The sequence below is a fragment of the Myxococcus qinghaiensis genome (assembly GCF_024198215.1).
GTDB lineage: Bacteria > Myxococcota > Myxococcia > Myxococcales > Myxococcaceae > Myxococcus > Myxococcus qinghaiensis.
In genome coordinates this window covers 173,014-230,684 of sequence record NZ_JAKCFA010000014.1, presented here as the reverse complement: position 1 = coordinate 230,684, position 57,671 = coordinate 173,014, and the positions used below count along the sequence as shown (strand labels likewise).

Here is a 57,671-nt window from a genome sequence, read left to right as displayed (position 1 = left end):
AAACTCCGGAGCGCCCTCGCATGAGTCGGTGGCCTCACAGGTCTCCGGCCGAGGCGGCGTATCGCTGCTGCCACAGCCCACCGCCCCCAGACACACCACCACCCACGCGCCCCAGCTTCGCCAGCCGCCCATCGTGTCTCCCTCCCACGACACCCGGCGACAGGGTGCGCATGGCTCACAGGGGCGCCAAGCCGCAGGGGTCCTGGCCGCCTCCTTGCTGTCCTGCCGAGCCACTCGCCATCCGGGAACAGGCCTCGAGGCCGCCTCGGATGCTTCAGCCGCGCCACGCACGAGGCTTGAAGCCCGGGGGCCGCGGAATCGAATCGACCGGCGAGCGCGGTGCTCACGCCGACGATGAGGAGCCAGCCGCCGGTTCCCAGCTTCGATACGCCAGTGACCATTGCGACCGTGACGGAGTTGCTCCTTGCTCGCGCTGGAAGTGCGCCGGAGCGGCCCTCCTTTTCCACGGACGCACGGGGCCATGGACTATCGTCCCGAGCGCACGGGCCGCCGATGGACCCGGCAAGGGGGTCGTCGTGGTGCGCAAGGTTCAAATCATCGCCGTCGCGGTCGTGGTGGTCGGATTCGTCGGCGCGGGCCTCGCATCCGTGCTCATCCGTGCGCTCGGCGTCGGCAGGCTTCACGTCCTGACGGTCGCGGGCAGCGCGGTGGAACTCTCCGTGGACGGAAAGCCGACGCCGGAGGTGAGCACGGACGGCGACCACCTCGTCTTCGAGGTCAGTCGCGGCCCTCACAAGGTGAAGCTGACGGACCCCGTGTCCGGCACTGTCATCCTCTACTCCGTCGACGTCCCCTACGGCTTCGATGAGCTCCTCCTGCCGACGCGCGAGGACCAGTGCTTCCTCCGCTTCGACATGAGAGAGGCCGCTTACGGTCGGAGGGGCGCGGATTCCGAGGAAGCGGTGCCGGAGGTGACGGACCGGTATCAGAACACCAACGAGCCCATCAGCATCCCCCACCACACGTACTACACCTTCGGTGAGCTGCCCGAATCGGTCAGGTCCTCCGAGAAGGCCTTCCTGCTGCGCGACATCCCTTGTGACTTCGCGGGCGAAGGCGCCAACGAGGGATTGCAGCGCATGGCGCTGTCTGACCGGGCGGATGTGTTGTTCACAGACCCGGATTCGCTGCTCGCCAAAGACGAGGCGGAATAGCCGCACGGAATCCGGGCCCTTCCTCCGCGCTCCCCCTGGGGGCCCGCCAGCGGCCCTCCGCTGCCTTCCTGCGCCCGCTCGCTTGCCCGCAACGGGTGCTCGACTTCGCTGACGCTCCCCGAGATGATGGCCACTCGCCTTCATCGAGCACCATGGAATCCCCCAGAGCGGAAAGGCCTCGTCGGCGGTGGGCGCGAGTCTTCGCGGGTGTGCTCCTGTTGCTCGTCGTGCTCCCCGCGCTCGTGCTGCTCGCGGCCGTGGCTGTCCTACGCAACCTCGACCACCCCTGGGTGAAGCCGCGCATCCTCCCCCAGGTGGAAGCGGCCACCGGCCTGCAACTGGATTACCAGACCGCCCACGTCGCCATTCTGTCGGGACTGCGACTGGAGGGGCTGGTGGTGCGGACCCCGGCACCGCTTCATGCCGCCGCGCCCGAGCTGCTGCGCGTCGGCACGCTGGAGGCGCAGTGGTCGCCGGATTCACTCCTGAACGGGCCCACGCTGCTGAAGCGGGTGGCCGTGCGGGACGCGGTCTTCACCCTGGTGGCCGACGATGCGGGGCCCACGTCCCTCACGCTCTTGTCGCAGCCGGAGACGACCCCGGAGCCGCTGCCCGCTGAAGTGCCCGTCGGAACCTCCCAGCAGCTCGCCGCCTTCCTGGCTTCGGCGCCTCCCGTCGGGAAGGTCGAAGTCTCGGGCCTGTCGGTGGCCTACGTCCGCGTCCAACGCGGCGAGGTCGTGGACCGCTGGTCCTTGCGTGGGCTCGCGGCCGTGCTCGACTTGAAGGAGCAGGACGGGAGATGGAAGGTCTTCGCGAACCTGGGCCAGGCTGGCGCTCCACTGCCCCTGGAGTTGAGCCGTGAAGGGCCCGCCACTCCCACGGGTGTGGCCGCGCTGGGGCTGGCGCTCTCAGTGGAGGCAGGGGCCGAGGCCGCTCGCGCGCGGGTGGACCTGGACGTCGCTCGGCAGACCTTCGATTCACGGTTCACGGTCAGCACGCTGCTGCACGGCGCGGTAGCCGCGCGGTTCGACGCAGAGAAGCGACACACCGTCCTGGAGCTGGAGCGCACGCGACTGACCGACAGCGCCCAGGTGGAAGTCCTGGCGGTGCTGCCGGATGCGGCGGAGGTGCCCGTGCTCGTGACGCGTGCCCTGGCGGAAGTGGACCTCGGACGGTTGCTGCAAGCGGTTCCCGCCGAGTGGCGCCCGCTCGTCCTCGAACAGGGCAAGGCGCACCTGGACGCCCAGGACGTCACGCTGAGCGCCATTCCGACCCTGGGCGCCCAGGGCAAGCTGGGCCTGGACGTCGATGTCACGAAGGTCCGGTTGGCCCAGGACGCGCTTCAGGTGGCGCTCGGGAGTGGTCGCATCTCCCTGGTCGCGACGCCTGATGCGAAGCAGGGGCTGTCGGCTCAACTGGCCTTCGCGCTCCAGGGGCTCGCGGTCGACGGGCCCACCACGCTGCGAGTTCCGAAGGCCCAGGGTGAACTGAAGGGGCACCAGCTTCGGCCGGAGCCGTCTTCTCCGCTCATGCTCGCGGGGGAGGCGACGCTGTCCGCCATGGTGGAGGCCCTGGACGTCAGCGCCTCGGGTGTCCGTGCGAAGGCCGAACGTCTGGGGCTTCAGCTCCGAGCCCCGTTGGCCAAGGAACCGCCCTTCGCGTTGAGCGCGGACGTGCCCGTGGGGGCGCTCCAGGTCGTCATGGCGGATGGGCGCGAGGTGCTGAAGGGCCCCGTGCACGTGAAGCTGGATGCGTCGGAGGTGTTCCCGCTGCTCGACGCGCCACGGCGCAGCCGGGCCCGGGCCCGCGTGACGCTCGAGGTCGGCGCGGTGCACGCGTCCCTGGATGCCACCAAGGGCACGGAGGACGTGGCGTACACCCTGACCGCCCGGACTCCGGACCTCGTTATCGCGCGGCCCTTCCTCCCCGACGAAGTCGCCGCGCGTCTCGGCTGGAAGAACCTGGGCGTGGACCTGACGTCCAAGGGCACGGCGACGGCGCTCTTCTCTCCCGCGCCCCGCTGGGACCACCGGACGGAGCTGCGGCTGACGCGGCCCGCCTGGGACGATGTGACGGCCAGCACCATCGCCCTCGTGATGAGTTCGCGGGGAGATGTGTGGCGACACAAGGGCGAGCTGGACGTTCGAATCGAAGGGCTGCGCGCGGGTGAGCTGGAGGTGGGCACCCAGCACCAGTTCATGACGGTGGACGTCGACCGCCGGAAGCCCGCGGTTCGGCTGGTCGTCACCAGCAAGGAGGGGCTGAAGGGCGGGGCCGATGTCGCGCTGGCATTCGACCGGAAGACCCGTGCGCTTCGCGGCGACGTGACGGCGGACCTCCCGCCTCTCGGTCCCCTGTCAAAGCTCCTGGCCCGGTTCCATGTGCCCGCGGCGGTGGATGCGTCGAAGTTCGCGCTGAAACTCGACGTGCACGGCACCCTGTTCGGCGTCTTCAAGGACATCACCTCCGAGGGCCAGGTGCGGCTGATGCCCACTCCGCTTCGGGGCGTGGGCTTCGAGGGGACGGCCGTGATGGACGCGCTCGGCATCCGCTGGAGGGAGGATGCCCTGTCCCTCAACCTCCCCGCGGTGCACTGGCGAATCGAGTCGCACATCGATGGACCCCGGCGGAGCGTCCACGGAGACCTGACCGCGGAGAAGCTCACGGTCGGCCTGCGGGACCGTCGGTTCTCCTTCGCCGACCTGTCCCACGACGCCACCTTCACCTTCACGGACAAGTGGGACGCGGACGACATCGAGGTGAAGCAGAACCTGAAGGCGCGCACGCTGGAGCAGAAGCCGGCGCTGCCCTATCCGGTGCAGGACCTGACGTTGTCGTTCACCGCGCGACGCAAGGCCTCGGGCGTCATCCACGTCCCCGACCTGTTCTTGTCCAACGGTGGAACGAGCACCGAGCTGAAGGTGAGAGGCCGGCTGGACCTCAGCGAGGAGCGGCGACGCCTGGCGCTGCGGGGACAACTGGCGCAGGACCTGTCCAAGCTCGCTCAGTCCGGACGCCTGGAGAGCAGTGGCAAGGTCGCGGTCGAGTTCCGGGTGGCGTCTCCCGACCTCGTGGCCTTCCGGACCTTCTCCAGCCTGCTGCTCCAGAACGTGAATGTCCGCCTGCCCGAGCAGGGAATCGCCGTCGAGGCGCTCGATGGCAACGTCCCGCTCACGGAGAACTTCCAGCTCACCGAGGGCCAGGTGCGGCTCCTGGACGACATCGATGTGAATCCGTACCCGATGCTGCGGTTCGCCGACCAGCACCCCTTGCTCTCGCGCAGCGGGTTCGTGTCGGCGGCCCGCATCACCACGCCGCAGGTCTCCATCTCACCGCTGGCGGGCAACCTGGCCATCAACCAGCACGTGGTCTCCATGACTCAACTGGAGATGGGCGTTCGCGGCGGGCGCATCACCGGCCAGTGGCTGCTGGACTGGCAGGGAAAGCAGTCGACGCTGGAGGCGCGCGTGCGAGCCACTGGCGTGAAGTCGTCGCACGGCGAGCCCTTCGACGGCAACGCCGCCATGGTCATCTCCGCCAAGGACCGTAGCATCAACGGCCGCGCGGAAATCCTGCGCATCGGCAACCGGCACCTGCTCGACCTGCTCGACCTGGAGGACCCGCGCCACGTGGACCCCGCCACCAACCGGGTCCGCTATGCCTTGAGCCTGGGCTATCCGGAGCACGTGCGCGTGAGCTTCAACCACGGCTTCGGCAGCCTGAGCATCACCATGGGCGGCCTGGCCAAGCTCATCAGCATCAACGACATCCGGGGCATTCCCATGGGGCCCATCGTGGATCAGCTCATCAAGTCCATCCCCTCCCTGGAGGCCACGCCATGAAACCCCGCGGGTTGCTGCTGGTGGCCGCGCTGGCCGCTCCCGGGTGCATCAGCGCCCCTGAAATCGTCATGGTGGACCGCGCGACGGCGCTCGAGGAGCAGGCCTCGGGCTCGTTCAAGGACGTGGAGCAGCGGCTCGCGCGCGCGGGCATGAGCCCGACGCCAGTGCCGCTCACGCCCAACCAACTGGAGGAGCTGGGCATCCAGCCCACGCCCCTGGTGGAGAACCTGGGCAGGACGCAGGCGGACCGCGTCGACGAGCTGCTGCGGCGCCACTGCGTGGGCGAGGGGAAGGACGGGCTCCTCGTCGACACCCGTCGTCGCTGTCAGGCGGGGCGCCTGACCACCGAGGACGTCGCCCTGGTGGAGCGGGTGAACCGGGCCCGGCTCCAGCTCTGGAAGTGGATGCGGACCGTGCGCCCCGGCGTGCCCGAGGAGTCGCTGCGCCAGAGCTGGCATCAGATGCACGCGGAGGGCGTGGTCTGCGGTGGCTGGGTGGAGGCCGCTGACGGCACCTGGGGAGAGAAGAAGTGCTGACGCCCCAGGGGCGGTGCTTGCTGCTCCTGGCCCTGCTCGTCGCGAGCGGCGCCAGCGCGCAGGATGACGAGAACGACGGCGGCGTGCGCATGCCGACCCGGCTCACCGTGGGCGTGGGCGACCAGTTCCTCGGGCAGCTGGCGCCCGATGAGAACACGTTGATCTTCGCGTCCAACCGCAACATCGCCACCGAGCTCTACACGCAAGACCTGGAGAAGGGCCGCGAGCGCCGCCTCTTCGACGAAGGCGCCGAGGTGACGTGGCCGCGCGTCAGCCCCGACGGGAAACACCTGCTCTACATCTCGTTCCGGAATCAGGCCGGGGGCCAGTTGTGCGTGCGGGAGCTGCCCGGCGCGGAGGAGCGTCGCTGCCTCGACGAGGAGGCCAACGCGCTGCAGGCGGAGTGGATTGACTCGTCACGAATCGCGCTGGTGAGCCGGGCCACCATCCAGGGAGACCTGCGCTTGTCGCGGGTGGAGCTGGGGCGCGAGTGGAGCGTGAAGACGCTGCTCGAGCGCAATCTGACCAGCCCCACGCTTACGCCCGATGGGCGCTGGCTGGTGTACGTCCCCGTCGAGCGCTCCGTGACGCAGGTGGGCCCTGGCTTCGCCGCGCGCGCCGCCACCCACCTGGAGGCGCTGCGGTTGGACCGCCCAGGCGAAACTCCCATCGCGATGGACCTGGACCTGCCGGGGCAGACCGGGCAGCCGGTGTTCTCGCAGGATGGGCGCTTCCTGTATGTGGTGCAGTTCTTCACCGACTCCACCGGGGATGGAGTGATTGATGCCAGCGACACCGGGGTGCTGTTCCGGGTGCCGTTCGAGGGGGAGCGCGACGACGCGCCCGCGCTGGCCGCCGCCGCCAGCCCGACCCAGCTCACCAGCGCGTCCTGGAACTGCCAGTACCCCGCGCCTGCGTCCGCGTCCCTCATCGCGACCTGCTCACGGGCGCAGTCGCTGGATGTGTATCAGCTGCCCCTGGATGGCCAGGTCCCCAGCACGTGGGAGGTGGCTCAGCTCAACGAGGAGCTGAAGATGGTGGGCAGGCGCGCCGACCAGCTCCTGCTCTACCGCCACCGCCTGTTGCTCGAGGCCCGGCCCAAGCTGCGCCGGTTGTTGATGATGCGCCTGAGCCGGCTCCATCTGGACTCCGAGGACTTCAGCGCGGCGGAGTTCTACGCCGACCAGATGCGCCGGGTGGAGGACACGGCGACGACGGGCCTGGAGGCGCCACTGCGAATCCTCATCGACCACCGGCGCGCGATGAAGGAACGCGAGCGCGGACGCATGGTGGAGGAGCTGAGCGAAGCCGAGCGGCAACGCATGGCCGCACTGGAGCCCGCCAACGCGCCCAGTCCGCCGACGGCCGTCCTCCAACGCGTGGTGCGCAGCGAACTGGCGGAGGCCGCTGGGGACTTCACGCTGGCGCGCAAGGAGCTGGAGTCGGCGGAGATTGCAGACACCACGCCCCGCGCGGTCCTGGAGGCCTGGTACGACAAGGCGGACGCGCTGTACCGCAAGCTCGACGACCGGGAGGCCCTGGTCGAAGCCGGCCGCCGGCTCTCCATGCACAAGGTCTTCCCGGCCGATGACCAGCTCGACTTCGCGCGTGCCTCTGTCAGTGCCCTGTACCGGGGCCGCCCCTACGCCGAGGCGGATGCCGCCATGGCCCAGGCCCAGGCGCTGGCCCCCGCTGGCTCCGCCTATGCGTTCGCCCTGGAGCTGGGGCGTCACGTCAACGCGGTGCACGACGAGCGCCCGCCGCGTCCCGTGCGGGATGCGTTGATGGCGTTCTACCGCCAGCAAACGGACCCGCTCCGCCGGCGCGCGGTGGTGCAGGACGCCGTCGAGCGCGCCTCGGGGCTCGGCGCGGATGGCGTGCTGGAGGCCCTGGCGACCGTCTATGTCGACGATGCTCCCGCGGGCACCGAGGAGCGCCGTCGGGCCGAGCGGCTGTTCCGCCGCGCGATGATGGGCCGCGCCTACCGCCGGCTGGGGCAGCAACGCCGGGATGAGGCCCGTGCCGACTTCGACCTCGTGACGAAGCGGACGGGCTTCCTGGAGAGCGCTGTCGAGTCCGTGAGCCTGCGCCTGCGCGCCGACGTCAGCCCCGAGGTGGTGGAGAAAGAGGTCATCACCACCTCCGCGAGCATGGCCAGGCCGCTCGCGCACTTCGTGAAGGCCTACCTCATGGCGCGCCAGCTCCCCAAGCTGGATGACAAGGCCCATGCCCTGACGGTGAAGGCGGCCGTGGCGGAGCTGCGCCTGTCGTGGCCGGAGCTCAAGAACCAGCGCGCGGTGCAGGCCCTGCTGGGCGCCATCCACCACGAGGACTTCCTGCGCAGCCGCGCCCCCGCCGCCGCCGAGCGCGCCAACCGGCACTACATGGTCGCCCTGGACCTGATGCGCAACAACGTCCGCTACAAGGCCATGATTCTCGGCGCGTTGGGGATGCTGCACACCCAGGTGGGCAACTACCACATCGCCCTGGGCTACCTGGACCAGCGGGACAAGCTGCCCTACGTGGACAACTGGGCGGGGCTGGCTGTCTCCCTGGCGCGGGCGCGCGTGCTCCTGCACGTCGGGCGCGACGAGGAGGCGGCGAAGGCGGCGGACCAGGCCCTGGCCATGGTGGACGCGACGCCGAGGCTGGCCCGCTTCACCACGCTGGTGGTGGACCGCGCGGCGCTCTACAACCTCGCCGCCGGTCGGTTCGAGCGTGCGCTGGCGCTCTATGACCGCGAGCTGCCCATCATCGAAGCGAGTCCCCGGGATGAAGAGGGGTTGCGCAACCGGCTGGTGGTGCGGCTGTCCCGGTGCGCGTCGGCGTTGGGGATGGGGCAGCCCCAGCGGACGTTGGAGGACCTGGACCAGGTGGAGCGCGACCTGGCGACTCCGGAGGTGCGGGCCGCGCTGAAGTGGGCACGCTCCACGCCGGAGCATGTGATTCGCACCTATCGCATCATCGCCTCGGGGCTGCGTGCGAACGCGGAGAGCCGGCTCGGGAACCTGGACGCCGCGGCCCGTGCGCTGGAGCTGCGGCGCGAGTTGTTCCTGGAGCAGTTCGCCCAACTGGACCGGGACGAAGACGTCCGCGCGGTGACGCTGGCGGAGATGCGGCTGGCCGAGAACGCGGTGGACCGGCAGGACCCGGCGCTGGCGGCCCGGTGGCTGGGCAAGGCGCTGGAGCACGCGGACACGCTGGTGGCGCGCACCCATGCCCCCGTCGATGCCGGTCAACTGGATGTGCTCTGGTTCGCGGCGCAGCTCCACTCGAATGGGAGCACGCGGATGCCCTTCGATGTACCGGAGCGCCTGGGCAAGGCACGGCGCTCCCTCATCGACCAGCGCGATGCGTCCTGGCGCGCGTATCTGGCGTGGTTCGAAATCTACACGGCGCTCAACGCCCACCCGTCAGCGGACGTCCGCGACGCGCAGGTGGTGCCCGCGCAGCCGTAATCGACCCCCCATGCCAGACTGGAGTGAGCTGGAACAATCGCTGGGCCCAGACGCGCCAGTCCGTGGGCGAACAGCACTCCGTCTCCATCAAGAGCTTGAGCAGTCACCTCCACTGGCTTGATGCGTGTCTGGCGCGCGCTCCCCTCGACGCGCGCATCCAGGACACGCTGGTGCGCTATCGCCGCCCTCGTCGAAACGCTGGTTCCCACTGGTGAGCACGAGGTCCTCGCGTTCGATTCACCGGCTCCGCTCGCCGAAGCCGTGGAGACGCTGTTGGAGCTGGAGGACCTGGGCCTGGAGTTCTTCCCGCTGGATGATCCGTTGAGCCACGATGGCCTCGGGGCGCTGGACGCCGCGCTCGGTTCTCCCCTGGACTCAAGCCCCGCCCTCTTTCATCTCGTGTGGGGCTCGTAGGGACGACAGGTCGGATGGACACTTCCCAGGATTGGTTCGTGCTCCAGTCTGGGCATGTTCCCGGTCGCGTGGTCCTCGGGGCCCGCCGAACGGGGTCGGAAGTCAGGCATTCCGACCCCGCGCGGTCTCGAGCGCGAGCGACGACTACCAGGTCCTGGGGCCCGTCAGTCCGCCATTGGCGGAGGCCTTGGAGAGGTCATCCCAGTCGATGAAGCCGTTGCCATTGACGTCGCGCGGGTCGTTCGGGCCCACGGCGGTGAGCGGGTTCGTCACGAACGGACCGATGGCCGCGAAGTCCGCCCAGTCGATGTCGTTGTCTCCATCCGTGTTGCCCGCGAAGAGTGTCACGATGGGAAGGTCCACCGTTGCCCCCGCGGCCAGCGAAAAGCTGGTGTGCTGGACCGCCAGGTATCCCGCCCTGCTGGCGGTCACCCCGGACACGGAGCCCGCGGGCACCTGCAGCGAGAAGTTGCCCGCGGCATCCGTCACCGCCGTGCCCAACTGCGTGCCTCCATTGCTCACCACCACCGTGACGCCACCATGGTTGCCGCGGTGCTGGCGCAACACCTTGCCCTGCACGAGGCCCGTTCGCGGCCCGCCAGCGATGTTGAGCAGCTTCCCGTTGCACACGCCATAGGGATGCGGAGGAGTCCCCGTTCCACCCCACGCGGCGCCGCTGTTGACGATGGCGAACGGGGCTCCGTTGATCCTGATCTCAACGTTGGCATTGGTGGGCAGGTTGTAGAGCGCATGGGGGCCCGGACTCGTGACGGTGCCCGTGCGGCTCTGCTGCCAGCCGATGAGGTTCATCGTGATGGTCGCCGTGGCGCCCAGGCCGGCCGGTTTGGGTGAGTAGAAGTACACCGGGTCGAACGTCAGCTGGATGCAAGCGGGTTGGGCCAGCTTGACGTCGAAGTTCCACACCGTGAAGTGGGACACCTGGCCGGTGGCGATGCCGTCAACCACCGTGCCCAGGCCCTCTTCCACCCAGACGCCTCGGGTCTGGTCGTACCACCAGAGGGGCACCGAGCCGCTGAACGTGTTGCTCGGGTCCGCGCGCAGGCTGATGCTGGCGGTGCGGTCCCTGGCCAGGTTGTAGAGGTTTCCGTTGGCGTCGCGGAACTCCGCGGAGAACGCACCGATACTCAACAGCGAGACGGGCTGCCCGTTGGCGTCCACGGCACTCATGTCTCCCACCATCTGGTCGTTGCGAAGGTCATACGTGTACATCTGGAGCCGGACCAGCGACCGGGCGGGGATGCCCTGGGCATTGACGAGAGAGTTCGCGGGGATGGAGATGCGGGTGCCCCGGCTGTCGGTGACGGCGAAGTCCTGCATCGGGTTGACCGTGTAGACCTCCGCCTTCTGGAGCTTCACCTCCACGTAGTCCGGGGCGTCGGTGTGGATGAGGGAGGTGGGGACGTACCCGTTCAGCGCCGCGTCCAGCACGTAGCGCGCCGCCGTGGGGACGTAGACCTCGAACACCCCGTCCGCGCCGGTCGTCTGGCGCACGCCATTGACGGTGATGGCGCCCACCAGCGCGGCGCCACTGGTCCGGTCTGAAAGCTTGCCGGCGAAGCGCTGGTACTCCTGGGCAAGCGCGCTCGAGCCTGAACTCAGACACAGCGCGATGACGAACGTGGAAAGGCTCCTCACCAAGACTCTCAGGGTCTGCCGTTGCATACACGCCTCCTCTGTCCGGGGCGGAGGTGCCCTCGGCGGTTCAGCTCAGTGCCAGGCCGGAGTGCCCCGGTTCATGGGGCGCCCCGGCCTGTGATTGCTCTCGACTTGGGCTGACTAGGGGTGGACGAACTCGATGGTCACCCGGCCATGCCCGCTCGGCGTGCAGACGTTGGACTCATTCGAGGGCTTGGTGCCCGTCTCATTCCACGAACCTCCACCGCCGACGCGTCCTCCGCCACCCCCGGAGTACCCGCCGCCTCCACCGCCGCCGTAGCAGCCATTGCCCGCGCCGCCGCCGCCATAGCCTCCATGGGCTGGAGCGCCGCACGTCTTCCCCAGGCCGCCGCTGCCGCCGGACTTGAAGGACGAGCCGCCCAGGCCATAGTTGCCATCCGCTGCGCCGTCTCCGTCCCATCCGCCACCGCCAGCGCCATAGGACGCGACACGGCTGCCTCCCAGGCCATTCACCCCGCCCGGGACGAAGCCGGAGGTATATGCGGCGCTGACGGAGCCGGCCGAGCCCGAGAAAGTCGTTCCGCCGGGGCGTCCGTTGACTGTCGCGCCGGAGCGCAGCCCGCCGCCGCCGCCGGCGACGAGCAGGGGGTTGGTTCCATCCTTGGTCACGAAGGAGCCACCGCCGCCTCCCCCGCTCAAGGGAGTGGCGGTGCCCTTCTGCCCCACGAGAATCTTCACGATTTCATTGCCCTGGAATGAGAACTCACCGGACATCCGGGCTCCACAGCCGCCCGTGACACCCTGGGCCTGGGTGGGCGTGGCGCCGCTCGCGCCGATGGCGGTGATGCGGTAGGTGCCGGTCGCGGGCACCTTCCAGGTCTGGAGGGCGGGCGGACCGGTGGGGCCTTCATACGTATGGCCATCCACCTGGTTGGTGAACTCGATGTCCTTCTCGAAGATGCCGAACGGGGAGAAGCTGCTCGTCACTCCGCACACCTGGATGACGCTCACCGGCGGGTCCGCGTTGTAGTCGATGCCGCAGCTCTCCTCGGAGACACATCCACAGGCGGCCAGGTCTGCCCCGCAGTCGATGGCCGGCTCCATCCCTGGCGGGGGTGGCAATTCCTCCCACTGTCCCGCCGGAGGGGCCTCCGAGTTGAAGTGGTAGAGGCGCAGGAACATGGAAAGTCCATTGGCGCCCTGGAACTTCCGGCGGATGCACACCGTCACCTCGCCTTCGTATCCGGCGGTGGTGTCGATGTCATAGTAGAGCGGACTGCACTCGATGCCCTCCGCGCTGGCTCCATCCGAGCAGAAGCTCTTCAATCCCTGAGGTGGCAGGGGACCGAGCGGTGTTTCGACCACGGAGATGACGCCTTCCGTCTCGACCTCGTCGAACTTCACCGTGACCTTGAGGTCCGGATTCTCGACGGGAGTCGTCGAGACTCCCGCGCCCGCACCCACGGCGGTGGGGGACGCGAACGTGATGGGCTGGTTGACGAACTGGACCACGCTTCCCAGGACTGTCGCGGACGCAATCATGTTGTAGGCGCCCGGCTCGACGGCCATGGTGAGACCGGAGACGCTCGCGGGCGTCGATGAGCCCTGGGCGATGGTCGTGAGACTGTCCCTCGGTGTGCCGTTGGGGTTGTACGCAGTCCCGGAAAGTTCGATGCGGGGATTGCTTACGAGAATCTGGGGTGAGTCCGGCAGGGCTTCCTTCACATCGAAGTAGGCCTTGGACCTGACGAGCGTGACGGACTCCGTCTCCAGCCCGACAGTGGCACCGGCGGGCACGTTGGTCGGGCTCCCTCCGCCCTGGGTGTAGTAGCCGCGATAGGTGGTGACTCCGAGCGGCTCCAGCGGGTGGGTGGTGTCGAAGAGTTGGTAGGTCAGTTGCTGCTTCTTCCAGGTCCCGGGGTTGAGCTGGAAGACGAACTGGCCGTTGGTAGGGGCACTGCTCCAAGCCCCGCCGTAGCTGTTTACGCCAGGCTCCATTCGCTGCAGGTGCATGCTTACGTTTGAGAGCGACGTATTGCTGAAGAAGCCACCTACGTCCAATGCGGAGTGCGCCGTGCCCAACGACTCGGTGAAGTCGAGTCTCGCCTGGGTGCCAGGGGTGATGGTGACTGAGTAGGGCTTCGAGTCGGAGTATTGAGAGGGCGAGGTGAAGTAGGTCCGGAGCATCAGCTCGTAGGTCCCGGAGGGCAACTCGACAGAATAGTCGCCGTTGGTCGGCACGGACCTGGAGCCGTTGATTCCCGTGGAGGAGGGAGAGGTGCCGCGAAAGGAGAGGGAGTGCGTGCCAAGTCGGGTGGCAGGCGCGACACGGACCGCTCCGACCAGCTGTCCTCGGCTCGAGAAATCGAACTGCCAGCTCACGCTGGCCGGCGCCTGGTGCAGCAGGTCAACGGTTCGTGTTTCGAGCGAACGCGACAGCTGGGTGCCATCTGGGAGGGTCAGATAGACAGTCCCGTAGAGTGTCACGCGCGCTGCGGGCACCATGGCCATCCAGCCAGGGATGGAGGTGGGGTGCGGAGTCCCGATGCTGCGGCTGTTGTATGCGGAGTAGGAGCCCTCGCCATCACTGGCAGACGCGTAGATGTCGAACCGCGAGATGGTACCTCCCGTCACGGAGATGCTGTGCTGGATGCGTTTCGTCGAGAGGAACGAGAAATCCACCGTGGTGGGCCCGACCTGGTTGTCCACCAGGACCTGGTTGTTCTTGTAGATCTGAAGCTGGGCGTACGGAGCCGTCTCATTGACCAGGCGGGCATCAATGGACGTGGCGTAGTGGTGGCCACTCTCCACGATGAGGGAGTAGGGCGTCGTGGTGAAGGACTTCTGGGCGGAGAGTCCATCCGGAGAGCTGGCTCTCACGGTGTACTGGGTGAAGGTCTCGTCGTTGAAGGCAACCTGACCCTTGATTTCCCCGGGGTTGAGGATGACCACGTCCGCGACGGACAGCCCTGTCGCCATGAGCGTGGCCAGCGCAAGGCACAACGATAGCTTCCGGCGACGTGCGTGCATCGTTCCGCTCCGTTCCTGGACTGACTTCGGGGCACCGAGCACGGTTGGGAATGACGCGGGACCTGGAGATGGGTGCGTGCTCACTTCCGCAGCGCGGCGGACTTGACCAACTTCATGCAAGGACTGTCAATAGACCCTGGCGCAATGCTTGTACGTCTTTTCCACTAGTCATGTGTGCCCATGAGGATGGCGTGTCGGGCCCCCTGACAAGTCGATGCACAATCCTGGCTTGACGTTCCTCGGCGTGAGTCGGGCTGGATTACAGCCTGTCTCGATATTTCGCCGACGTCACTGGGAGGCGGCGCCACCTGAGTTGCTCAGGGCGCAGTCTGGTGCTTCACGCGTCGCGCCCAGCACGAGTCCGGTGCGCCATGCGAGCGTCCATCGGTCGGAGGTGGACGACCCGGAACGGAGGGAAGGGGTGTCGCGGACGCGGCGTGCACGTCACCCGCCAGGGAAGCGTCCCCTGCCTGGATTTCGGACAGGCGCGCGCGGCGAGTTCGGACCTGGGCCGCGATGGCCCGCGTGAGCCGTATCACCTGGGGAGACAGGTCCACCGAGGCCTCCGCTGCCCTCCGCACTGTCTGTATGGGGGGATGTCTCACCTGAGGCGAGTTCCGCCAGACAAATCGTTCCCTGGAGCAGGCGACCGGCTGTGTTTGAATTGCATCGCGCCGCACTCCCGAGGCAAGCTCTTTCGGGCCTTCATTCCTGTCATCCTTCGGGGACCTCCTTGTTCAATCACCTCCGCCACTGGGCGCCAACCCTGCTGCTCCTGACCGCTGCTTGCTCGTCTTCGGAGCCGGAGCCCTCCGTTCCTCGACCGGGCGATATCCTCCCGGGGTGGCCTCAGAAGACCACGGTGCTTCCGGTGCAGTTCGTGCCCCTGGCGGCTGGAGGAGTCCTGGGGATAGCGCAGCCGTACGTCAACTCAAGGGGTGTCAAGTCCCAGGTCGCACTTGTCGAGTATGAAAACCAGGGTGAACTCGTACAGTCTGTCCTTGGCGCCGGGGGTGTGCAAACGTCCGGCTCCATCGCGATGGACTCACAGCAGCGCGTGATGACCGTCTCCACGGGCTCCGAAGGGAGCTCCTGGATGCGGGTGTGTCGCATCCACGCTGGCGATGGGACCGTTGATTCATCATTCGGCGGTGCGACGTGCAGCGAAGTCACCGGACTGCCGACGGGGTATGCGGAGGCCGTCATCGTGCTGCCTTCAGGCGCGGTGCTGGCGGGAATGAACGCTTCGCCCGCCGTCCTCGTCCAGTTGACCGCCAGCGGCGCTCGAGACTCCCAGTTCGGGACGGATGGCGTTCTCCTGCTCGAGCAGAACACCACGGTGGAATCGCTCGCGGTCCAGTCTGACGGACGCATCCTGGTCTCGTTGAAGGTGTGGACAGGCGGCTTCGCACAGCCAAAGGTCATCCGACTCATGCCCGCTGGAGGGCTCGACCCGAGCTTCGGGAACGGGGGCATGCTCCCCGATGTGGAGGGCTCCCTCCTCGTGCGTGCTGACGACACCTTCCTCGCCCTGAGTGCCGAAGGCATCTCCGCGTATCTTCCCAACGGCACGCTGGACGAGCGGTTCGGAACAAACGGGACGGTGAACCTCAAGGAGGCCACGGGGACCGTCGCTGACATGTTCAGCCCCCGCGCGGTCACCCAGGATGCGTCGGGTCGCATCTATGTCGGGGCGGTGTTCAAGACCGGGGGACGCGATGGTGGACTCGTCTCGCGACTCTCGCCCACGGGGAAGCTCGACCCGGAGTTCAGCGCACGAACAGAGTCCGAAGCTCCCATCACGTGGGTGGGGTCCGCGCTCACAATCGCCGCGGATGGGAAGCTCTGGGTCATGCTCTCGGTAGGAGAGGGCGACTCCATTCAGACGGGGCTCGCGCTGCTCCAGCCCTGAGCCTCATACTTGTCTTTGGCATGGAGGTGCCGGTGGGCGCGCACGTCCCACCGGCACCTTCGAACTTCGACTGACTCGCCTACTGCACGGTCAGCACGCCACTGAAGGCCTCGGCGGAGCTCCTGGGCAGGGTATCGACCAGGTTGAACGGCCTGTTCACCACGTCATAGGTCGGTGCCACGAAGGCAGCCACGATGAGGTGGTAGTACGCCCCCGACTGCAGGATGCCCGCGGGCAGGCGGATGGAGGTGGTGTCCCCGCCCATGTAGAAGGAGGTGGAGAGCAGGGTGCCGCGAGGGGAGGCGCGCAACTGATAGAGGTACACCGCGTAGGCATTCGGCGACCCGGAGGCCGGTGGCTGCCACTGGATGACATGCGAGCCCGGGGTGATGGAGCGCCCGGGTATTCGTGGTCGAGCGTCAGCAGCTCGCCCGAGTAGCCGATCCACCCGTCCGGCGGAGCAAACGGAATGGGTGACCCCCGGAAGTCGTTGAAGGCAGGCGTGGCCGTCGGGTGCACCTCCGCGGCGTTGGCGGCGAAGGCGGAGACGCGCCAGTCGAGAGGGAGTTCATACGTCGGCGCCGGCATGGTGGGTGTGCAGGTCGCGCATCGCGGCTGTGCCAGCCGCTGCACACCCGAGCGGCGCCGCGACTCAGGGAACGCGCGCGTCGAGCCACGTCAGGTGGGCGTCGATGGTCTCCGCCACGACCTGGGCCTGCTCGGAGGAGCTGGGCTCGGTGTACGGATTGCCAATCTCCTTGTGCTTCCACTTCACCCAGGTCTGCTTGTACCAGCCCCAGTCGAGGTGGGTCCCCGTCGACGGCGGTGAGGTGCCGGCGTACCCGGAGAAGGCGCGGATGCCCGTGGCGGGGGCGACCTCCTGGCCTCCCACCACGTGGAAGATGTGGAGCCGGTCGCGGCGAGGGAACTGGGCCGTCAGGTTCGTGGCCCACGCGCCATAGAACGTGCCCCAGGGCCGCACGGGGTTGTTGATCTTGCTGTCGAACGTCCCCAGCTCGCCCTGGCTGTTGCGACACACGCCGTCGAACGACGACACATAGATGGTGATGGCGTCGAGCGCCGGGTTCGCGCGCAGCGCCTGGGCCAGCCGCATCACCAGACATCCTCCCCGCGAGCTGCCCGCCAGGTAGATGGAGCGCGTCTCCGGACGGACCTGCGCCTGAATCCAACCCGTGAATCCGTTGACGACCCGCTGCTTCGAGTCGCTGTCGTCCAGGTGGTCGAAGTTGCTGTCGTTGACCACGGACAGGTACGTCTTTCCCCGGGGGAACCAGCCCAGGGCGTCCAGCTTCATCGCCAGCGAGCGGCCGTCCAGGGTGATGTTGGGGCACGAGACGCCGTCGCAGGACGCATCCCAGTTGGAGGACTGGCCGGTGACGCCGCTGGAGTGGCCGCTGCTCGAAATCTTCTGTCCCGCCGACATGACGACGAGCGCCTCGCGCACGGCGGGCGCATCCACCTCCGCGATGCGGATGTTGTGGAGCGTGTCATCGGAGGCCCCCGCCGCGCGGAAGGGCTCGAAGCCGGCCGCCGCCTGGTAGGCCCCCGAGGCGTTCCTGTAGGTGACGCGCCGAGACACGACGGTTCGACTGCCGCCGCTGGGATAGGCCAGGGCCTGGGGTTGGGCCTCCAGCGTGTCATCGGGCTCAAGCGGGCCGCCACAGCCCGCGAGGGGACCTCCGAGCAGCAAGGCCAGCTTCATCCATGAGAAGACACGACGAGAGGTACCCGGGGTGAGAACCATGTGTTGCTCCGCTTCCTGGAGGTGTATGAAGTCGAGTCTCTCATGGATTTCCAAATGCCGAGTGGACGACGCGTGTCGGAGCGCCCGGGTGCTCGCGCCGCGCATCGCGTCGCCGTGTCGTTGGGCCTGCTGCTCACCTTCGCGTCCGCTCAGGCGCATGCGGATGGCCTGTCCGTCATTCCCTACGGAGACAACTGCTGGGGAACGGGGGCGGACGCGGACCGGGATGGCCTGAACGACGACTGTGAGCACCAGGTCGCGCGCTGGTTCATGCCGCTGTTCTGGTTCGACACCGGGGAGAGTGGCTACGAGCGCCGTCCCTACTACGCGGTGAAGAGCGAGGGCTTCGCGACGCGGACCCTGCGCATCTTCTACCTGGACACCTTCTTCGACGACACCGGCGTCACCACCGGCCATGACGGTGACCCCGAGTTCCAGATCTTCGAGGTCCACTACTCCGCGGGCCGCTGGTACCTGGACTGGGTCTACCTGTCGGCGCACCGCAAGAGCGTGTGTGAGTCGTCGGCCTGGTATTCCTACGAGCAACTCGAATACGACACGCGCGACTCGCGCAATGCCTACCGGGGCTGGCCCGTGTTGTACGTGGCCGAGGACAAGCACGCGACGTACAACAACCTCTCCACCTGTGACAGCGGCTGCCTGGCCCAGGACTACTGCAGCCGCCATGTGGCGCAGTACCTGGACACGTCGTCCACGCCGCTGGTGTCGCGCAACGTGGGGTCGACAGCGGTTCCGCTCATCAACTCCGTGGTGCTGAACGGAAAGACGGAGCGGCTGCTCGACGACGTCGACTTCAAGGGCTGGGATGACCAGTGGTACCGGACCAACTCGAAGGGGTATCGCCGGCACCTCAATGACTTCGGCTTCTGAGGGGCATAGACGCGCTCGCGCATGTCGCTCGAATCGCATCGCCGTCGTCGGGGGACGCTCGTGGCTGTCGTCGCGGGCGCCGCCGGGTCGTTGCTGCTGGGGCTGGCATTCCTGTGCCCCCCGCGTGACGGCGCGGCGACGGAGTCACGACGCCCGATGTCTCCGGTGACCGTGGCTCCGAGCGCGTCGGTGGTGGAGCCTCGGACGGCCATCGTCTCGACGGCTCCCATGGCAGGGGTGCCCATGCCCGCGAGTGCCTCCGGAGAGGCCCTGGCGGCGGCACTGAACGAGGAGCGAGTGGTGCTCGCCTCAGGCGCCGTCATCGAGCGACTCGAGATGGACCGGCCCTGGGCCTGTGCTGGCGGGCAGGTCTCCCTGGCGGGGAAGGTGGGGGGCGCGCCGGAGTCGGGGGCCCTCTCTCGGTGGGTGTGGCCCGGAAGCGGATCCACGGCGGAGCTGCATCCGGGGGCTCGGCTCCAGTGGCGTGCGCCCGCCGAGCCGGGCACGTACTTCGTGCGCTTCCAGGTGTGCAAGGACCTGGGCGGACGACGCGTAGGCGTGCTGGCGGAGCAGGTCCTCCGAATCGAGGTGCGTGATTGCGCGGGGGGCGTGGAACCCGAGGTGGACCGGCTTGAGATATCCGTCACCCAGCGCGCCAACGGCGCCTTCCTCTTCCGTGCCGTCCCGCCGGAGTCCGAGTCGCTGACCGGGTATGCCTGGGACTTCGGTGACGGACGCACCGTCGTCACCTCCGGCCCGGACGTGGAGCATGCCTACGACACCCGGACGTTGGAGTCATTGGACGTCCGGACCTTCACGGTGCGGCTCACCGCCGGGCGACGCGCGGGCGCCGGGCTGAGTGCCACCGCCTTCGTCGGTGTGCGGGGGCAGCCTCCATCCGACGAGCCGCCGCCAGCGACGCTCACGCTGTCGCGCACGCGCGGGGACCCGGAGGAGTGGCGGAGCGAGGTGTCCGTGGGAGTTCCGGGGCCGGGCGTCGTCACCTGGGAGCGCGTGGAGCGATTGACCCTTCACTGGGACGACCAGGTGGAGGTAGTGACGCGCGAGTGGCGCCAGGTCATCACGGTGGAGGAGGAGCTTGGCCAGGGGGGCTTCCGGGGTTTCGTCGTGGTTCGCCCGGCCGAGCTGGCGGCGACGGTGAAGCAGGTCGTGGATGTCCTTCACGGACGCGATGAAAGCGGCGCGGAGGTCTCCCTGTCGTGGGCTGCCTTCAAGCGGGAGGCTCCGCCCGTGAAGCCCTCTGCCGAGGCGCGTCTCCCGCTCAAGTAGGGCGCGCGAGGACTCAGGACGGGTCCTTCGTCACGGCCTCCTTCATGCCGGTGTCTGGAGTTGACTCCCTCGCACCATGCGGCCGCTGACGGATGCCCGACCCAGGTCCAATGGCAACCAGCGTGGTGTCTGGACATCCTGTCGGTGTCGACCTCGAAAGGAAAAGGACGGACTCGACGAACTCGTCGAGTCTTGGAGTGGCGCAGGCTGACGCCCGGGTCGGCCTCGGTCGCGGGTTCGACGCGATGACCGCGTGATGGGAACTCAGGGCTCGAGCAGGTCCTGGTAGATGCGCCTCACCTTCCTGGCATCGGTCGCGCTCATGGACTCCACGCGGCCGATGACGTTCAGGTAGTCCTCATCCCTGGGCCTGATGGTGATGGCCGAGGAGGTGACGCCGAACGCGTTCTTGTCGTAGTGCATGACGGAGCGGTAGTCGTATTCGGTGTCGTAGACGTCGGAGCGCGAGGCGGGGATGCGCTGGAACTGCGGCTTGCGACCCTTCTGGATGTTGTCCCAGATGATGCGCACGAACTTGTTCCGGTCGTAGCGGGACTGCTCGTGCCACAGGCCCACGGCGTGCAGCAGCTCGTGGATGATGATGTCGTGATAGAAGCAGCTCGCCTGGTTGTTGTCCTGGAGTGACAGCTCCTGCGCGCCGCCCTTCCTGCCCGGGCCCGCGGCGTAATAGCAACCGTCGTTCGTCTTGATGATTCTGACGAAGTCCGCTTCATCGGTGCGGGGGACGAAGCGCACCCCGGTCCTGTCCTTGATTTCCTTCATGGCCTGGGCAATCATTTTCTCCTGGGCCGATGTGAAGACATTGGACACCACGTAGGGAATCTTCCCCTCCGGCCAGCGCAGGCTGCCCTGGGGGATGCCATTGAACTGGGAGACTTCCAGGGCCTGCTTCAGCGCGCTCGGGCTCTCGGACGTCCGGCCCACGAGGATGTCCCCTTCGAGCAGCAGCAGGCCGTTGCGCTCCACCACCGGGACGTCCAGCGCTTCCTCCTCTCCGAATGCCTCCACCTGGGCCAGCTCAAGCCGGTCGCTGTCCGTGAGCTGACCTGGCCTGAGTCTGGGGCCAGAGGCGGCCTCCTCGGCTTCAGGGCCACAGGCCAGGACGGCCGTGAGGACCCAGGGAAGAAGGCACAGCGACTTCGCGAATGCAGACTTCATGAAGGGCTCCAGGGAAGGGACGCTGCACCGGGGTCATATCATTCCGCTGCGGCAGCCACGCGCTGGCCCATGGCTCTGTACGCCCGGGGACTGATGGTGTGAGTGATGTTGTCTCGTGAGGCTGAAGAGGGCTGGTTTCACCAGGCTCATTCGATTTCGGAGCACCGTTGCATCTGTGATAGGACTGCTCCGCGATACTTTCGATTCATCGGATGGGAGCCGAGCATGTTCAAGCAGTCCGTGAAGCTGGTCTGTGCCGTCGCGCTGGTCCTGGGGGGATGTGGTGGTGCTCCCGAGCAGCTGGCCGTGGAGGAGACGGAGGTCATCGAGTCGACCGAGCAGGCCCTCATCTGGGCTTGTGACGGGACGCGTGCCTTCAACCGGTACTGGTATGTGAACAACGTCGAGGTCGGCCGTGAGTACTGCGACTGCCCCTCTAGCCTCAACCAGTTCGGCGAACAGCGGGGCCGCTACACCCAGGAACACATCGCCTACTGTGCCCCCTGAGTGTCGCGGATGCGGTGACGAGCCCGGCCATCCGACGAGGTGGCTGGGACCGCGCCGGGAGACACCATTGATGAGGACCGGGAGTCAGGTGGGCAGAGGTCGAGCGCGGTCCTTGCGTTGTGCCTGGCCTTGCTCGCGTGTCACTCCGAGCAGGAGCCCGTCACACCACCCCTCGGAGGAGACTCCTGCTACGAGCAGGTCCGGCGCCTCGCCACCACCCGGGCCTCCAGCACGACTTCGTCACAGACCTCCTGCTGGCGGACCGCGACTATCGGCTGGAGGTATTGGACGTGGTGCTTCCCGGGGACGAGCGCGCCCTGCGGGACGGTTGCGCGGAGAATGCTCGCATCCTTGATGCCGCCATCTTGAGCCCGTGAGGGATGATAGCGTCGAGCCATGAACTGTTTTCAGCATGCACCCGTCGCGGCTGTCGGCCTCTGCAAGAACTGCCAGCGGGGCATCTGTCTCGAATGTCTGACGGACCTGGGTGACGGTCTGGCCTGTCGCAATCGCTGCGAGCAGAAGGTCCAGGCCCTCAACACCCTCCTCAATCGGTCGCCAGGGGTCTATTCGGCGGCGGGGTCGGGGTATCGCATCGTGGGCGCGATGCTGCTCGCCGTGGCGGCCATGTCGCTTCTGGCTGGAGCGACGGATGCCCAGGCGAAGGGGTGGCTGAATGGCTCCGTGCTCGCGGGCCTGGCCTTTGCGTTCTTTGGCGTGCTGTTCTTCCGCCTCGCCCGGCGTTATCGCTGACAACGGCCGTTGGGTGCTTGCTCGTTCAGACCCCGCCGAACGCATCCTCGGCTTCGAACCGTCGATGCAGGTCCGTGCTTTCTTGCAGCAGGGCATCGGCGATGCTTGAGCGCTGCTCCTCGGGAGCTCGGGCGTAGCGTGTGAGCTTCGCGCCGATGTCGACGAGTCCCGCCATGAGGGACGGGAGCGGAGGGCTCCAGGTGTGCCCGGTCAGGATTCCGAACGGACGGCAGTGCGCGCCGAGGTGGTACGTCGTTCCGTCGAGATGCAGGTCGGGCCTGCGCGGGAATCTCGTCCTGAGGAGCGCCGCGACCCAGAGTTGGCTCAGTTGTTCGAGCAGAGGCATCGCGATGGGGGCCCTGGCCACCTCGACGGCGGGCCCGTCCTGCGTTGCGGTCCGGCCTTTCGTATAGCCCATCAGGATGGGCCAGAGCTTCGTCTCCATCCGTGTGGCGACAACCTGGGGCCCGAGCCCCTTGTCCCGAAGGTAGACCGCCTCCTCGGGTGCGAAGGAAGGAAGGCTCACCAGGAGCAGCCGCCAGGAGGCGTCCGGAATCAGGAGGCGCGCGACCTCCGACTCGTAGGACGACAGCGAGCTGCGAGAGAAGAGCCCGGCTTCGGGACGGAGGTGGTCGGTCATGGCGTCGCTCCTGAGGTTCGTGCGGGTGGGGAATGCGCCGTGCCATGACGCGTGCCCTGCTTCGCATATGACATCAGGGCCGCGGCCGCTGGCTCGGGAGCTGTCGTGGCTTGCCTCGTCGCCTGGAGCCGGCGGAGCGCATCAGTCCTCGCAGCGCGGAGGGCGGAACGTCGTTGTATCTGCGAAACGTCCTGGAGAAGTGTGCCTGGTCGGAGAAGCCCGTGCAGAACGCGACGTCCGTGAGCGTCAGGCTCGCATCGCCCAACAGCCCATGCGCGGCGTCGACCCGCGAGCGCTGCAGGGTCTCCGAGAAGGTCGTCCCTTCCTCTTGCAAGGCCCGTTGAAGGGTGCGGCGGGACAAGGCGAGCCGCTGCGCGCTTTCCACGAGCGTCCAGGGGTGCAGCAGGTCGCCGTTCATGAGTCGCTGGAGCCGGTCTCGGACCTGTCCTGTCGCTCCCTTCGCTGACACTCCGCTCACGGGCGCGGGAGTCCGCCGCGTGGGCTTCCACGAGAAGGTGGCCACGTCGGTGACCGCGGGCAGCTTCCTGGGCGCGAGCCTGGAGGCCCCACCGTGGAGGACGACGGCCGCGCCGGAGGCGGACGCGAGCGACACTTTCACTCCCGTGAAGCCCGCCGTCTCCAGAATGGCGATGAGGACGCCCCAGATGAACAAGTCATTGACGACGCGAATCCTCCCGCCGTCGATGGCCACGTGGCGCAGCGTCATCCGGGCACGCGCGACGTCATGCCCGACGAGTCGTGTCCGGTGCCGGGAGTGCATGAAGCGCTCGAGCGTGCTCCACCGCTCCACCGCGTGCCGGGGCGTCTGTGCCGCGCAGAGCGCTCGCAGCACGGGATGTGAGGACAGCGCCCGCAGCGCCCGGCCGAGCTCCAGCACGGCGCGCCACCCATGGGCCTCCATGACGTCCTGGAGGATGGCGACCTTGTCGCGACCCTCGGTGGGAATCCCCGGGTGGTCACGCGCGACGACGGCCTTGAGCACGGCGCTCAGGGCCGGGCTCGTCATGACGCCTTGGTCCTCCACGGTCATCGGGTCCACCTCAGGGCGCGGCGTCCGGAGCCGCGCTGGCTTCCGGCTCGCACCGCCCCGCGTTGCGCCAGTCCGTGAGCGCGGCGAGGAAGAGCGCATTGAAGTCAGCGCCGGAGAAGGGGTTCTGGCTCGTCACCAGGTTGCAGTCTCGCACGGCGCGCGAGCGGCCAGGGAACGCTGTCTCATGGGCATAGCCAGCCTCGTCGAGCTGGTCTCCGATGCCTCGCACCTGCGCGCGCGCGCCCATGACGAACGTCTCGATGTACCACTCCTCGAAGCCCGACACGGAGGTGACGCGCCGCCCCGAGAAGGGGCTCTGCTCCGCGGGCAGCCGCGCCAGGAGCGCGGGGGCGTGGCACACCAGCCCCACGGGGCGGGCGCTGGCCCCGAAGTCGACGAGCAGGCCGTGCAGCTCCGCGTCGTCGAGCAGGTCCACCATGACGCCCTGTCCTCCGGGGATGAGGAGGGCCTGGAACGTCGCCGCGCGCGTGCGGACCTCTGCCAGGGGAAGCGGCGCCTGGAGCTGGGGAAGCCCCGCCACCAGGGTCTGGGCCTCGGCGAGCGCCTCCGGTCGCTCCTTCCAGTACGACGGCTTCAGGCCCTCCGGGTCGAACGCGGGCCTCTGCCCTCCCGGCGTCGCGAGCACCACCTCGTAGCCCGCGTCGACGAGCGCGCGGTAGGGCTCGTAGAACTCATTCAGGAAGACGCCCGTCGCGCGGGTGCTGCCATCCGCGAGCTTCTGCTCGGAGGCGGCGGAGAGGACCATCAGCACCGCCCCAGGCGCTTGGGTTTCCGCGGGGGGCAGGGGCGCGGAGGGAAAGACGAGGCGGCGGGTGGGCGTCGTGGCACAGCCGCACGCGCCGGCGAAGCAGGCGAGCGCGAGTGAGACGAACCACCACGTCAACGTCCTCCCGACGCGGAAGGCGGCGGGCGGGGGCGAATCGGGCGCATCCATGCAGGTCCTCCTGGTGACAGCTTCATCGCCAGGGTAGGGGCGCGAGCACGCGCGGGCTTGAACGGATGCTCCAATCCGCGCTGCGACCTCACGCGAACGACTTGAAGTAGTTCGCCATGATGGCGGGATGGTCCGAGTAGAACTTCCCATCCAGCGTGCGGGACAGCGACACCGTGTCTTCGCCTCGCAGGTTCATGGACTCGGTCTCGACCTGCGCGCTGTTGGCAATCAACCCACCCATGTAGTTGTTCTTCGCGTTGGTGTTGGAGTGGGACAGCGTATAGACAGGCTTGATGGTGTCGTCGGAGAAGGACTTGAAGGAGAAGCGGTTGGGGTAGAACCCGCCGTTCAGCTCGAACGAGTCCATGTTCAGGTCACCCAGCAGCGCGTCGACCTCGTTCTCCCGCGCGAACTGGCCCACCTCCTCGAGCGCATCCTGCTTCTTGGTGGGGGACGAGAAGCCCGTGTAGGCCGCGTCCAGGTGAACGCCGGCGACCTCGAAATAGACGCGGAACTCGGGCACGATTTTCTGGACGCAGAGCCACTTCTCGTCGTGTTTGACGCCTGGGCGGACAAGCGTCCTCGCGTGGTAGACGACCTGGGTGATGTATTTCTCGTCCATCAGCACGTAGGCGGCGATTTCATTCTTCGCGTCGACCTGGGGGTCGAGCAGCGCGCGGATGCTGCCGACCTTCCGATACCTGAGCTCAGGGCAGGGCTGGAGCATGGAGGGGAACGGCGCGTCCTTGAGCTCTTCCGAGAGGAAGATGACCTCGGGAACGAGCCGGCTCAGCTGCACGTGCAGGTCGATGGGGCTGGCGGCATGCAGCCGCTTCCACTCCACCGTGTTCGTGCACGCCATGATGTGCTTGAGCACGATGTTGTTGTAGCCGGCGAGGATTTCGTCTTCATCCAGGGGCGTCGACTTGGCCTCGAAGACCTGCTGACCGGGATAGGGCTTGGTGTTGAATGACGAGAGGGCCTGGCTCGCCGTCGGGTTCGAGCTGGGGGCGAAGAAGTTGTCGCGCTGGGGGATGAAGTCCGCCTGGAAGGTCCCTTGCTTCGCGTTGTTCCGGTAGAAGTTGTTGCCCGCATCGAAGGGGATGAAGAGCGTCATGCATTGCATGCGCAGGACGTTGGGGGGAGCGTACGTCGCCGTGTCGTCGACCACGGTGGGCGTCTCGATGGCCATCTGCGTCTCGAAGATTCCCTCCGAGATGTCCGACGTCGTCAGCGCGGACTGGGTGCGCCGCAGCTTGTGCCGGCCCTTCGAGATGCCGGTGAGTCGCGTGGTGGCCTGACCGACCCTTCGCTTGTGGTGGTCCAGCTTGTTGCCCTGGTACTTGTACTCGTCCTGCTTCGGGCGCCGCCCGGCGATGAGGGCGCTGCACTTCCTGCAGACCTTCCTGCTCTCGAAGCTGAAGACGAACGCGTTCTGATGACACCTCTGGCACTTGATGAGCATGCTGCCTCGTGTTCACCGGGGGGGAAGGGGCCGCGACGGAGCGGTGATTCGGGGTCGCCGTCGCGCGGGCGCACGTTGCAGCCACCGTGCCCGTGACTCGCTCCGCGCCTCGGGGGGCCAGTGGGAAGCCCGCACGGGACTTGTCTCTCCGCCGGTCGCGTCCAGCGCCAACGCAGGCGCGTCCCCGGGCTACGCGAGGCGACGGCCCGAGGATGATGCGCACGCCCCGAGCGTCGTCGCGCGGTGTCACCGGTCGTGAAGAATTCGACACGGAGGGGTGAGGGGCTTTCGGAGGCCTGCCCGTTCTCTTCGGGGGGAAGCGACCCATTTCGGGCGCCTTCCGTGAAGGAGCTCCGACCATGCCGCCGCTCTCGTTCCGGCGCCTCGTGTTGTCCTGCCTCGCGTTGCTGGCCGCCTCGGGTTGTATGACGGGGCCTCACAACGGCACCACCACCGGGGACTCGGTGATTGGCGAGACGTTCCTGTTCGAGGGCTACTACCCCGAGCCGAGCACTCCCGTGTCCCTCCAGGTCTTGAGGGAGCCTGATTTGGACCCGACGGTGGCGTCGAACTGGCAGCAGTTCGCCACGGCCATCACCACCACCACGCCCACCCCCTTCAACCGCCCCGAGCCGCTCTACCACTGGAGCGTCACGGCCGCGCCCGTCCCCAACTTCCTCTTCTCCTCGCGCTGGCCCTCGGGAGGACTGGTGAAGGTGCGCGCCGTCGCCATGGACCCGGATGGGCAGACGGTCCTCTACACGTTCGACGACATCACCTACGCGGACTGCTTCTCCCAGAACGCCACCCAGCCCTGGAACACCCTCGGCACCGAGTGCCAGGGCCTGGGCGTCAACCGCTCCGCGCTGGTGTCCACGCGGCTCAACCCCGTGGACCTGCCCGTCGCGGACCGGCCCGAGTTCCTGGGGCGCAAGTCGCCTGGATTGGGCACCGCGGAGACGGAGGAGTACTACGAGCAGATCCAGGCGCCGGAGACGTTGGATGCCTTTCGTTCCAACTATGGCTTCACCACGGGGAGCGACGTCACGGCCACCTACTACAACGACGGTGACCTGGGGCTGGGCCGGGAGATGCATTGCAAGCCGTTCGCGGTCCCCCCGTCCCAGGTAGGCCTGGCCTGCTACGTGAAGAACTACGGAGTGCTCGACGGCGCGCCCATCTTCGGTGGCAGCTCCGCGTCCGCGCTCCAGGACGCGGTGGCCCGAACGAACTCCTTCGCCACCGTGGCGATGACCTTCACGCCCCCCGCCAACGCCCCCAACAGCGTGAAGTTCATGGTCTACGATGCCGCGGGCTTCCTGACACCCGCCGCGCAGCTCGACAACACCGGCTTCAACACCTTCGTGCCCGGCAACTGTCTGTCATGCCATGGCATCAAGGCGAACTACGACGCGAACACCGACTCCGTGGTGGGGCGGGCGCAATTCCTCCCCTTCGACGTCTTCAGCTTCCGCTATTCCACCGCCACGGGCTTCACCCAGTCAGCCCAGGCGGACGCCCTGCGGCGCCTCAACCACCTGGTCACCCTGACAGGCCCCTCTGACGGCATCCGCGAGTTCATCGAGGGCACCTACGCGCCCAAGCTGGTCTCCGACGTCACGGCGGTGGCCAATGACACCTACGTGCCTCCTAACTGGACGAACACCAAGCAGAAGGGGCTGGGGCTCTACCGGGGCGTGGTGAAGCCCTACTGCCGCACCTGCCACATGTCCTCCACGGACACCAACCTGGACTTCCTGGACCAGGCTGACTTCAACCTCTACTCGGGGGCCATCAAGGTGGATGTGTGTGGCTCGGGCCACTCCATGCCCAACGCCGAGCACGTCATGAAGAAGTTCTGGAAGAGCGGCGCCCGCGCCTATCTGGACATGGGATTGGACATGCAATCCCCCTGCGGCCCCTGAGGGGTGGCGGCGCTGGTGCTCGCGAGGGCGGGAAGATTTCTGGCCCCGGTCGTTCTCGCCTCGCAGCCCCGTTGAAGCGCAACCACACCACATCACCCGCGCCGGGGCCTGGCCTCGGCGCGCAGGGGGAGGTCACATGATGAGCAAGACCCACACTCGACGCCATGGCTGGCGGATGACCACGCTGGCCGTAGCGTCGCTGGGCCTGATGTCAGGCGCCTGCGGTCCGGAGTCGACCGGGATGGACCCGGAGGATGCGCTGGTCTCCTCCGCGGAGCAGACGGAGGCGGCCTTCGCGGCCTGGCGCGCGAAGCAGGTGGTCCCCACGCCCGACGGCCACTTCCTGGTCGAGGGCGACATGCGCATGCTGGACCTGGCGATGGTGCGCCAGTACTGGGAGAGCATCACCCAGAACCCCAACGCGCTCTCGGTGTTCCGGGTGGGAGGCGTGGACGCCGCCTGGAACCGGGCGGACCGCTGGAACATCACCTACTGCATCCGGCCGAGCGACTTCGGCGCGGACTACAACCGCGTGGTCGAGTTCATGCACCGCGCGGCGTCGGGCTGGGAGGCCGCCGCCAACGTGCGCTTCGTGCATGTCGTGGCGGAGGACTCAGCGAGCTGCAACCGCCTCAACAACAACGTGAAGTACAACGTCGAGCGCAACTTCACCTTCTCCGGTCTCCAGGCCGGCATGGGCTTCCCCACCTACTCCCGGCCGACGCGCTTCCTGGAGCTGGGCCCCACCTCGACGTGGACGGATGCGCAGTTCATCGCGGTGCTGACGCATGAGTTCGGCCACTCGCTGGGCTTCGTGCACGAGCACGACACCGCCGCGGGCTGCGGCATGGTGCTCACCAGCAGCTACCGGCCGCTGACCTGCTACGACGGCCGAGGGGCGATGCACTACCCGTCGCAGCCGGGCTGGTTGGACCCGGCGCGCACGCTGAACTTCATCTCCCAGCGGGACGTGGAGGGCGCGCAGTCGCTCTACGAGGCCCCCACGAACGTGCTCAGCACGAGCGGCGGCACGGTATACGCGCGCAAGCGCTCCACGGGTGACCTCTACCGGCGCGATGCCGCCGGGTGGACGCTGGTGGGCAACCCGGGCCAGGCCTTCGTCGCGGTGGGCAACACGCTCTACGGCCAGATTCCGGGGGGCGGTCAGCCGGTCCAGTTCACGGGCGCCGGGTGGGTGACCATCGGCAGCCCGGCCGCGCAGATTTTCGCGTGCGCGGGCGCGCTCTGCGCCACCGACGCGGCCACGGGCAACGTCCTGCGCTACAACTCGGGGACGGGGTTGTGGACGACCATCGGCGGGCCGGGCTCGCGCTTCGGTTCCACGACGACGCAGGTGTTCGGCATCGACCCGTGGCAGGACGCCTACGTCGCGCGCTGGAGCGGCGCCGGGACGTCGTGGTCCGTGATTGGCGGGGGCGCCAGTGAGCTGGTGAGCGGTGGCACCAACATGTACCGCGTGACGAACGTGAAGGACGCCATCCAGCGCTACGACGGTGGCTCGACGTGGACCACCATCGGCGGCTCGGGCCGGAGCTACGTCGCCGTCGGAGGCGACGTGTACGGGCTGCGTCCGGATGGCTCGTTCATCATGAAGTACGCGGGCACGGTGTGGAACTCCATCCACGGCTCGGCGACGCGCATCTTCAGCTCGAACGGCTACCTGCTCGCGACGAACCTCAACGACTCCATCGAGAAGTACAACCCCGCCACCAACACCTGGACGAACCTCGGCCAGCCCTGAGCGGCCGTGAGTGGGGGGCCGGGGGCTTCACCGCCCCCGGCCTCGCTCTTCGGTGGGTGGCTACCGCGACTTGAAGCAGAAGGAGGCCCTGTCCAGCGTGTCCGTGCGCTGGACCCACTCCACTTCCTGGCACGTCTCCCCGGGCCCGCAGGCCTCATTGCCCTCGCAGCGGCGGTGACACTTCCGGTCGCCCTTCTCCTCCTGGCAATAGAGCTCACCCGGACCGGGCGGGCCACAGACCTGGCTGACGTAGCAGGCCTCGTCGGCGCTCGCGCACTTGTCGGTGAACGAGCAGGTGGCGAGCGAGGAGTTGGGTACGTCGGACTCGTCGTCTCCGCAGCCGGCGAAGAAGACGAGGCAGAGCAGGCTCAGCAGGGACAGTCTCATGGGGCCTTCCTGGAAAAGGGGGGATGCTATTGCAGGTCTTCCTTCAGCGCGGCCTGCATCGCCCGCCTGTTCTCGGGGAAGCCCTGGTTGGGATAGGGCCGGGCGCCATTCAAGAGCGGCTCATACTTCTGGTACATGGGGTCCGAGCGCGCGGGCTCCTGCTGGTAGAAGGCGCGGTTGGCCTGGAGCAGGTAGCGGGGCGATGTCCCCAGCGGGGCGTCCTCGCTGAAGGCGATGAGTCGGCGCACCTCGGGGTCGCTCATGAACGTCATGAAGGACTCGGCATCCTCCGCGCACGTCCCGGTGCAGTTCGCGTTGAGCACCAGGGCATCCACGAAGACCGCGGGCGCGGAGCCCGTGCCCAGCGGCACCGAGATGACTCCCGGGAGCGGCTGGGTGGGCCGGGCCTGGCGGATGTAGAACAGGCGCTCGGTGTAGCCCATGAAGCCATTGGCTTGCTCCGTCGCGAAGGCCTCTTCCGCCACGGTATTGCTGTCGTAGGTGCCATCCATGCACGGGTTGACGCCCGGCTCCAGCGAGCAGCTGTCGACGACTGTCTTGAAGGCCGTCACCGTGGGCGAGTCCAGCGGCAGGGAGATGGCGGTGGAGAGCGACGCGCCCGGATGCGTGTCGGCCCAGGCATCCAGGTACGAGGAGGGCAGCGTCCAGCTCCCGTCGAAGTTCGTCGCGAGGGGCCGCTTGCCGGGCGCCACGTCACTGAGAATGCGTACCAGCGACGCCGCATCCGTGGCCGTCTGGAGTTGGGGGCTGTGTGAGTAGACGACGTACGTGCACAGGTAGGTGGGCATGCCGTAGCTCGCACCGGACAGGCGCACGGCCTCCTCGGCGGCGGGATACGAGGGGCCCACTTCGAACGACAGAGGCTGAATCCAGCCCTTCGAGGCGAGCGAGCCGAGCACCAGTGTATCCACCTCCACCACCTGGGCCGCGCCCGTGCCCTGGCCGAGCAGCTGGTTCATCGCGCCGCCGTCGTCCAGGTCATAGAGGTCCAGGTTCGAGTCGAACACGATGTCCAGGTCGATGTCCGTGTGCTCTTGCTCGAAGTTGGCCTCGAGCCGCTGCTTGAGGCTCGCGAAGCCATCTCCCGCGGCGTCTGGAATGTAGGGGAAGAGGACCGCCTTCAGCGGCCGGGGAGGGGTGGGCGTGGGGTCGGGTGACTCCGAGCAGGCGCTCAGGGCGAGGACGACAGGGCAGAGCAGGGCTCTCCAATGCATGGCGTGGCTTCCTTTGGAATGTCTTTCGAAGGGAGCCGGAGCGTGCCACGGGTCAGAGCGCGAGTTCCACGCCAAGGCCTGGCGCTATCGACCAGAGCGTCTTGCGGTGGGAAGAGCCCGGATACCACTCGCCCACGAGCTGGACGCGGAAGCGCTCCAGGAAGGCCATGCCCGCGAGCGCCTGGACGACGGGGCGCGAGCAGGCCGTCACCCGGCTGGCGCCGCGTCCCTCGCAGTCTTGCGTCCCATAGCCGTCATTGGCGCTGAACATCCATCCTGCGCGCAGTCCGAAGCGGCTCTGCGCGAGGAAGGACTGGTCCGTGCGCGGTCGGTATTCGAGTCCGCCCACGAGCGCCACGGAGAAGGACTCGCCACTTCCGGAGGAGAACACATCCTCGAGTCCCCGGAAGCCGACGGCGCTGGCGAAGCGCAGGCCCGTGGGGAGCTTGGAGGCGAAGGCGCCCAGGCTCAGGCCGACCTCGCTCTGCGTGGGGCCCATGGTGAAGTGCAGCACCGTGTCCGGAGGGGCGAAGGCCACGCTGTCCGCCGCGAGCTTCCCCGCGAAGCCGACCACCTGCTTGTCCGCGCCGGACTGCGCCGAACTGAGCCGGTGGAGGGCCTGTCCAATGGACTCGCGGATGCGGACGATGGCCAGGTCTCCGCGCCCCTGCTCCACGCCGAGGTCGCGGAACTGGAAGCCATAGGCCCCGAGCAGCCGCATCGAATAGTCCAGCTCCGGCTCCTTCGCGCCCTTCTTCCAGTCAGGCCAGCGGCGCGGTGCGACGCCGGGGACCTTGGGGGGAGGTTGCCCCGCCATGGCGCGGTCGCAGTGCCGGTTGCGCCAGGTGGCGCCCTCGGTCTCCTTCTTGGCCGTGCTGCAGGCGAAGTAGAGCTGGTCCAGGGACACCTGGAGCAGCGCGCGGAAGTCCGCCAGCGTGTCTCCCTGGCAGGCCCGCGTCGCGTCCGAGGCGCCATCGTAGACGGCGCGCATGCAGGTGAACGGCGCCCACCCGCCGGGCTCCTCGGTGGGCTCGCCGATGGGCTCCGCGAAGCGCGCGCTCCTGTCCGTCACGTCCTCCAGCATCCTGCGCGCGTCGTACATGCCCAGGTAGAAGTCGAACGTGCGGAACTCGGTCTCGAAGAAGCCCAGGAACGCGAAGAGCGGGGCGCTCGCCGCCGGGAAGTGGCGACGCGGCAGGATGAGGTGGCGGGCGATGTCGGGTTCCTCTTCCAGCAGCAGGGCCAGCTCCTTCGAGCGAGCCGTGTCCACGAGGGCGGCGATGAGCCCGGCCAGCTCCACCGGCAGGGACGTCGCCTCCGACTGGCTCTCTGCGGGCGGAAGGGCGGGGTACTCGGTGGCATCGGGGTCGACGAACGCGAAGGAGATGCCCTTGGGCGTGTTGCGCACCCCGGGCGTGGGGACGTCGCGCCAGCGCAGCTTGCCGTCGGAGGCCCGCAGGCCATCCCTGGCGAGCCCCACCGCCAGCCGCAGCGGCGCGTTGTCGAAGATGCCGCCGTCGATGTACCGCGCCGTCCTGGCCTTCTCCTGGGGGCACACCGGAGGAGTGGCCTTGGAGCTGCTCGACTCGCAGGTGGGCAGCTCGTGGGGCGGGAAGGCCACGGGGAACGACATCGACGCCAGGATGAGGTTTCGCAGGTGCTCGAAGGGGATTTCGCCCTGCTCATCCGTGACGAGCAGCGGCTCCATGCGGCGGCTTCCCGGCGTCGTGTAGTTGGTGGCGCGCGGCGGCTTGCCGGGGCCCCGGCCCTGGATGCGGATGGCGAACTTCTCTTCGATGCGCGGCAGCGGCAGGCGGTCGTTCGCGGCCCAGAGGACCCGGGGCTCCGCGCGCGTGGTGGAGACGCCGAGCACCACGTCACACGAGGGGCTCAGGCCCTTCTTCCAGGCCTCTTCGATGCCGGCCGCGCCTTGCTCCAGCGCCTCGCGCGAGAAGATGCCCAGCGGGGACGTCGAGGACCGCAGGAAGAGGCCGTCGAACCCGATGGGAATCCAGGTGCGCCAGAACAGGGACTTCTCGGGAGAGGACGCTTCGGCGCCGCAGGCGGCCATCACCGCCAGCAGTGAGTTCAGGCTGCCGGCGGAGGCGCCCGTGAGCAGGCGGAGGTCCACCTGCTGGCTCCCCCGCGACGAGGCGAGCGCGTAGTACAGGAAGCCCGCTTCATACACGCCCAAGGACACGCCTCCGCTCACGGTGAGGGAGACCGCTGAAATCGGCGGGGCGTCCGGGTCCAACGGCTGGGACTTCGCTGGTGGGCTGAAGAGGAGCAGCGCGCACGCCAGGGCGAGCGCGGTCGAGGTGGCGACGGAAGCCATGGCCGCGGACCGTAGACCCCTGCTGGCCAGGGTGCACCATCATCCGTCCTCGACGGGGCGCGAACCGTCCACGGGTTCGCGCCCCAGCGGGGGGGGGACCTAGTAGCGGTAGGTGTCCTGCTTGTACGGGCCGCTCTTCTCCACGCCGATGTACGACGCCTGCTCCGGGGTCAGCTCGGTGAGCTGCGCGTTGAGCTTCTTGAGCTGGAGCCGGGCGACCTTCTCGTCCAGGTGCTTGGGCAGCACGTACACCTTGCCCACCTGGTACTTGTCGCTGTGCGAGTACAGCTCAATCTGCGCGATGGTCTGGTTCGCGAAGGAGCTGGACATCACGTAGCTGGGGTGGCCCGTGCCGCAGCCCAGGTTCACCAACCGGCCCTTGGCGAGCAGGATGATGCGCTTGTTGTCCGGGAAGATGACGTGGTCCACCTGCGGCTTGATCTCCTCCCACTGGTACTTCTCCAGGGAGGCGACCTCGATTTCGTTGTCGAAGTGGCCGATGTTGCAGACGATGGCCTGGTCCTTCATCTTCGCCATGTGGTCATGGGTGATGACGCTCTTGTTGCCCGTGGCGGTGACGAAGATGTCGGCCTTGTCCGCGGCGTAGTCCATGGTGACGACGCGGTAGCCCTCCATCGCGGCCTGGAGCGCGCAGATGGGGTCGATTTCGGTGACCCACACCTGGGCGGACAGCGCGCGCAGCGCCTGCGCGGAGCCCTTGCCCACGTCTCCGTAGCCGGCGACGACGGCAATCTTGCCGGCGATCATCACGTCGGTGGCGCGCTTGATGCCGTCCACCAGCGACTCGCGGCAGCCGTACAGGTTGTCGAACTTGCTCTTCGTCACGCTGTCGTTGACGTTGATGGCGCGGAACAGGAGGGTGCCCTTCGCGGACATCTCCTGGAGGCGGTGCACGCCCGTCGTCGTCTCCTCGGTGACGCCGAGAATCTTCGCCGCCTTGCGCGTGTACCAGGTCGGGTCCTGGGCCAGCTTCGCCTTGATGGAGGCGTACAGCTCGCGCTCCTCCTCGCTCTGGGGCGAGGCCAGCAGGCTCGCGTCCTTCTCCGCGCGCTTGCCCAGGTGCATCAGCAGCGTCGCGTCACCGCCGTCGTCCAGAATCATGTTCGGACCTTCGTGGTCGCTGCCCGCGGGCCCGAACTCGAAGATGCGGTGGGTGAAGTCCCAGTACTCCTTCAGCGTCTCGCCCTTGTGGGCGAACACGGGCGTGCCCGCGGCGACCAGCGCGGCGGCGGCGTGGTCCTGCGTGGAGAAGATGTTGCACGACGCCCAGCGCACCTCGGCGCCCAGGGCCTGCAGCGTCTCCACCAGCACGGCCGTCTGGATGGTCATGTGCAGCGAGCCCGTGACGCGCGCGCCCTTGAGCGGCTGCTGCTTCGCGTACTCGTCGCGGATGGCCATGAGGGCGGGCATCTCGCTCTCGGCGATCCGGATCTCCTTGCGGCCCCACGCGGCGAGCGACAGGTCGGCGACGGCGTGGTCCTGCTTCTGGGTCTGGGGAACAGCGGTCATGGCATGGCTCCTGCTGATGGTTGCGGCGCGGGCTGGCGAGGAACTCCCGAGCCGCCAAAAAAGCGGACCCACCCTCGCAAGCAACGCGTCCAGGTGAGTGCCGTTGGGTACCGCGCTTCGAGCCTGGGGCCTGGGGCCTCGCAACACTCCTCGAAGTCACGGGCGAAACTACGAGAAGCCGCCGCGAATTTCAAAGGGAGATTGCCCTCCAGGCGAGCAGGCCGGCGGACAGGAGCGCCCCTGCGGGCCGAGAGGGGAGTCGGGTGCTGGACAGGACCGCCGACGGGGAGGCAGCATCGCCGCCTTCCAACAACCCCCGAGGGGTCGCAATGTCGTCGAAAAGCGCTGGAGCATCGCTGAAGGCCATCAACGAGAACATCCGGGCGGCCTATGCCCGTCGCGAGCGCTGGGCGGGCCTCGCTCCCCAGGTCTTCGAGACCCTCAAGGGGCTGATTGAGAAGGCGAACCAGGACGCCGGAGCGAAGTCCGAGGGCAGCCTGTCCCTGGTCATCGAGCAGGTTCCCCACTGGGATGACTCGCGGGCGTACGAGGTCCGGTTCCTGGGCCACGACATCGGCCTGGTCAAGGGCAACGGCGCTCCCGCCGGGCCGGTGCACGCCCATGGCGCGTCGCTGAAGATCGCCCCGCTGGTGAGCGGCCTGATTGGCGTGAGCTACACCCCGAGCTTCCTCACCGTGGGTGAGGAGCACTACGGCGACGCCAAGCCGGAGCTGGCGCTGCTGGGCGTCTTCGAGCCGGACGAAGTGTCGAGCCCCAAGCTGCTGGCGGAGCTGCTCGACACCACCGCGTCGCACGCCTCCGTGGACCACTGGGCGAGCGGTGGCACGGTGCGCGCGTCGGGGAGCTAGTCCGCTTCATCCCGGGCCAGGCCGCGGTGGTTCCGCGCGTGCCTGGCCCGTGTGGGTGACTCGGCCTTGGGCGAGCACGCATTCCTCACCCCCATTCGCGACTGCCTTTGAATCCACCGGCCCTGTCTCGCCGGTGGACTCGTGCCGCGCTGTCGTGAGGGGACTACTTCTTCTCCTTCAGGGCACGGAGCACCTCGCGCGCCGTCTCCGCGGACGAGGCCGGGTTCTGTCCGGTGACCAGCCGTCCGTCGCGCACCGCGAAGCTCTGCCACAACGGGCCGGATTCGTAGCGCGCGCCCAGCTCGCGCAGCCGCGTCTCCAGCGGGAAGGGGACGATGGCGTCGAACTTCGCCGCCTTCTCCTCCGCGTTGCTGAAGGCCGCCACGCGCTTGCCGTTCACCAGTGGCTCGCCATCCGGGCCCTTCACGCCCACCAACGCCGCAGGGCCATGGCAGACCGCCGCGATGACGGCGCCGCGCGCGTAGCCCGTGGTGAGCAGCTTGTGCAGGGGGACGTGCTTCGCCAGGTCCCACATCACGCCGTGCCCGCCCACCACGAAGTACGCGTCGTAGGTGTCCTTCACCTCCGCGAGCGTGAGCGTGTGCGCCAGCTTCTTCGTGGCCTGGGCATCGGCGAGGAAGGCCCGAGTGGCGTCCGTCGACTCCTTCTCGCTGCGCGGGTCCACGGGGGCCGCGCCTCCCTGGGGCGACGCGATGTCCACATGGGCGCCGGCCTGCGAGAACTGTGCGTAGGGCGCGGCCAGCTCCTCCAGCCAGAAGCCCGTCCGCTCCCCGGTATCTCCGAACTGCGAATGACTGGTGACAATCAGCAGGACCTTCACGGCGGTCAGGGCTTCCATGGCGCGACTCCTCCAGGCCCCGGGATGAGGGGCCGACAGGGGGAGGAGTATTCCCTCGCCCATCCCCAGAAAACCGAGAGGGTCTTCGCATAAAGTGAAGCCATGCTTGGCAATCGCGAAGCCCTGTGGACGCTGTGGGAGGTGAGCCGCGCGGGGACTCATGCCGCCGCCGCAGCCCGGCTGGGAATCACCGCCTCCGCGGTGGGGCAGCAGCTCAAGGCGCTGGATCGACAGGTGGGCGTGGCCCTGTTCGAGCGGGTGGGGCGCCGGGCTCGACTCACACCCGCTGGAGGGGCGCTCGTCGCGTGCCTGGGCGAGCACCTGCCCGTGCTGGATGCCGCCCTGGAGGAAGCGTCCGAGACTCAGCGCACCGTGCGCGGTGAGGTGTCGCTCGGAGGGCCCTGGCCCTTCTTCCGACACTGGCTGCGCCCGCGCCTGCCGGGCCTCCTGTCGCGACACCCCGAGCTTCAGCTGGAGGTGCGCTTCGATGTGCCGAGCCGCATCGCCCGCCGACTGCTGGAGGGCGAGCTGGACCTGGGCATCGTCGGGCTCCTGCCAGAGGCACCCGGATTGGAGGTCCGGCAGGTGGCGCAGGAGCGCTTCGTGGCGGTGGCCTCTCCCGCCTATCTGAAGCGGTGGGGGACACCTCGAAGTGCCCGGGACTTCGGGGCCCATCGCTTCATCGCCTTCGACGCTGACCTGGCGATGCTCGGCCCCTGGTGGAGGACGACGCTGGGCCCGAAGGAGCCCCTGCCCGCGCAGGTGGTGTGCCGCATCGCCAACCTGGATGAGATGCTGGCGCTGGCGGAAGCGGGCGTGGGCGTGACGGTGCTGCCCGACTATCTGGTGGACCCCGCGGTGCGAGAGGGCCGCGTCGTGGCGCTCACACCGGAGGTGGGCCGGCGCTCACCCCGGCGGCCCTGGGGCACGCTCTGGGTGGCCTGGCGCCGCGCCGCTGCTCCCACGGCCCGCTTCCTCGCGGTGCGTGACTGGCTGCTGGAGGGACACGGGATGGAAGCTCAGCCGAGGCGCCGCTCAGGGTGAATGCACTCCGTCAGTCGGGCCCGTTGCAGCTTCCCATTCGAGGTCCGTGGGAGCTGCTCCACCCGGTAGAACTCGGTGGGGACCTTGTGTGGAGACAGGTGCTCGCGCAGGGTCTGCCGCAGCTCGCGCTTGAGGAGGCCGGGCGCTCCGGGCTCGAACTGCAGGAAGGCCGTCAATGTCATTCCATACAAGGCATCCTCGCGGCCCGTCACAGCGGCGTCCGTCACCCCTGGCAGGACACGCAGGACGGCCTCGATTTCGAGCGGGCTCAGTCGTTCCCCGCCGACCTTGAGCAGCTCATCGTTGCGTCCCAGGAGCGTCACCAGTCCCTGGGGACTCAGCTCCGCCACGTCGCCCGTGTGAAGCCAGCCCTCCTCGCGGACCTTCTCGCGTGTGGCCTCCGGTGCCCCCAGATACCCCAACATCACCTGCTCGCCTCGCACGCAGAGCTCCCCCGCGGAGGTGAGCTTCACGGCGAGAGCGCCGACCGGAAAGCCCGTGGCGGAGGAGAAGAAGGCCGGGTGGTCGCTGCGCAGGCAGAGCACCCGAGGAGCCAGCTCCGTCTGGCCATAGCAGGTGTAGACGCGGCTCGCGGGAAAGGCCCGTGTCAGGCGTTGGCGCAGCTCCAGGCTCAGCGCCGCGCCAGCGGAGACGACGTGGGTGACGTCCCGCGTGTTCGAGGGCCCGTCCCCCAGCAGTCGCAACAGCGTCTCGTGGTGGGAAGGGACTCCGCTGATCATCCCCTGCAGCCGCCCTTCATCGAGCAGCCGCTTGAGTTCGACGAGGTTTGCGAGCAGGTGCGTGGGGATGCCCGCCGCCAGCGCGGGGAGCAACTGCCCGAGCAGCCCGAAGGAATAGGAGAGCGGAAGGAACAGCGTCTGGCGGGACACCGAGGCGAAGTCGAGCGACGTGAGGACGGCGGCCACGTTCGCGTCGATGTTCCTCCGGGAGAGCTGCACGGCCCGAGGCGCACCCGTGCTCCCGGAGGTGAACAGGACGACGGCGGTCTCCGGATGGCGGAGTGGCTCGGTCCGTCCGCTTCGCCAGGTGACGGACAGCGCCTCATCCAGCTCGAAGCAGTCCCCGAGGCTCGCTCGCCGCGCCTCGACTTCCGAGTCCGTCCAGTCGTGTGCGAACACGGCCAATGGATGCCCTGCTTCGTAGAGGGCCAGGAAGCGGGCGACAAACGCGAGCGACCGGTGGAACCTCAGGATGGCGAGCCCCGACGGCACATCCGCCAGGCGCGCCTTGAGGGCCTCGACCTCTCGTCGGAGCGCGGCGAAGGAGCACGTCTCCACTCCGAGGATGAGAGCAGGGGCGTCATCCGCCCGGGTGAAGGCGTGTGTGGGGCTCATGACGGGCTGCCTTCGTGGCTAGAGGCGCTTGAGCAGCGCGCAGGCGGACGCGCCTCCCGCGCCCGCGGAGATGAGCAGGACGCTCTGCCCCGCGCGCAGCGGGAGCTGCTCCTGGAGGTGCGCGAGCGCGATGCCCACGCTGGCCCCTGACGTGTTGCCGGTGAACTGGACGGTCTCCACCACCTTCGCGGGGTCTGCCCCAAGCTTGTCGGTGATGGCTCGGATGAGGTGCAGGTTGGCTTGATGGGGAACGAACCAGTCCACGTCCGCCACGCTCATTCCCAGCCGTCGCAAGAGCGAGGCGGCGCCCGCCGACATGTTGTCCACGCCCTTCATGAACAGCGTGGCCCCATGCTCCATCTTGAGGAAGACCTTGGTCGGGTCATCGTTCAAGTGGTGGGGCAGGCGAGAGCCGCCCGCGCGGATGGCGATGATGTCCGCCATGGATGCGTCCGCGCCCAGCTCGCTCGCGATGAGCTGATAGTCGGCCTGTTCAGGGCGCGGGGTGACGAGACAGCTCGCGCTCCCGTCGCCGAACAGGGCCGTCGTCGCCAGGTCCTCGCGGTTGAGGAACTTGGAGCGGATGTCCGCGGCGATGACCAGATGGTCGCTCCCCGTGGCCAACGCGAGTCCCGCGCCGACATGGACGGCGCTGGTGAAGCCCGCGCAGGCGGCCACCAGGTCCAGTACGCCAATGCCATCCAGACCCAGCTTGGGCAGCACCAGCGGAGAGGTCGGCGGGGTGGGAAAGTCTCCCGACACGGTGGCTAGCAGGAGCTGGGAGATGCGCCGCCGGTCGATGGCGTAGTCCTCCAGCAGCCGCAGGGCCGCCGCCGCCGCGACGTCGCTGCACGCCTGCTCCGGCTCCACCCAGTGCCGCTTCTCGACGCCGGTCCGGTGGGTAATCCAGCTGGGCCGCGCGCGCGTCCCCATCCAGTCCAGCACGTCCTGGTTGGTCATCACCTTCGCCGGCAACCACGAGCGCGGGCCGAGCAGGTACACCGGTGCGGTGGGCTTCAGGAAGCTCATGGCTTCAACACTCCTTCCAGTCGGACCATCGGCAGGCCCCCGGTGACGTCCAGCACCGCGCCGTTGATGTATTGGTGCTCGGACAGCAGTGAGTCGAGCGCTTCACCGACGTGCTCGGGCTCGCCCAGCGACCCTTGCGGAATGACGCCGCCCATCCGCTCCACGTAGTGCGGACGGGACCAGTACTTCTTCGTGCGCGTCGTCTTGAAGAGCCCCAGCCGCACGGTGTTGCACAGGACGTTGAACGCGCCGTAGTCCACTGCCAGGTTGCGCATCAGTCCCTCCAGCGCGGACTTGCACAAGATATACGCGCCATAGCGCCCCGTGCCGCTGACGGTGGAGACGCTGGAGATGAAGACGATGCGGCCCCGGCGGGCCTCGAGCATCGACGGCAGCAGGCGGCGCAGCAGCCAGACATTGCCCATCAGGTTCGCGGTGACATCGGCTTCGAGCGCGGCCTGCGGCAGCTCGTGGAAGCGGTGCAAGGGAGGCCTCCGTGTCCACGCATTCAGCACCAGCCCTTGGAGGCCGCCCGCGAGCAGGCCGCTCAGGACCTCCTCGCTGCGCCCAGGTGCCGCGAGGTCCAGCACCAGGCCCTGGGCCTTCAGTCCTTCCTCGCGATATCGCGCCAGCAGTGGCTCCAGCGAGGACTCCGAGGACGCCGTCACGAACACCTCGTCCCCCAGGGCCGCTCGTCGCCGGGCGATGGAGCGTCCGATGTCGGAGCCTCCTCCGGTGATGAGGACCCTCATGTGGCGCCCAGCTCGCGCAGCCAGGTCTCCAGCGTGTCGAGGCTGTGGAACGCCTGCTCGGAGAAGTCCTTGCCGGAGATGCGCAGCGACAGCTCCTTCTCCAGCGCCGCGACGCCGAGCACCATCATCAGGCTGTCCATGCCATGCGTGACGAGGCTCTCGGAGGTGTCCGTGGGCAGCTCCTCCATGCCCGCGCTGAGCAGCGCCTTCTTGATGCGTTCGAGCAGGTCCATGTCGTGGCGCTCCCTCGTCACCGCTTCACCCAGTGCTGCATCGCGAAGGACAGCCCGCCGCCCACGCTCATCAGCAGCACCGAGTCCCCCGGCGCGAACAGCCCCTGCTCCAGCGCCTCCGACAGCGAAAACAGGACCGAGGCACCGCCGATGTTGCCGATGCGGTCCGCGCTCCAGACGAGCTGGGCCTGGAGCCCGCCTTCCGCGCAGACCTGCTCGATGAGCTTGCGGTTGATTTGATGGGCCACCACCCAGCGGACCCGCTCCAGTCCCCGACCGCCTGGGAACATCGCGCGGAGCATCTCCAGGTATCTCCGCAGCGCCTCCTCGCGAAGCCGGGTGCCGTCGCCCGTCATCGCGTAGCCCCCCTGTTCGAGCACGCTCCGGTCCGGAGGCAGCCTCCCGGGCGTCGTGTACAGGTCCACCAGCGCCCCGTCCGTGGCGTAGAGGCACTGGCGCACCTCGAAGTCAGGCGAGGTAGGCTCACGGCGCAGCCACAGGGCCGCGCCCCCATCCGCGAGGATGAACCAGGTCTCCTTGAGGGCCCGGTTCATCACCTTGGACAGCGTCTCCGCGCAGCTCACCATCACGTTGTCGTAGCCACTGCCCAGCAGCGACATGGCGAGGTGCAGGCTGGCCAGCGAGGTGGAGCACCCCGCCTTGAGCTCATAGGCCGAGGCATGACCGCCGAGCCGCCCCAGGATGGCCGCCGCCTGCGAGCCCGTGTAGCGGCTCGTCGTCGTCGTGCCATGAATCAGCGCTTCGATATCGGCGCCGCCACGGTCTCCGAGCGCACGCCGGGTCGCCGTCAGTGCCAGGGACTCGCTGGTCTCCTCGTCGCCGGGCGCGGGGGGCGCTTCACCCGGGAGCGCCCCGGGCAGTCGCGCGAGATGGCGCTGCCCGAATCCCAGCCGCGCCTGGAGCTTGCGACCGAGCGTCTCCAGCGCCTGGGCGGAGCGGCCGTGCTGCTCGGGGTCCCTGGCGAGCAGCTCCGCGTTGGACACGGTGCGCGTGCCGGGCCACGAGCGGCCATGTCCCAGCACCTGGATGCCCAGGCGCGGCTCCAGCACCTTCATGGCGGGCTCGCTTCGGCGGGCGCGCGGGCCGGGTTGAAGTGCTCCCACGCGAAGTTCTCCAGGCGCGAGTCCTCCGGCAGCGTGTCCTTCAGGAGCTTGTTGCCGATGCCAATCCAGCTTCTCGCGCCGATGGTCGTCCGGGGCCCCACCATGGCGCCGGCGCCGAGGAACACGTTGTCGCCGATGCGCACCTCGCCGAGCTGGACCTTGTCGCCGAGGAACACGTGGCCGAGGACGAAGACATTCGCGCCCATCGTGCAGCCCTTGCCGATGGTGAGCAGCGGGTAGTCCGCGAGGATGGCGAAGATTGAAGAGTTCACCCCGTACGCGATGCGCGCTCCCATGGCCCGCCAGTACAGATACTTGGTGACGTAGAAGGTGAAGAAGAACGGCTGGAGTCCGGAGATGCGCACCGCGTGACCCAGGCAGAGCACCGAGTACCAGGCGAGATAGTCCCGAGACAGCTCCATCGGGTAGGTGCCCGGCCGCATGCGAGGGATGCACAGGCGCGTGAGCCAGCACGTCGCCAGGAAGACGCCCACGAGGACTCCAGGCGCCAGCAGCGCCCACGCCGCGAACCCGGGCCTGTCCCAGCACCACCGCAGGTAGAGCAGGCAGGACCACCACGCTACGAGGCCCGGCGGCAGCGCGAACGCCATCGTGATGAGGTCCACGAGGAGCACGCGCGCGACGCCGAAGGCTCGGGACTGATGTTTGAACCGCTGCCTCGCGGTGGCGAGCGTCTCCGTCGCGTCCTGCGTCATGCGGCCTCCTGGTGGACGGGAGCCGGCGCCTCGGGGTTGACCTGGAAGAGGGGGAAGTAGGACGCGACGCGTGCCTCCTCGACGTCGCGCGCGAGCTGGGGAATCTCGTCCCAGGTGTAGACGCGCTCATGGTCCACGGGGGGCAGCCAGCCCATCTCCTCCGCGAAGCCCACGGCCGCCACGGCCTCCGAGTAGCGCGCGTAGTGGGTGTGGATGTGCTGGTGGCGCCTGGTGCACTCGGTGGAGCGCGAGAGGTCGATGAGCTCCGCGCCGAGCTTCCAGCCGGCGGTGGCAATCACCCCCTGGCGGCCGAGCGCCTTCAGCGTGGCCTGGAAGAGTGGCGCGCCGATGTGGTCCAGGAAGATGGAGACGTCCTGCCCGCGCCCCGCCTCCTTCACGCGCGCGAGGAACCGCTTCTCCGACTGCGTGTAGCGCTGGCGATAACCGGAGTCGGCGGCGAAGAGGGCCGGGTCCAGCATCAAGTCTGGGAACTCGCGCCGGTCGATGGGGATGATGTCCACGGACGACAGGTGCCGCAGGCGCTCGTCCTGGGACGCGACCATGGCCACGCGGCACCCGGCGTACCGCGCCAGTCGAAGCTGTGCGTAGGAGACGCCTCCGCCCCAGCCGACGACGAAGGGCGCGGGGCAGTCGGACTCGCTGACCTGCAGGCGCCAGCAGCCGTAGGCGAGCCGCCAGTTGGACCACGCGGTGATGTAGCGCAGGGAGAACGCGGCCCACTGCTTCAATGAGTGGCGCGTATCGCGGGGGAGGGGGACGAGCACCCGCTCCGGGAGTCGCGTCCTCCGGGCGAGGAGGCCCATGGTGTGGCTGGCGTCGTAGGCCAGCACCTTGACGGGGTAGCCGTGCTCGTCCTGCTCCGCGTTGCAGAACACGAGGCAGACGTCTCCCGGGCGCACGCGCGTGACGGCGCTGCCTGTCTCCAGCACGCGCACCACGCCCGCGTTGCCGATGACCACCTTGTCTTCCCGGCGCAGCCGACAGATGTCCACGGGCACGCGCTGGAGGGCGTGGCCCATGTTGCCCTCCCAGCAGCCATAGAGGGGCTCCGCGAGCACGTGCTCCGGACCGAGGTCGGGAAGCTCGAAGGACTCCTGGACGAGCTCACCCGGGACGCTCTTGCCGTCCCGTTGCCTCTCTCCGCGATGAAGGACCCAGGCCTGCACCTCTTGCATGACCGCTCCAGTGAGGCGCCGTGGGAGAGAAACAGGGCGCGTCGACGTGGAGGGATGATGTTGAATCCTGATTCATGTCTCAAGAATGCCCGGGGTGTGCCTTCCCTCGGTGCGGGGCCCTGCTGTCCTGGGACATGTCGAGGCCGGGGGAAAACGCAGGTGGGGCGTCGGATGCCGCCCCGGTGGCGTGCTCACGGGGCAGCGGGGCAGGGGGGCCGGAGGGATTGAAGCGCTGCCCCTGCCTGGCAGGTCAGGCGCGGTGCTCGTTCGGGGGGAGCACCGCGGGCCTTACGCCTGGAAGTCTCGTGTGAGGCGGGCAATCGCCGCGGGCAGGCCTCGCACGCGGAGCTTCCTGCCGTGCTCGTCGAACTCCTCGGTCAGCACCGTGGTGTGCTCGTACACCTCGCCGATGCGGCCCTGGCTGGCGTACGGAATCATCAGATGGGCCTCCACCATCGACGCCTCGAAGAACTGGATGATGGCCAGACGGAGCTTCGCCACGTCATCCGGTCGATGGGCCGAGAGCAGCACCGCCTCCGGGTGCTCGGCGCGCAGCGCGTCCTGCGCGGCTTCATCCAGTCGGTCGGTCTTGTTCAGCAAGAGCTTGCTCGGAACCGTGTCCGCGCCAATCTCGCGGAGCACGGACCGGGTGACCTCCAGCTGCGACTTCCAGGTCGGGTCGGACGCGTCCACCACGTAGAGCAGCAGCGACGCCTCCAGGGCCTCATCCAGGGTGGAGCGGAACGAGGCGACCAGGTCGTGCGGCAGCTTCTGGATGAAGCCCACCGTGTCGGAGACGAGCACGCGGGGCCGGGTCTCAGGGTGCAGCGCGCGCACCGTGGTGTCCAGCGTGGCGAAGAGCTGGTCGGCGACCAGGACTTCGCTTCCGGTGAGCGCGCGCATCAGGGACGACTTGCCGGCGTTGGTGTAGCCGACGAGCGCCACCCGGAGCTGCTCCCGGCGGGCATACCGGCGATGGTCCTGTTCCTTCTGGATGGCGGCGAGCCCCGCGCGCAGCTCCGCGAGCCTGTCTCGAATCTTCCGCCGGTCCAGCTCCACGGCGGAGTCTCCGGAGCCACGGCCCTGCTGGCGCTCCCGGCCCCCCGAGGACTCCCGCAGCCGGGGCGCGAGGTAGCTGAGCCGGGCAATCTCGACCTGCATGCGCGCCTCGTGGCTGCGCGCGTGCCGATGGAAGATGTCGACAATCACACCCGTGCGGTCCATCACCAGGGCCCCGGTGGCCTTCTCGAGGTTGCGGAGCTGGCTCGGCGACAGCTCGTGGTCGACGACCACCACGGTGGGGCGCGGGCCGCTCACGTCCTCCTCGGGCTCGGAGGCCTCGTCATCCTCTTCGAAGTCCTCCTCCTCGTCGGACTCGGTCTCCGCCGCCTCCTCGGTGCCCTCTGCTTCGGCGTCGGTATCCTCCACCTCGGCGTCCTCTGCCTCGGGGGCCTGCGTGGGCTCCTCGTCCGTCTGCTCGGAGTCGTCCTCGGCGGCCTCCCACTTCGCGCGGGCCTTGGAGGTCCGGTCCTGGGCACCCGAGGTGATGACTCCGGGGCCTCCGGTGAGCGCGGCCAGGTCCTTGAGCTTCCCTTTGCCGAGCACCGTCCCCGTGGCCAGCGCCCCTCGACGCTGGGTCACCGTGGCCACGGCGTCATAGCCCAGCGTGTGCACCAGGCGCTTGAGCTCCGCGAGGTCCGCGGCATGCTCCGTGTCCGTCACGCTGGGGAACTGGACGCCCACGAGGACGGCACGGGGGCGAGCAACGGGTGGGGTCTTCGACATGGGCACGCTCGTAACACGGGGCGGGCCCAGGTGGGGTAAACGAGAGCTTCCATGAGTGACCTCATCCAGGCGATTGGTGTCCTGCTGAGCGGCGCGCCCGCGAGCCGCGTCGACGCGCCTGCCTTTCGTCCAGACTCCGCGTGGCTGCTCGTCTGCTTGATGCGCCAGCTCGTCCGCCAGCGCTGGCTCGTCCGTGTCGTCGAGGAGCGACTCACCCCGAAGCGGGACGCGGCTGACGACGAGGATGAGGACTCGGGAGAGGTTCCGGGCCTCGCGGGCTGGAGCTACGAGTTCCATGGCAGAGGCTGCTGTCTCTCCAGCGCGGGCGAAATCCTGGATGTCGACTTCCATGGAGACGAAGGGGCCACCATCGACCCCTACTTCTTCGCGACCCGCATCTTCTCGCTCAAGGCGCCGGGCCTCCCCGAGGCGCGTCTGGCGGCCCTGCTCCCGGGGAGGGATTTGGTGGTGAGCGGCATCCGTGAGCTGCAAGCCCAGGGGCTCTTGCGGCACCCTCCGAGCGAGCATGTCTTCCGGCTCCCTCCCGCGCTGGAGGCGCTGGCGGACGCGGCCGGCGCGCTGGACCTCGAGTCTCCAGACGCACGCGAGCGGAGCTTCCTTTTGCTCGGAGACTTCGAGGCGCTGGACTCCAGCGTGTTCGCCGAGCGGGTCCTGGCGGTCCGCGAGGCGCGCAGGGAATGGCTTCTCGCGCGGGCGACCGTTCCCTCCCTGGCGGGCGATGCGCTCGCGGCCCTCCAGGGCCTCGTGTCTCCCGACGCGTTCGTCCTGACCTGTGAGCGCGTCCTCTCCGGTCCCATCTCCTCGGCCATGGGGGCGGCCATCGAGCGGCTGGACGCGCTGCCGGGGGGCGCCAGCTGTCCGGCGGTGTTCAGCCTGCTCCAGCGCATGTCTCCCGAGGAGCACCACCCCCATTCGCTCCATGCCGCCGCCAGCTACCTGCTGCGCCGTGACTTCGAGCGGGAGCGGGTGCTCGCGGCGGCGCTCGCCTTCGCCCGGGTGGACAAGGTGAAGGGCTACGGAGGGAATCCCTACGCGGGAGAGTTCGCGCTCCTGGCGCTGGAGTACGCACCCGAGCATGCCCTGGAGTTGGTGCGCCGTGCGCTGCGCTCCTCCGTGCCCATGGCCCGGATGCAGGTCGCCGCCGTCCTCTGTGTCCTGGACACGCCGTGGAGTCAGCGGGAGCTGAGCGCGGCCCTCCAGGCCAGCACCTCATCGGACCGGGGAGACGCCAAGTACCTCCAGCTCGCGCTCGCGCGGAGCCAGTCCGAGTGGGCTCGCGCCGTCGCCGCGCGCTGGGGGCGCCAGCAGCCACCTCCCGCCACCTCGGAGGTCGGCTTCACCCACGAGGAGGTGCTGGAGGCCAACGCGGACGGCTGGTTCGAGCACGCGCTGGCGAAGGCGCGCGACTGGGTCCAGCACAGGCGCATTCAAACGCCGAACGAGCTGGAGTGAGACGCCCCCCGTGGCGCAAGGGGCGTCCCTCTTCGCGCGAGGACTCCAGCGCACCGCTCAGTCGCAGCGCTGGACGTCCTCGGTGATGTAGCCGTTGCGGCTGGAGAGGCTCCGGTCGTAGCAGTCACCCGGGAAGCCCGTCACCTTGTAGCGGTGCGTGGACGTGCCCACCGCGTTGCGCTGCGCACGCGGAACGCTGAGCGTGTACGCGGCCTCGCCGGTGAAGACGTCGCTGAGCTTGCGGTGCGTCAGGGGCTGGAGGCCGTGCAGCTCGAACGCTTCCTCCGCGTCGTTCAGGGTGATGGTCGTCGTGAGCCGGTTCTCCGGCGTCACGCTGATGAGTCCGTCGAGCACGAAGCGCTTGTCGGAGCGGCTCACCGTCGGAAAGAGCTCCCGCCCCACCACGGTGACGGTGCTGGTGTCGTTCCACGTGGCCAGGAGCTGGTCCGGGTTCTCCATGTCCCCCAGCCAGCGGTGCATGCTGGCGTTGGACACCTTCTGCTCGACGGTCGTCAGCTCCCAGCCTCGCGACGTCCGCAGGTAGCCCGACACACGCAGGTGCTGCCCGCCCTGCGTGTCCACCTGGTGCCAGCCGTCCACGAGCGCATAGTCAGAATCATTCGTCAGCGCGCCCACCTGGTGCTGGAGCAGTCCCCCCGTGACACGCGCGGCGCTCGCATCCCGCCAGACGAGCACGTTGGTGGGCAAATCCCAGCCAGGGCGACCCTCGGGGACACCCAGCACGCTCACCCGGAGCTGGTGCGGCCGGCCGTCGGTCAGCAGGCCCGCGAAGGGCGTGAGGTCATAGGTGATGGGACGGATGTTGAAGGCCCGAGGCGCCGGCAGCACGTACCAGAGGAACGGGTTGGACCAGCCGCCCGTGTACACATGAGGGAAAGGCATGGCGATGCCCGCCACCTTTCCATCCACTTCAATCTGGACCTCGCGATACGGGCCCGCGTCCGCGGGGCACGAGTACGGCACGACGATGGGCGCGGTGATGTACCAGAACTCCTCGCAGCCGCCGCCCGAGCCCGTCGCGTAGACCTCCGCGATGAGTCGCGTGGTGTTCTGGGGCACCGTCACCTCGCCCACCAGCGCGCTGCCTTCGCGGCGTGGGTGGGTGAGCGGAAGCACGTCGCTCGCCGTCCTCGCTGGTGGCGTCTGCCTTCCCTGCGCCGCGTAGAACGTCAGGTACACCTGCACGTCCAGCACCCCCGTGTAGGTTTCATTGACGACATTGCCAATCAGCATCCACACGGGCTGGGGCTGACGCAGCAGCGGGGCATAGGCGGTGACGTCCTTCTCCACCGACCATGAAATTCCATCTCGGGACGGCTCGGGCGTGGACGTCTTGAAGAGGGTGACGCCGCCGACCTCCAGATGGCCGAGCCGGTCGTACTGGACGCCCTGGACCTTGCCCTCCATGCGCAGCACCACCTTGTGCCACGGCCCCGGGCACCCGGCGGGCGGCGTGAAGGTGCCGGTGAAGGGCGTGAAGTCGTCGAACTTCTCGTCGACGATTCGCACGGTGCACGACGCCGTCGCCGGCCGCTCCACCGTGGGGACCGCGGTGCGCGGGTCATCCCAATCCGTGCCGAACTCGGGGGGAGGCTCGACGGCCAGCGCTGGCAGCGTCGCGCCCACGGCGAGGACTGCCGCGACGAAGGCTCGGGGGAAGGCTCTCACGGCTTTTCCTTTGAAGGCGGTTTAAGCCTGGAGACTAGGCCCCGCCTGCGCCGTGGGCAATCGAGCCGCGCACGAAAGCCCCAGGCCCGGTGAGCCAGGCCTGGGACCTGCGGAGTGAATCACTCGACCCAGTGCTGGACCGTCAGGATGCGGAAGCCCGTGGTGACGTTGACGAAGAAGTGCACCTGGATGCCGGCCCAGGGGCCGTCGTTGTAGCCGATGTGGCAGCCCTTGAACGTGCCACCCGCGGTGCGCGCGTCCAGGTCATCCAGGCCGTCGTTGATGACGCTGGTGGGAATCTGCCCCTGGTACTCGTAGGTGTTGGCGGCGCTCGCGACGTAGTTGTGGACCTCGGTGGCGTCGGCCAGGTTCGCGCGGTTGGTGAAGCGGTTGTTCGGGAAGGTGGCGGGGTCGATGCCGAAGCACTGGGCATAGGCCAGGCGGTCATTTCCGTACTCACCGTTCATGACGCTCTGGATGTCGAACGCGAGGTCCATCTTCACCGTCCAGTTGCCCTCCGGGAGGGCGTTCACCGCGGAGACGAGGACCTCCAGGTCATAGCCCATGGTGGCGGCGTTGCGCAGGTTGCGCAGGCTCACCGCGCCGATGCCATTCGCGTTGGAGATGGCCTGGACCGAGGTGAAGGGGCGCAGGGCGAGCAGCGTCGTCGCGCCGTTCCACGCGTACGGCAGGATGGCGTACAGCGCGGAGCTGCTCACCGTATTGACCAGGGAGACCACCGCCGCGGCGTCATCGGCGGAGAGCGCCAGCTCGTCCAGGATGCCCACGCAGCTGCTGGTGATGAGGCCGTGCGCGCGCGCCCCGTTCTCGAGCTGGGTCAGGCGGACGGGGCCCATCAGGTGGACGGAGGAGAGCTGGGCCACCGTGGTGAGCGGCGCCGTCGAGCGGCGGCTGACCAGGTTGAGGACGAGGTCGCTGGGCAGGTACGCATCCAGCGTCGCGGGCGCGGCCGTGTTCGCGAAGGTGAGGATGCCCTGGCACTCCGGCGCGATGTCCACGTTCGTCGTCGTGAGGGACGCATCCTGGTTCGCGGGAACCTCGGACGTGGGCTGCTCGGACGGAGTGGAGGGCTCGGCGGGCGAGGTGGGACCACAGCCGACCATCAGGCTGAGGCAAAGCAAGGCTGAACCGAGACGACGCATGGATGACTCCTCAGGGGAAACGACGAGAGAGAGGGGATGCCCATACACCAGTAGCATGGCTTGCTGACAATCCATGTTTCGTCACGGAGTCGTGTCGAAGGGTTGCTTTCTGGACGAGGTCATCAGACTCGGGCATGCAGGAGGGCCGTCCACTACGGGCTCCAGGCAGGGGCCTCTCCCGGTGAAGGAAGTGCATGCGAGCCTGTCCGTGCTGCATGGAGACGCTGACAGCCGGGTTGCTCGGCTTCGGCAGCCGGCGCCTGGCGGGACGCTGTGAGTCGTGTGGCGACGCTGTGTGTGAGACGTGTCTCAGCGCGCAGGTGCTGGAGGCGAGTGTCTTCCGGGCGCGCACGGGCGGACCTGCACCGACAGGGGAGCAGGTGAAGGGGCGGGTGTGCCGCTCGTGCCTGTGGGAAGTCCTGGTGGACCGGGGTGAGACACCGCCGTTTCCCGCGCCGCGGGGACAGCGCGAGCGGGCAAGACGGGAAGCGCGGGAGCATTGCACCCACGGTGACGTGAAGCCGTGCATGGCGTTCTGTCCGACGTGTGGTGACGAAGTCTCGTGGAAGAGCGAGCACGGCAATCCCGCCTGCGAGGCGTGTGGCGCGCCGTCCCACCGGGACTTCAACTGCTGTTGGGCGTGTGGCGAATCGTTCGAGGAGGAGAACCCGCCGAGGCCCGTCGCCCGGGGGTACAAGCTCGACTTCGACTGTGACGGTCCGGAGTGCGCGGGGAAGCTGGAGTGGCTCATGCCCTTCTGTCCCTGGTGTGGCGAGGAGAAGCACTGGGAGCACGAGGGCGCGCTGACGTGCGACGAGTGCGAGGTTCAGCTCGACCGGAGCTGGGCGTTCTGCGTGCGCTGCGGAGAAGAGGCGCCGCTGCCCGACGACTGTCCCCGGTGTGGGGCGGGGCTGGATGAGGCCGCGTCGGCCGCGCGCTGTGAGCAGTGTCACCACCTGGTGTGTGGCGACTGCTGTGATGTCCGGGGCGAGGCCCAGGTGGGCGGCGAGGCCCAGGAGCGGCTGCTGTGCTCGACCTGTGGCGAGGGCCGTGAGCCCGTGAGCGAAGAGCGCTCGCCTCCGGAAGAAGAAGAGGAGGCAGAGGCCCCTCCCGAGGAGCCCGCCGCGCCGCGCGCGGAGTCACCTCCCACCGCGTGGGAAGTGCTCGGCGTCACGCCGGGTGCGCCGCTGCCCGACGTGAAGCGGGCGTACCTGGCGCTGGTGGCGCAATACCATCCGGACAAGGTCGCCCAGCTCGGGCCGAAGCTCCAGGCCCTGGCCCAGGAGGAGACGCGTCGCATCATCGAGGCGTGGGAGCAGGTGCGGAAGCAGTCTCGGCCCTGAAGTCAGTCCCGTGAATGTCTGGCTTTGGAGTCGCTCGACTCAGCCTCCAGGGTGATTGATTTGCGCCTGAATCCATCCAGGTGCCACAGTCCTCTGCATGGCGCGCCAGTCGATGAGGATCTGGGAGGGTTCGACGAGCTCCTCGTCGGGAGTGGCCAGGGCCGTGCCCCGGACGAGCCTGGCGCCCCCCGCGCCCCGGACGGAGCTGGAGCCGTCGAGCGTCACGCCAGCCGGGCCGGGGCACGACTTCGGCCGCCTGAGCCTGCTTCCTCCCGTCGGTGGTGGTGGATGTGAGGCCCGGGCGCCCACGGGGCTGGAGAGCGCGCTGCGAGCCCATCACGGGCAGCCGCTGCCCCAGGCCCTGCGCGCCGACGCGGAGCGCCGCTTCGGTGGCTCGCTCACGTCGGTGAAGCTGCACGACGGTCCGGAAGCCCACCGCCTGGCGCGGGCCGCGGGCGCGCGCGCGTTCACCTCCGGCCGGGATGTCTTCTTCCGTGCGGGGCAGCTCGCTCCTCAGACGCCGTCAGGCCGGGAGCTGCTCTGGCATGAGCTCGCGCACGCCGCGGGGCCGCCTCGGAGTCGGGCCGTGGTGCTGCGCGCGCCCCTCTTCGACTTCACGGAGTTTCTCTCCTCGCCTCTGTCTCCGGGCCATACCGTCGCCAGCACCCGGGCCTGGCTCGACGAGAAGATCAAGCGAAGGGAAATCACCAGCGCCACCGTGTCGGGTGCTGGCACGAGTGGCGAGGCCCTCATCTTCCTCCAGTACTTCCTGTGGCAGGTGAGCCGCCGCGAGCGCTGGGACACGGTGCTGACCCAGTCCGTACCGCTGGGGTGGCCACCGCCGGCGGGCAGCACGACTCCTCAGCCCCGAGGGCTGGTGCGCGCCACCATCGACGCGGCGGGAAATGCCCGGGTCGAGCTGCTCTCCAGGGCCGCGGTTCCGCAGTCCCCGCAGCTCGCGGACCCGGCGGCGCGTGCGCACCTCGCCACGACCTTTGGTCTCCAGGTCGTCGATGGTGACAAGCCCTGGAGTCCCGCCGAGCTGAGTGACGTGGCCGCGGCACTGGCGCTGTTGCCCGCGACGGACGTCGCGGCGTTGAAGGACGTCGACCTGGTGCGCATGCGGGTGCTCCCCAAGGGGCGCGCGGGAGAGTTCTCTCGAGGAGGCTTCGTGCCGCAGGGCTCCACGGCACCGCCGACGCGTGCCACGCTGAAGCTGGCGGATGGGGCGTTCACCGCGACGGCCGGGTTCCTGGGAGAGGGCGCGAGCCCCCGGCCCGCCAGCTTTGGAATCATCCTTCACGAGGTCGGTCACGCCGTGGATGTCCAGGCCGTGCGTCCGCTGAATACGCTGCACGGGGAGGCCATCGTCGACCAGAACAAGGCCGTCGCGGTGCTGAATCCGACGGTGGCGCGCTACGAGCGCGCGCGGCTCGCGGGACGCCGGTCAGAGACGCAGGCGCTTCGGCCGACGATGCTCGCGCAGCGAGGCGTCTATGACCGGGCCGTGAGGACTGTCCGCACCCGGCAGACGGCGCTGGATGCCACGCAGGTTCCGGCGACGACCATTGCCCTGCTCAATACGGTGTTGAGCAACCAGAAGACGCAATTCCATGCCGCGCTCGCCACCGCGACGATGGCCGCCGTGGCCTTTGACACCACGGCCAAGACGCAAAGCGCCGCGTACCAGGCCGCCATTGCCGCCACCGCCACCGCCGTTGACACCTACGTGACGCAGGCCGCGACGACGAGCGACCTGGACGCGCTGGACAAGGTCCTGCTCGCCGCGTTCGCCGCGCGGACCGCCGCACGCAACGCGCTCATGGGCGTGAGCCTGGTGAACCCGGCGCTCACGGCCTTCGCGCCGGTGGTCGCCGCGCAGGATGCCTGGAGGGAAGCGGCCCTGGAGTTCGCCCATACTCGCGGACGCTCGCTGCGACTGCAGCGCTTCGTGGACGTGGTGAAGGCTCACAACATCGTGCCCTTCACGCAATACGCACGAGACCACTGGCCCCACAGTCCCGAGGAGTTCTACGCGGAGGCCTACTCGCTGTGGCTCACGAACCCGGCCTTCCTGAAGACGAACTACCTGCCCATCCACGACTTCTTCCAGAACGGCGACTACACGCGGTGAGTCGCGCTCGCTTCCGGGCCCTGCTGGGCGTCGTGCTCTGCGCGGTCCTGGCGTGCCAGGGGCACCGCGCCACTCGGACGAAGGAGGACGACATGGGGCACCCCCTGCTGGAAGAGCGCCTGGGTTATCCCACCGGAACGGATGCGGACTCCGCTGAGCGAGCGGCGCGCCAGGAGGACTCCGAGAGAATCTACGAGCAGGCCGTCGCCGCCTACGAGGCGGGCGATTACGCCAGCGCGGCCCGGGACTTCCTGCGCGCCTCGGAGCCGCTGCTCCAGGAGGCGGGAGCGCCGGCCTGGGACGTCATGGCCCACAACCGGCGCGTCTGTTACGCGAATGCCTGGAGCGCCTGGCGTCTGGCTCGAGAGGTGGAGCAGGGCCGCGTGGCGCTGGGGGCCGCGCGGGACAGGGACCCTGTCAATGCTTCACACATCCAGTCGCTGCTCGACGCGCCCGTGGAGTAGGCGCGGTGGATGCACTGGCCGCGCTGGGGCGCGCGAACACGTTGACGCCTTGTTCGCGCGCCCGAACCTTCGCTACTGGACCTGAACCTGGATGACCTGCTCGGCCGTGTTACCAGCGGCGTCCGTGGCGCGGATGAGCACCAGGTGCGAGCCGGGGCCAGAGAACGTCACGGGCGTGGTCGCCAGGTTCGTCCCCGCGCCGACGTCAGTGCCGCTGACCCAGTTGGCCGTCACGTGGACGGGCGTGAGGTCCGTCACCTCGGTGACGACGTCCACCGTGAGCGGCTGCGCCTCCTCGAGGTCCGGCGCGATGAGGCGGAGCAGAGGCGCGGTGCGGTCCACCGTCACCTGCCGGCTCTCGGTGGCGATGCCGCCGTCCGTGGCGATGACGGTGAGCGTGAGGGTGTGGTGGCCTTCCGCCAGGCTCAGCCACTCGACGACGTGGCCGCCGCCCGCGTCCGGCGTGAGGCGCACGGGGGCGCCCCCGTCGATGGAGAGCAGCACCACGCTGATGGGCGCGCCGCCAGGGCTGGCGGTGGCCCAGCCGCACGCCTTCACCTGCGCGGCGGACGTGTAGCGCGGCACGTCGCACATGATGAGGTTGGGAGGCGTGCCCTCGGAGTCGACGACGTGGATGGCCGTGGTGCAGGAGGCGCTGTTGCCCGCCGCGTCGGTGGCCGTGTACGTCACCGCCGTCGTTCCACGCGGATAGGTGCCAGCGGCCGGACCGCTGACCTGCGCGCCACAGGCGTCGGAGACGGTGGCCGCCGCGGGCGTGACGAAGGCACCGTCAGGCCCGGTGGTCTCGACGATGCGCTCGGGCGGGCAGACGATGACCGGCGGGGTGACGTCCACCACGGTGACGGTGGCCGTGCACGTGTCGCTGGCCTGTCCGTCCGACACCGTCAGCGTGACGGAGTGCGTGCCCGGGCCGAAGGGCCCCGTGGGCGCCTGTGACACGGAGAAGGGGCCGGGCTGCTCGTCCGGGTCGTAGCTGCCGTTGTCCACGCTCGCGGCCGCGTTGCAGGTGGTGGGGCTGGCGTTGACGGCCACGTCGCGGCAGACGGCCACGGGAGGCTCGTTGGTGGAGCAGGCGAGGCTGACGGGCGCGCTGCCCGCGTTGTTGGTCTCGATGCACTCCGTCTCGCGACCGACGCCGGTGCCGTCATCGTCCGCCTTGGCAAAGACAACCGTGGTGCCACCCGGCGCCGAGGCGAGCGCCAGACTCACCACCGCGCTGCTCCCCGCGCTCAGCACCGTGGGGAGGATGCCCACGCCCAGCAGCGTGCCGCCGGAGGTGGGGTTGCCCTGGTAGAAGGCCACGCGCAGGCCCGCCGAGGTGGCCGCGTCACCCTGGTTGTTGACGCGGGCGTGCAGGCTCAGCGTGCCCGTGGTCCTATCGCACGACGAGGTGACCTCCGTCACCGTCACGTCGGCGGCGGCGTAGGGGCTGGTGGTGCCATTGCCCTGGCTGTTGGCGCGGAACGTGTTGAGTCCCGGCGTGCGCCAGTTCTCGACGGGGTGCGCGGGGATGGTACCGTTGTCGTTGACGTTCGTGACGGAGTACGCGTGCTGGTTCCAGATGCGACGCGTGTTCACCCAGCCGTCCTTGCGGTCACGGAACACGCGAATGCCGGTGGGGCCGGCCCTGCTGTAGTTGTTCGACGCGACGACGATTTCGGCGTTGTCGTCCGCGTCCACGTCGACGATGAGCGGGTTCTCGTAGGTCGTCCCGGAAGCATGGGCCACATCGAAGCGCACCGCGCCCGTGGCACCGTCGTAGATGCGCAGGCGGACCTCGTCGGCGTAGACGACCTCGGCGCGACCGTCGCCCTCGAAGTCGAAGGTGGACGAGCCCGTCACGTTCGAGCTCTGGTCCTGGGTGGAGCTGTGCCACTTCCACGTGCCATCGGTCTCGAAGACGACATAGCTGCGTGCACCCGCCACCCCCACTTCCGGCGAGCCGTCCGCGTCGAAGTCCGCGATGTTGGGCGCGCCGCCGTTGCCGCCACCGGGAATCACCCAGCTCCAGCGCAAGGTGCAGTCGTCATCCATCAGGGAGACGATGCTGCCGCTGACCACGACGACTTCTCCGTTCGAGTCCGCATCGAAGTTGGCCACACCCGCCAGGCCGTTGCCGATGCTCGTGTTCCGGCACTTGAGCGTGCCGTCATGGCGGTAGATGGACCGGCCGTTGACCACCTCCTGCAGGCCGTCACCATCGATGTCCGCGGCGAAGGAGATGGGGCCCTGGGGGCCACCAATGGAATCCGTGCCCGTCCACTTCAACACGCCGGTGTTGCTGAAGACGTATTGGCCGTTGAGGATCTCCACCGTGCCGTCGCCGTCCAGGTCCGCGAACGACGGGCCGCCCCAGTTGTTCTGGGAGGTTGTCGTCCGGAACTTGAACGCGCCCGTGTTCTCGAAACAGAGCAGGCCCGTGCCGCTCTCCGGAATGGCACACAGCTCCACCAGTCCGTCACCGTCGATGTCCGCGCCCGCGATGCTCGCCGCGGCACGCACGCGCAGGGCCGGGTCCGTCACCGTCCACAGCTCGCTGCCGTCCGCGCCGCTGAGCGCTCGCAACACGCCGTTGGTGGTGTAGTTGCTGCCGACGAAGCTGCTGAAGACGACGTCCGGGACACCGTCGCCGTTCACCTCCACGACGATGGGCGACATCATGACTTGGACGTGGGTCGGCATGACGGTGCTCGAACTCCACGCCCACTCCAGCTCCGGCTCGAAGTTCGGGTCGAAGGGCGGCTGGA

Annotated in this window: 45 protein-coding genes and 1 riboswitch (2 of these 46 only partly in view); of the genes, 18 read left to right on the top strand and 27 right to left on the bottom strand. The window is 68.5% G+C overall.

What is annotated here, in order from left to right:
- Positions 1-132 carry the start of a hypothetical protein gene (locus LZ199_RS26240; RefSeq protein ID WP_253996506.1) on the bottom strand. Its footprint begins 1,446 nt before the window's first position, so 132 of the gene's 1,578 nt are visible here — the first part of the coding sequence; the start codon lies at positions 130-132; its stop codon lies off the left edge, out of view.
- Positions 133-536: 404 nt separating this feature from the next.
- Between LZ199_RS26240 and LZ199_RS26235 the strand changes: the two genes are divergently transcribed.
- The 5 genes from LZ199_RS26235 (at position 537) to LZ199_RS26215 (ending at position 9,425) form a co-directional block, all read left to right on the top strand.
- Positions 537-1,175, top strand: a complete 639-nt coding sequence (locus LZ199_RS26235; RefSeq protein ID WP_253996505.1) for a hypothetical protein — start codon at positions 537-539, stop codon at positions 1,173-1,175.
- A gap of 152 nt (positions 1,176-1,327) precedes the next feature.
- On the top strand, positions 1,328-5,017 hold the full coding sequence (locus tag LZ199_RS26230; protein ID WP_253996504.1) for an AsmA family protein: 3,690 nt from the start codon (positions 1,328-1,330) through the stop codon (positions 5,015-5,017).
- The gene (locus LZ199_RS26225) at positions 5,014-5,553 is read left to right on the top strand and encodes a DUF1318 domain-containing protein (protein ID WP_253996503.1); all 540 of its coding nucleotides are present in this window, start codon (positions 5,014-5,016) and stop codon (positions 5,551-5,553) included. Before LZ199_RS26230 ends, LZ199_RS26225 begins: the two co-directional genes overlap by 4 nt.
- Positions 5,547-9,011, top strand: coding sequence for a hypothetical protein (locus LZ199_RS26220; protein ID WP_253996502.1), 3,465 nt, complete (start codon positions 5,547-5,549; stop codon positions 9,009-9,011). The genes LZ199_RS26225 and LZ199_RS26220 overlap by 7 nt, the downstream gene beginning before the upstream one ends.
- 117 nt (positions 9,012-9,128) lie before the next feature.
- Positions 9,129-9,425 carry a hypothetical protein gene (locus tag LZ199_RS26215; RefSeq protein ID WP_253996501.1) on the top strand — a complete coding sequence of 99 codons (297 nt, stop codon included), beginning with the start codon at positions 9,129-9,131 and terminating at the stop codon, positions 9,423-9,425.
- A gap of 144 nt (positions 9,426-9,569) precedes the next feature.
- Here the strand turns inward: LZ199_RS26215 and LZ199_RS26210 are convergent, their stop codons facing one another.
- Both LZ199_RS26210 and LZ199_RS46500 read right to left on the bottom strand, forming a co-directional pair.
- Positions 9,570-11,081, bottom strand: coding sequence for a hypothetical protein (locus LZ199_RS26210; RefSeq protein ID WP_253996500.1), 1,512 nt, complete (start codon positions 11,079-11,081; stop codon positions 9,570-9,572).
- A 141-nt stretch (positions 11,082-11,222) separates the two neighbouring features.
- Positions 11,223-14,093 carry a glycine-rich protein gene (locus LZ199_RS46500; protein ID WP_253996499.1) on the bottom strand — a complete coding sequence of 957 codons (2,871 nt, stop codon included), beginning with the start codon at positions 14,091-14,093 and terminating at the stop codon, positions 11,223-11,225.
- A gap of 880 nt (positions 14,094-14,973) precedes the next feature.
- On the opposite strand from LZ199_RS46500, the gene LZ199_RS26200 reads away from it, so the two are divergent.
- Complete coding sequence (locus tag LZ199_RS26200) at positions 14,974-16,005, top strand: NHL repeat-containing protein (protein ID WP_253996498.1); 1,032 nt, start codon at positions 14,974-14,976, stop codon at positions 16,003-16,005.
- Between the two features lie 79 nt (positions 16,006-16,084).
- Here LZ199_RS26200 and LZ199_RS26195 read toward each other — a convergent pair whose 3' ends face one another.
- Positions 16,085-16,330 carry a hypothetical protein gene (locus tag LZ199_RS26195; RefSeq protein ID WP_253996497.1) on the bottom strand — a complete coding sequence of 82 codons (246 nt, stop codon included), beginning with the start codon at positions 16,328-16,330 and terminating at the stop codon, positions 16,085-16,087.
- A 327-nt stretch (positions 16,331-16,657) separates the two neighbouring features.
- Complete coding sequence (locus tag LZ199_RS26190; RefSeq protein WP_253996496.1) at positions 16,658-17,728, bottom strand: hypothetical protein; 1,071 nt, start codon at positions 17,726-17,728, stop codon at positions 16,658-16,660.
- Between the two features lie 96 nt (positions 17,729-17,824).
- On the opposite strand from LZ199_RS26190, the gene LZ199_RS26185 reads away from it, so the two are divergent.
- Both LZ199_RS26185 and LZ199_RS26180 read left to right on the top strand, forming a co-directional pair.
- Positions 17,825-18,661, top strand: a complete 837-nt coding sequence (locus LZ199_RS26185; protein WP_253996495.1) for a hypothetical protein — start codon at positions 17,825-17,827, stop codon at positions 18,659-18,661.
- A gap of 21 nt (positions 18,662-18,682) precedes the next feature.
- Entirely contained in the window at positions 18,683-19,951 is a 1,269-nt protein-coding gene (locus tag LZ199_RS26180; protein WP_253996494.1) for a PKD domain-containing protein, read from the top strand.
- A gap of 264 nt (positions 19,952-20,215) precedes the next feature.
- Here the strand turns inward: LZ199_RS26180 and LZ199_RS26175 are convergent, their stop codons facing one another.
- Positions 20,216-21,130 carry a M12 family metallopeptidase gene (locus LZ199_RS26175; protein WP_253996493.1) on the bottom strand — a complete coding sequence of 305 codons (915 nt, stop codon included), beginning with the start codon at positions 21,128-21,130 and terminating at the stop codon, positions 20,216-20,218.
- 225 nt (positions 21,131-21,355) lie between these two features.
- On the opposite strand from LZ199_RS26175, the gene LZ199_RS26170 reads away from it, so the two are divergent.
- On the top strand, positions 21,356-21,637 hold the full coding sequence (locus tag LZ199_RS26170) for a hypothetical protein (protein WP_253996492.1): 282 nt from the start codon (positions 21,356-21,358) through the stop codon (positions 21,635-21,637).
- A 188-nt stretch (positions 21,638-21,825) separates the two neighbouring features.
- Here the strand turns inward: LZ199_RS26170 and LZ199_RS26165 are convergent, their stop codons facing one another.
- Positions 21,826-22,035, bottom strand: coding sequence for a hypothetical protein (locus LZ199_RS26165; protein ID WP_253996491.1), 210 nt, complete (start codon positions 22,033-22,035; stop codon positions 21,826-21,828).
- Here LZ199_RS26165 and LZ199_RS26160 point away from each other — a divergent pair.
- The gene (locus LZ199_RS26160) at positions 22,034-22,390 is read left to right on the top strand and encodes a hypothetical protein (protein ID WP_253996490.1); all 357 of its coding nucleotides are present in this window, start codon (positions 22,034-22,036) and stop codon (positions 22,388-22,390) included. The genes LZ199_RS26165 and LZ199_RS26160 overlap by 2 nt on opposite strands.
- A 25-nt stretch (positions 22,391-22,415) precedes the next feature.
- Here the strand turns inward: LZ199_RS26160 and LZ199_RS26155 are convergent, their stop codons facing one another.
- The 4 genes from LZ199_RS26155 to LZ199_RS26140 all read right to left on the bottom strand — a co-directional run bounded on the left by LZ199_RS26155 (position 22,416) and on the right by LZ199_RS26140 (position 26,501).
- On the bottom strand, positions 22,416-23,030 hold the full coding sequence (locus LZ199_RS26155; RefSeq protein WP_253996489.1) for a hypothetical protein: 615 nt from the start codon (positions 23,028-23,030) through the stop codon (positions 22,416-22,418).
- 73 nt (positions 23,031-23,103) lie between these two features.
- Complete coding sequence (locus LZ199_RS26150; RefSeq protein ID WP_253996488.1) at positions 23,104-24,057, bottom strand: helix-turn-helix transcriptional regulator; 954 nt, start codon at positions 24,055-24,057, stop codon at positions 23,104-23,106.
- 34 nt (positions 24,058-24,091) lie between these two features.
- Positions 24,092-25,036: a type 1 glutamine amidotransferase domain-containing protein gene (locus LZ199_RS26145; RefSeq protein WP_253996487.1), complete on the bottom strand. Its 945-nt coding sequence runs from the start codon at positions 25,034-25,036 to the stop codon at positions 24,092-24,094.
- 88 nt (positions 25,037-25,124) lie between these two features.
- Positions 25,125-26,501 (bottom strand): hypothetical protein, encoded by a 1,377-nt coding sequence (locus tag LZ199_RS26140; protein ID WP_253996486.1) that lies wholly within the window; start codon positions 26,499-26,501, stop codon positions 25,125-25,127.
- A 359-nt stretch (positions 26,502-26,860) separates the two neighbouring features.
- Between LZ199_RS26140 and LZ199_RS26135 the strand changes: the two genes are divergently transcribed.
- Together LZ199_RS26135 and LZ199_RS26130 are read left to right on the top strand one after the other, a co-directional pair.
- Positions 26,861-28,426, top strand: a complete 1,566-nt coding sequence (locus LZ199_RS26135) for a hypothetical protein (protein WP_253996485.1) — start codon at positions 26,861-26,863, stop codon at positions 28,424-28,426.
- A gap of 136 nt (positions 28,427-28,562) precedes the next feature.
- Complete coding sequence (locus LZ199_RS26130; protein WP_253996484.1) at positions 28,563-30,188, top strand: M57 family metalloprotease; 1,626 nt, start codon at positions 28,563-28,565, stop codon at positions 30,186-30,188.
- 60 nt (positions 30,189-30,248) lie between these two features.
- Here LZ199_RS26130 and LZ199_RS26125 read toward each other — a convergent pair whose 3' ends face one another.
- From LZ199_RS26125 to ahcY, 4 genes are all read right to left on the bottom strand, one after another.
- Positions 30,249-30,575, bottom strand: coding sequence for a hypothetical protein (locus LZ199_RS26125; protein ID WP_253996483.1), 327 nt, complete (start codon positions 30,573-30,575; stop codon positions 30,249-30,251).
- A 26-nt stretch (positions 30,576-30,601) separates the two neighbouring features.
- Positions 30,602-31,810 (bottom strand): extracellular solute-binding protein, encoded by a 1,209-nt coding sequence (locus tag LZ199_RS26120; RefSeq protein ID WP_253996482.1) that lies wholly within the window; start codon positions 31,808-31,810, stop codon positions 30,602-30,604.
- 52 nt (positions 31,811-31,862) lie between these two features.
- Complete coding sequence (locus LZ199_RS26115; protein ID WP_253996481.1) at positions 31,863-34,145, bottom strand: patatin-like phospholipase family protein; 2,283 nt, start codon at positions 34,143-34,145, stop codon at positions 31,863-31,865.
- A gap of 99 nt (positions 34,146-34,244) precedes the next feature.
- The gene (gene ahcY, locus LZ199_RS26110) at positions 34,245-35,675 is read right to left on the bottom strand and encodes an adenosylhomocysteinase (RefSeq protein WP_253996480.1); all 1,431 of its coding nucleotides are present in this window, start codon (positions 35,673-35,675) and stop codon (positions 34,245-34,247) included.
- An 88-nt stretch (positions 35,676-35,763) separates the two neighbouring features.
- A riboswitch (S-adenosyl-L-homocysteine riboswitch) is annotated at positions 35,764-35,833 on the bottom strand.
- A gap of 171 nt (positions 35,834-36,004) precedes the next feature.
- Here ahcY and LZ199_RS26105 point away from each other — a divergent pair.
- A complete protein-coding gene (locus tag LZ199_RS26105) occupies positions 36,005-36,544 on the top strand; it encodes a hypothetical protein (protein ID WP_253996479.1) in 540 nt (179 codons plus the stop codon).
- Between the two features lie 163 nt (positions 36,545-36,707).
- On the opposite strand, the gene LZ199_RS26100 is transcribed toward LZ199_RS26105, so the two are convergent.
- A complete protein-coding gene (locus LZ199_RS26100; protein WP_253996478.1) occupies positions 36,708-37,403 on the bottom strand; it encodes a type 1 glutamine amidotransferase domain-containing protein in 696 nt (231 codons plus the stop codon).
- A gap of 102 nt (positions 37,404-37,505) precedes the next feature.
- Between LZ199_RS26100 and LZ199_RS26095 the strand changes: the two genes are divergently transcribed.
- Positions 37,506-38,447, top strand: coding sequence for a LysR family transcriptional regulator (locus LZ199_RS26095; RefSeq protein WP_253996477.1), 942 nt, complete (start codon positions 37,506-37,508; stop codon positions 38,445-38,447).
- Here LZ199_RS26095 and LZ199_RS26090 read toward each other — a convergent pair.
- The 8 genes from LZ199_RS26090 to hflX all read right to left on the bottom strand — a co-directional run bounded on the left by LZ199_RS26090 (position 38,423) and on the right by hflX (position 46,637).
- On the bottom strand, positions 38,423-39,802 hold the full coding sequence (locus LZ199_RS26090; RefSeq protein WP_253996476.1) for a class I adenylate-forming enzyme family protein: 1,380 nt from the start codon (positions 39,800-39,802) through the stop codon (positions 38,423-38,425). The genes LZ199_RS26095 and LZ199_RS26090 overlap by 25 nt on opposite strands.
- Before the next feature lie 18 nt (positions 39,803-39,820).
- The gene (locus tag LZ199_RS26085; protein ID WP_253996475.1) at positions 39,821-40,831 is read right to left on the bottom strand and encodes a 3-oxoacyl-ACP synthase III family protein; all 1,011 of its coding nucleotides are present in this window, start codon (positions 40,829-40,831) and stop codon (positions 39,821-39,823) included.
- Positions 40,828-41,583, bottom strand: coding sequence for an SDR family NAD(P)-dependent oxidoreductase (locus LZ199_RS26080; RefSeq protein WP_253996474.1), 756 nt, complete (start codon positions 41,581-41,583; stop codon positions 40,828-40,830). Before LZ199_RS26080 ends, LZ199_RS26085 begins: the two co-directional genes overlap by 4 nt.
- Complete coding sequence (locus tag LZ199_RS26075; protein WP_253996473.1) at positions 41,580-41,816, bottom strand: acyl carrier protein; 237 nt, start codon at positions 41,814-41,816, stop codon at positions 41,580-41,582. Before LZ199_RS26075 ends, LZ199_RS26080 begins: the two co-directional genes overlap by 4 nt.
- A gap of 17 nt (positions 41,817-41,833) precedes the next feature.
- Entirely contained in the window at positions 41,834-42,892 is a 1,059-nt protein-coding gene (locus LZ199_RS26070) for a 3-oxoacyl-ACP synthase III family protein (RefSeq protein ID WP_253996472.1), read from the bottom strand.
- Positions 42,889-43,656 (bottom strand): DapH/DapD/GlmU-related protein, encoded by a 768-nt coding sequence (locus tag LZ199_RS26065; protein WP_253996471.1) that lies wholly within the window; start codon positions 43,654-43,656, stop codon positions 42,889-42,891. The genes LZ199_RS26070 and LZ199_RS26065 overlap by 4 nt, the downstream gene beginning before the upstream one ends.
- Entirely contained in the window at positions 43,653-44,852 is a 1,200-nt protein-coding gene (locus LZ199_RS26060; protein ID WP_253996470.1) for an MDR/zinc-dependent alcohol dehydrogenase-like family protein, read from the bottom strand. Before LZ199_RS26060 ends, LZ199_RS26065 begins: the two co-directional genes overlap by 4 nt.
- A 288-nt stretch (positions 44,853-45,140) precedes the next feature.
- Positions 45,141-46,637, bottom strand: a complete 1,497-nt coding sequence (gene hflX, locus LZ199_RS26055; protein ID WP_253996469.1) for a GTPase HflX — start codon at positions 46,635-46,637, stop codon at positions 45,141-45,143.
- Between the two features lie 51 nt (positions 46,638-46,688).
- On the opposite strand from hflX, the gene LZ199_RS26050 reads away from it, so the two are divergent.
- Positions 46,689-48,110 (top strand): DUF6896 domain-containing protein, encoded by a 1,422-nt coding sequence (locus tag LZ199_RS26050; protein WP_253996468.1) that lies wholly within the window; start codon positions 46,689-46,691, stop codon positions 48,108-48,110.
- 57 nt (positions 48,111-48,167) lie between these two features.
- On the opposite strand, the gene LZ199_RS26045 is transcribed toward LZ199_RS26050, so the two are convergent.
- Entirely contained in the window at positions 48,168-49,799 is a 1,632-nt protein-coding gene (locus LZ199_RS26045; RefSeq protein WP_253996467.1) for a peptide-N4-asparagine amidase, read from the bottom strand.
- A gap of 119 nt (positions 49,800-49,918) precedes the next feature.
- Positions 49,919-50,962, bottom strand: coding sequence for a hypothetical protein (locus tag LZ199_RS26040; protein ID WP_253996466.1), 1,044 nt, complete (start codon positions 50,960-50,962; stop codon positions 49,919-49,921).
- A 194-nt stretch (positions 50,963-51,156) separates the two neighbouring features.
- Between LZ199_RS26040 and LZ199_RS26035 the strand changes: the two genes are divergently transcribed.
- The 3 genes from LZ199_RS26035 (at position 51,157) to LZ199_RS26025 (ending at position 54,903) form a co-directional block, all read left to right on the top strand.
- Complete coding sequence (locus LZ199_RS26035) at positions 51,157-52,305, top strand: J domain-containing protein (protein ID WP_253996465.1); 1,149 nt, start codon at positions 51,157-51,159, stop codon at positions 52,303-52,305.
- A gap of 163 nt (positions 52,306-52,468) precedes the next feature.
- Positions 52,469-54,439 (top strand): eCIS core domain-containing protein, encoded by a 1,971-nt coding sequence (locus LZ199_RS26030; protein ID WP_253996464.1) that lies wholly within the window; start codon positions 52,469-52,471, stop codon positions 54,437-54,439.
- A gap of 92 nt (positions 54,440-54,531) precedes the next feature.
- Complete coding sequence (locus tag LZ199_RS26025; protein WP_253996463.1) at positions 54,532-54,903, top strand: hypothetical protein; 372 nt, start codon at positions 54,532-54,534, stop codon at positions 54,901-54,903.
- Positions 54,904-54,975: 72 nt separating this feature from the next.
- Here LZ199_RS26025 and LZ199_RS26020 read toward each other — a convergent pair whose 3' ends face one another.
- Positions 54,976-57,671, bottom strand: the 3' portion of a protein-coding gene (locus tag LZ199_RS26020) for an FG-GAP-like repeat-containing protein (protein WP_253996462.1). 163 nt of this gene lie beyond the right edge of the window; only the last 2,696 of its 2,859 coding nucleotides appear in the window; its start codon lies off the right edge, out of view; it ends in the stop codon at positions 54,976-54,978.

Bases quoted from the DNA above. Each gene is read 5' to 3' on its own strand.
- LZ199_RS26230 (WP_253996504.1), top strand. From the start codon at position 1,328: ATGGAATCCCCCAGAGCGGAAAGGCCTCGTCGGCGGTGGGCGCGAGTC.
- LZ199_RS26225 (WP_253996503.1), top strand. From the start codon at position 5,014: ATGAAACCCCGCGGGTTGCTGCTGGTGGCCGCGCTGGCCGCTCCCGGG.
- LZ199_RS46500 (WP_253996499.1), bottom strand. From the start codon at position 14,093: ATGCACGCACGTCGCCGGAAGCTATCGTTGTGCCTTGCGCTGGCCACG.
- LZ199_RS26190 (WP_253996496.1), bottom strand. From the start codon at position 17,728: ATGAAGCTGGCCTTGCTGCTCGGAGGTCCCCTCGCGGGCTGTGGCGGC.
- LZ199_RS26185 (WP_253996495.1), top strand. From the start codon at position 17,825: ATGCCGAGTGGACGACGCGTGTCGGAGCGCCCGGGTGCTCGCGCCGCG.
- LZ199_RS26180 (WP_253996494.1), top strand. From the start codon at position 18,683: ATGTCGCTCGAATCGCATCGCCGTCGTCGGGGGACGCTCGTGGCTGTC.
- LZ199_RS26175 (WP_253996493.1), bottom strand. From the start codon at position 21,130: ATGAAGTCTGCATTCGCGAAGTCGCTGTGCCTTCTTCCCTGGGTCCTC.
- LZ199_RS26170 (WP_253996492.1), top strand. From the start codon at position 21,356: ATGTTCAAGCAGTCCGTGAAGCTGGTCTGTGCCGTCGCGCTGGTCCTG.
- LZ199_RS26160 (WP_253996490.1), top strand. From the start codon at position 22,034: ATGAACTGTTTTCAGCATGCACCCGTCGCGGCTGTCGGCCTCTGCAAG.
- LZ199_RS26165 (WP_253996491.1), bottom strand. From the start codon at position 22,035: ATGGCTCGACGCTATCATCCCTCACGGGCTCAAGATGGCGGCATCAAG.
- LZ199_RS26155 (WP_253996489.1), bottom strand. From the start codon at position 23,030: ATGACCGACCACCTCCGTCCCGAAGCCGGGCTCTTCTCTCGCAGCTCG.
- LZ199_RS26150 (WP_253996488.1), bottom strand. From the start codon at position 24,057: ATGACGAGCCCGGCCCTGAGCGCCGTGCTCAAGGCCGTCGTCGCGCGT.
- LZ199_RS26145 (WP_253996487.1), bottom strand. From the start codon at position 25,036: ATGGATGCGCCCGATTCGCCCCCGCCCGCCGCCTTCCGCGTCGGGAGG.
- LZ199_RS26140 (WP_253996486.1), bottom strand. From the start codon at position 26,501: ATGCTCATCAAGTGCCAGAGGTGTCATCAGAACGCGTTCGTCTTCAGC.
- LZ199_RS26135 (WP_253996485.1), top strand. From the start codon at position 26,861: ATGCCGCCGCTCTCGTTCCGGCGCCTCGTGTTGTCCTGCCTCGCGTTG.
- LZ199_RS26130 (WP_253996484.1), top strand. From the start codon at position 28,563: ATGATGAGCAAGACCCACACTCGACGCCATGGCTGGCGGATGACCACG.
- LZ199_RS26125 (WP_253996483.1), bottom strand. From the start codon at position 30,575: ATGAGACTGTCCCTGCTGAGCCTGCTCTGCCTCGTCTTCTTCGCCGGC.
- LZ199_RS26120 (WP_253996482.1), bottom strand. From the start codon at position 31,810: ATGCATTGGAGAGCCCTGCTCTGCCCTGTCGTCCTCGCCCTGAGCGCC.
- LZ199_RS26115 (WP_253996481.1), bottom strand. From the start codon at position 34,145: ATGGCTTCCGTCGCCACCTCGACCGCGCTCGCCCTGGCGTGCGCGCTG.
- ahcY (WP_253996480.1), bottom strand. From the start codon at position 35,675: ATGACCGCTGTTCCCCAGACCCAGAAGCAGGACCACGCCGTCGCCGAC.
- LZ199_RS26105 (WP_253996479.1), top strand. From the start codon at position 36,005: ATGTCGTCGAAAAGCGCTGGAGCATCGCTGAAGGCCATCAACGAGAAC.
- LZ199_RS26100 (WP_253996478.1), bottom strand. From the start codon at position 37,403: ATGGAAGCCCTGACCGCCGTGAAGGTCCTGCTGATTGTCACCAGTCAT.
- LZ199_RS26095 (WP_253996477.1), top strand. From the start codon at position 37,506: ATGCTTGGCAATCGCGAAGCCCTGTGGACGCTGTGGGAGGTGAGCCGC.
- LZ199_RS26090 (WP_253996476.1), bottom strand. From the start codon at position 39,802: ATGAGCCCCACACACGCCTTCACCCGGGCGGATGACGCCCCTGCTCTC.
- LZ199_RS26085 (WP_253996475.1), bottom strand. From the start codon at position 40,831: ATGAGCTTCCTGAAGCCCACCGCACCGGTGTACCTGCTCGGCCCGCGC.
- LZ199_RS26080 (WP_253996474.1), bottom strand. From the start codon at position 41,583: ATGAGGGTCCTCATCACCGGAGGAGGCTCCGACATCGGACGCTCCATC.
- LZ199_RS26075 (WP_253996473.1), bottom strand. From the start codon at position 41,816: ATGGACCTGCTCGAACGCATCAAGAAGGCGCTGCTCAGCGCGGGCATG.
- LZ199_RS26070 (WP_253996472.1), bottom strand. From the start codon at position 42,892: ATGAAGGTGCTGGAGCCGCGCCTGGGCATCCAGGTGCTGGGACATGGC.
- LZ199_RS26065 (WP_253996471.1), bottom strand. From the start codon at position 43,656: ATGACGCAGGACGCGACGGAGACGCTCGCCACCGCGAGGCAGCGGTTC.
- LZ199_RS26060 (WP_253996470.1), bottom strand. From the start codon at position 44,852: ATGCAAGAGGTGCAGGCCTGGGTCCTTCATCGCGGAGAGAGGCAACGG.
- hflX (WP_253996469.1), bottom strand. From the start codon at position 46,637: ATGTCGAAGACCCCACCCGTTGCTCGCCCCCGTGCCGTCCTCGTGGGC.
- LZ199_RS26050 (WP_253996468.1), top strand. From the start codon at position 46,689: ATGAGTGACCTCATCCAGGCGATTGGTGTCCTGCTGAGCGGCGCGCCC.
- LZ199_RS26040 (WP_253996466.1), bottom strand. From the start codon at position 50,962: ATGCGTCGTCTCGGTTCAGCCTTGCTTTGCCTCAGCCTGATGGTCGGC.
- LZ199_RS26035 (WP_253996465.1), top strand. From the start codon at position 51,157: ATGCGAGCCTGTCCGTGCTGCATGGAGACGCTGACAGCCGGGTTGCTC.
- LZ199_RS26025 (WP_253996463.1), top strand. From the start codon at position 54,532: ATGGGGCACCCCCTGCTGGAAGAGCGCCTGGGTTATCCCACCGGAACG.